Genomic DNA, 54944 nt, shown 5'->3' on the forward strand with positions numbered 1-54944 from the left:
TTGACGTTGGCGAGATCGACGCCGGTGCCGTCCATCTTCACCCGCGGCTTCACGTTGTAGTCGATCACCCGCTTCACGGGCACGAGAACCTTCATGCCAAGTCTCCTACCTATTCTTCGTCTTCATATACGTTGAAAGAGTCGACCTCTTTCCACTCGTCAGGCTCACCAACCCATTCGGATATTTCCCCGAAGTCGAAGCGACCACCACCTTTGAGCCGCTCAAATTCTTCTCGAGCTTCTGAAAGGGTGGTGAATGCGATCGGCTTCCGTTCCCAAACTTCGACAATAAACCGGGCGTTGGGATCGTCTTCCGAAACGCGAGCCATGCTGAATGTCCTTACGCCGCCTGCTTCACCTCCGCCACGATCTTGCGCGCCGCATCGCCGAGATCGTCGGCGGGCACGATGGCGAGGCCGGAGTTCGCGAGGATCTCCTTGCCCTTCTCGACATTGGTGCCTTCGAGGCGGACGACCAGCGGGACCTGGATGTTCACTTCCTTGGCCGCCGTGACGATACCCTCGGCGATGATGTCGCAGCGCATGATGCCGCCGAAGATGTTGACCAGGATGCCCTTCACCGCCGGATCGGCGAGGATGATCTTGAACGCCGCCGTCACCTTCTCGGTGGTGGCGCCGCCGCCGACATCGAGGAAGTTCGCCGGGAACATGCCGTTCAGCTTGATGATGTCCATTGTCGCCATGGCGAGGCCGGCGCCGTTGACCATGCAGCCGATGTCGCCGTCGAGCTTGATGTAGGCGAGGTCGTACTTGGAGGCTTCGACCTCGGCCGGATCCTCCTCGGTGACGTCGCGCAGCTCGACGATGTCCTTGTGGCGGAACAGCGCGTTCGAATCGAACGACACCTTCGCGTCGAGGACGAGCAGTTGGCCGTCCTTGGTCTCGACCAGCGGGTTGACCTCGAGCATCGACATGTCGGTGGCGACGAAGGCGTTGTAGAGTTGCTCGACCAGCTTGACGCACTGCTTGTTGAGATCGCCCGTGAGCTTCAGCGCGAAGGCGGCGGCGCGGCCGTGGTGCGGCTGGAAGCCCTCGGCCGGATCGATCACGATCGTCTGGATCTTCTCGGGCGTGTCGTGGGCGACCGCCTCGATGTCCATGCCGCCCTCGGTCGAGACGACCATGGCGATGCGGCCGGTCGCGCGATCGACCAGCATCGAGAGGTAATATTCCTTGTCGATGTCGGCGCCGTCGGTGACGTAGAGGCGGTTGACCTGCTTGCCATGCTCGCCGGTCTGGATGGTGACGAGCGTGTTGCCGAGCATCTCGGTCGCCGCCGCCTTCACCTCGTCGAGGCTCTTGGTCAGGCGGACACCGCCCTTGGCCTCGGCCGGCAGCTCCTTGAACTTGCCCTTGCCGCGCCCGCCGGCGTGGATCTGCGCCTTCACCACGTAGAGCGGCCCAGGCAGCTTGCCGGCGGCCGCCACCGCCTCGTCCACGCTCAACGCCGCATGGCCCGCCGGCACGGCGACGCCGAACTTCGCGAGCAGTTCCTTGGCCTGATATTCATGGATGTTCATGGGAAGGCGACTCCGCTGGTCCAAAGGTTTGGGGTCGCGTTAATCCCCGATGGCAGGCGCGGCAACCCCGCTATTTCGCAGGCGCGGCATCAACCCGCGATCGCGCAGCCCAGACCGACTCGTGTGACAACGCTGACGATGTGCGGATCGTTGAGCGCCTGCAGTCGCTCGCTCAATTCATCGAAGCTCATTTGGCCAGGGTGCTGGCCGGGCAACTTGGCGGCGCGGGCGAGTTGGTGAAGCTCGTCATCGTTCAACTTGCGCACCAGCTTGCCGGCCATGCAGTCGGCCAATTCGGGCCGGACGCCGGCATCGACCAGCTTCTCGCGCACCTTCGCTTCGGGCGAGATGGTGGAGCAGGCGGAAGCGAACAGCACGAGGGAGAGAATGGCGATGCGTTTCATAGCGGGTCCGCTCTAGACTTCACGGGTGAGCGGTTCCTGAACACGGCGTTCCCGTTTATATCGGCACCATGAGCCTGCTTCCCGGCATCTCCCTGTTCGCCCTCACCGTCGCGGCGATGGAGGGCTTCGCCTATGCGATGCATCGCTGGGTAATGCACGGGCCGGGCTGGTTCCTCCACGCCAGCCACCATCGGCCGAGGACGGGGGCGTTCGAGCTCAACGATCTCTATGCGGTGATCTTCGCGCTCCCCTCGATCCTGCTGCTGGCCGGCGGGGTGCGTTGGGGCTGGTGGCCGGGCTGCACTTGGATCGGCGCGGGGATCGCGGCATACGGCGCCATCTATTTCGGCTTCCACGACTGGATCGTGCACAAGCGCCTGCCCCACCGCCATGTCGCCCGCTCGACCTACATGAAGCGCATCGTCCAGGCCCACCGGCTGCACCATGTCGTCGAGACCAAGGCGGGCACGGTCAGCTTCGGTTTCCTTGTCGCACCAAAGCCGGAGGCGCTGAAGGCCGAGCTCAAGCGCAGGGAGCGGGCGGGCATGCGGGCACCGGATCGAGGATAGGACCGGCGGAGGGCATACGATCTTCGCATTTGCCGGGCGCGGCGCGACGGGCGTATCATGGCTTCCTACGCAAGGGGATTCCACCATGGCGAAGCAAACCGACCTTCCGAAGACCGGCAGCGTGCTTCCTCTCGTCAAGCCCGCGCCGGTCGGCCCGGGCACGCCGGGCACCGCCACCAGCACCGGCAACCCCGACAACCGTCTCAACCGCTAGACTCAGCGCGGTCGGGTCCACAGCCCTTCGCGTGCGGCATCGGGCAGGAGTTGCCGCCCCGCCGCCTGCCACGCGGCCGTGATCACCCAGCCGAGCTTGTCCGCCCCCGAGGTGGAGACGCGCCGGTCCCACGCGCGTTCGCCCCGTGCCGCGACCTCGCGGGCAATGTCGCCGTAGATTCCAGCCGCCGCCAGCACTGCCCAGGCTGCGCGGAAGGACAGCCTCTTCGTGCCGACCCGCGCCGAGGCCTCATAGCGCTCCGCCATGATCGCCAGCCGCCGCGCCAGCATGGCGAGGCGCGGGCGGAAGGGCGGCTTCATATGCTCGCCGGGCGGGATATCGACCTCGACCAGCCATTCGACCGGCAGGTAACAGCGATCGATCGCATCATCCTCGCTGATATCCCGCGCGATGTTGGCCAGCTGGAAGGCGATGCCGAGATCGCAGGCGCGGTCCAGCGTCGCCTCGTCACTCGGGTCGACGCCCATCACCACCGCCATCATGCAGCCGACCGTGCCGGCGACATGGTAGCAATAGCGCAGTAGGTCGGCCTCCGAGCGCGGCCGCCAGTCCTGCGCGTCGAGCGCGAAACCGTCGATCAGATCGTGTGCGTAGCGCGCGGGCAAGCCGGTCTCCGCCGCGACCACGCCGAGACAATCGAAGGAGGGATCGCCCGTCTCCTCGCCCGCCAGCGCCTTGGCCGTCAGCGCTCGCATTCGGGACAGCCGGGCGGCCGCGTCCTGCACCGCGCTCGCGCCATGGCCGAGCACCTGCCCGTCGGCGATGTCGTCGCAGGCGCGGCACCAGGCGTAGAGCAATTGCGCCCGCTCGCACGTCCGCCGATCGAACAGGCGCGAGGCCGCGGCGAAGGACTTCGACCCTTTCGCGATGGTGCTCCGGGCATGCGCGACGAGGGCCGCCCGATCCACCATCAGAGTTCCGTCGCCTTCATCGCGAAGATTGTGGAGTGCGGCTCGTAGGCGGCCATCTTCGCGAGCAGATCGTCCAGATCGTCGCTGTCGATCAGGATGCCGCGATGCTGGAGGCGGACGAAGCCGGTTTCGCCCATCTTCGCCCAGAACTGGAGCAGCCCGTCGTAGAAACCCGCGACGTTGAGCAAGCCCACCGGTTTGTGATGATAGCCGAGCTGCGCCCAGCTCATCGCCTCCCAGAGCTCGTCCATCGTGCCGGTGCCGCCGGGGATGGTGACGAAGCCGTCCGACAGATCGGTGAAGGCCTGCTTGCGCTGGTGCATCGTCTCGACGACGTGCAATTCGGTGCAGCCCTTGTGCGCCACTTCGGCATCGACCAGCGCGGAGGGAATCACTCCGATCACCTCGCCGCCCGCTTCGAGGCAGGCATCGGCCACCGCGCCCATCAACCCGAGCCGGCCCCCGCCATAGACGAGGCCGATGCCCTTCCCGGCAAAGGTGCGGCCGACATGACGCGCGCTTTCGACGTAGCGCGGATCGGCGGGGGTGGCGGAGCCGCAATAGACGGCAAGACGCTTCACTTCGGGATACTCCTCACGAACGCCGCAGATCGTCCAGCATCAGGGCCGCCGTGGCCTTTGCCGAGCCGACCACGCCCGGGATGCCCGCGCCCGGATGGGTCCCGGCACCGACGAAATAGAGGTTGGGAATGCGATCGTCGCGGTTGTGGACGCGGAAGAAGGCGGACTGGGTGAGCAGCGGCTCGAGGCTGAAGGCCGATCCCAGATGCGCGTTGAGATCGCCCGCGAAATCCATCGGCGTATAGTGGAAGCTGGTCACCAGCCGCTCGCGCAGGCCGGGGATCAGCCGCGCTTCCAGATAATCGAGGATGCGGTCGGCATAGATCGGGCCGACTTGATCCCAATCCACCGGCAGCTTGCCGAGGTGCGGCACCGGCGCCAGCGCATAGAAGGACGAACAGCCCTCTGGCGCGAGTGCCGGGTCGGTGACGGTCGGGTGATGGAGATAGAGCGAGAAGTCGCGCGCCAGCACGCCGTGATCGTAGATGTCCTTGAGCAGCCCTTCGTAGCGCGGGCCGAACAGGATCGAATGGTGCGGGATGCCGGGGAATGCGCCGCGGATGCCGAAGTGAACGACGAACAAGGATGGCGAGAAGCGCTTGCGCTCCAGGGCCCGAGCCGCCCGCTCACCGCGATGGCTGGAGGTCAGCAGGTCGCGATAGCTGTGCACGATGTCGGCGTTGGACGCGACGGCATCGAAGCTGCCGTGCCAACCGCTCTTGGTGGTCAGGCCGGTGACGTGATCGCCCAACGTATCGATCGAGGCGACCGCGTCGTCCAGCCGCACAACGCCGCCCAGCCGCTCGAACTGCGCCACCATCGCGCGCACCAGCGCATGGGTACCGCCTTTCGGGAACCACACGCCGCCGTCCCGCTCCAGCTTGTGGATCAGCGCGTAGATGGCGCTCGTCGTCATCGGATTGCCGCCGACCAGCAGGGTGTGGAAGCTCAGCGCCTGCCGCAGATGCGGGTCTTTCACGAAGGAGGACACCATCGAATAGACCGATCGCCACGCCTGATATTTGAGGAGGTCCGGCCCGGCCTTCATCATCGACGCGAAATCGAGGAAGGCGACATGGCCAAGCTTCTCGTAGCCCTCGCGATAGACGCCGGCGGCATAATCGAGGAAGCGGCGGTAGCCGGACACGTCCTCCGGGTTCAGCGCCGCGATCTGGCGGTTCAGAGCGGCATCGTCGTTGGTGTAGTCGAAGCTCGTTCCATCGGGCCAGTTCAGCCGGTAGAATGGGTTGACCGGCAGTAGCTCGACATCCTCGGCCATGTCGCGGCCCGAAAGGCGCCACAGCTCGGCAAGGCAGTTCGGATCGGTGATGACGGTGGGGCCGGCGTCGAAGGTGAAGCCGTCACGCTCCCACGCATAGGCGCGGCCGCCGGGCTTGTCGCGCGCTTCCACCAGCACCGTGGCGATCCCCGCCGACTGCAGGCGGATGGCGAGCGCCAGCCCGCCGAACCCTGCTCCGATCACCGCCGCCGTCTTCATGCCACGCAAACCCTAAAGCGATTTCGAGGCAGGGGGAATCACCTGCCGGATCGGAAATCGCGCCAACCAAAACCGAGAGCGGTCCCGTGACTACGGAAACATTCTACCCGGCGATCGCCTTCAACGCACGCCCGATCGGCACTGGCGGGCGGCCGAGCAGGATGCGCGCCTTGTCCATCGTCGTCGAGCGGCTCGCGTAAAAGCGGCGCACGAGGGATTCGTCCAGCCCATAGAAGCGGCGCAGCACCCGCCAGCGTTCCTCGGGCTCGGCTGCGCGGAACAGCATGCGGTTGAGCAGGCGGTAGAAACTGCGCTCCTCCCACGCCCGTTTCGCATGGCCGAACAGGGCATCGTGCAGCGCCGGGGCGGACCAGTCGCTGAGACCCGCCACGAAGCTCGCAGTGCGCACCGCATCGGGCAGCGAATAGCCGGTGGTCGGCTGGAACAGTCCGGCGCGCATTCCCGCCTTGGCGACATTGGCGCCGCCCGATCGCCAATAGGTGTCGAAATCGCCGGCCAGCACCACCGGCAACGCACCCCGCTCCTCGCGTGAGGTATCCTGCACCGGCCAGCCGCGCGAGGCGGCATAGGCCGACACCCGGCCGGCCAGCAGCACGGCATCGATGTCGGGCGTGTCGCTGTAATAGGTGTCCTCGACGAACAGCCGGTCCGGCCCGAAGGGCAGCAGATAGACGAACCGGTAGCCGTCTGTCTGCTCGACACTGGCGTCCATCACCACCGGCCGGGCGAGGCCGTGCGGCCGGGCGAGGTGCAACTCGCGGCCCAGGAATTTCTGCCAGCCGCATTCCAGCGTCGCAAGATCGCCCGGTCCCCGCGCGTCGATCACGCCGCCCGCCTCGATCCGCGTGCCGTCGGCGAGCACCACCGATCGCGGGCCGACGCCGATCGCCTTACGGCCGGTCAGCACGCGCTCGGCGGGCAGCGCCTCGCGCAGCCTGCGATCGAAATGGTCCGACGTGATCGAATGGTAGCGCGCGTCGAGCCGCCGCCGCAGCCCCGGAAAGACGACATGATAGCCGTCCCAGTATTGCGCCACGAGCGGCACGACGAGCGGGCGATCCGCCGGCGCCACGTCGCTTTCGAAGAAGGACCAGACATGGTTGCCGCCCAGCCTCTCGTCGCCCTCGATCAGCAGCACGCGCGCATCGGGGCGGCGCTTCGCCAGCGCAAGCGCGATCAGCCCGCCGGCGAGCCCGCCGCCGACGATCGCAAGATCGCACTGGCGCATGCGTGTCATAACGGAACCGTACCGCCCTTAGCGTTTCGCGTCACCCGCCCGCGATTCTGCGCAGAGCGTTAGACGATGGTCGAGACTGATCGATACTGATACAGTTTGTACACTCGTGCAGCCACAAGACCCCCAACGCGCCCTAGAGCGCCGGCCCATGCAGTGGTCGATTGTCGGCCCTGTGAAGGATGTCGATGTGGACGAGCAAATCAATGCGTTGGCGACAAGCCTGGTCGATCGGTTCGGCGATCGGGCGCTGTCGGTGGTGATCCGGCAGTTCGATGCCGCCGAGGGCGACGTGAAACTGGTCTGGGGCCGGATCATGGAATGGCTGATGCTGCACGGCGAGGAAGCGGGGAACCGGCCGACCGAGTGACCTGGACGCACGCCTTGCCGGCCTAGTCGGTGGTTTCCGGGCCCTGCGTCGACGCGCACATCATTGCGTACACCGCCTCGCTCGGCGGCACGTCGACCATGCAGCCGATCCGCCCGCCGTCGCACCACACCACCCGGCCGACGAGGCGCGGCCAGCCGTCGACCTCCAGTCGAACCGGCTGCCCGGCAGGTAGCACCAGGGGCACCGCGACGCGGAAGCCGTGCCGCGACAGGTTGATGAGGCGGACCGGCTCCGGCTTGCCCTCCACCACGACGAGCCGCGCCGCCAGATCGATCGCGTAGCGCGGGTCGATCCGGCGCGGGGCCGATCCGGAATTCGGGTTGTTTTCCACCATGATACGCTCGGGTTCCGGACGGCAGGACATCGAGGCTGCCATCCCCCGCTCCCCTTGCCGTCTTGCTCCTCCTTTTTGCGATCCGGATCAAGGGGCTGTGGAGTATGAGAGGCCGATGACGACGATCCCCGCCCTCCTCCTCTCCGCGCTGGCGATGACGCTGATCGTGGGCGTGCGCTACCTCATTGTCTCAGGCGCGTTCGCGTTCGCGACGAACCGCCGCAATCCCGCTCTCTATCGCGGACTGCGCCCTCAAATGCGCCGCGAGATCGGCTGGAGCCTCGCGTCGGCGGCGATCTACGGAATGCCGGCGGGGCTGCTCGCCTGGGGCTGGGCGCATCGCGGCTGGACGCGGGTCTATACCGACATCCACGCGCATCCGCTCTGGTGGTGGCCGGTATCGGTGCTGCTGTGCCTATTCGCGCACGACAGCTGGTTCTACTGGACACATCGCTGGATGCATACACCCCGCCTGTTCCACGCGGCGCACGCCGTCCACCATGCCAGCCGCCCGCCGACCGCCTGGGCGGCGATGAGCTTCCACCCGTGGGAGTCGATCACCGGCGCGGTGGTGATCCCCGCGCTCGTGCTGGTCGTGCCAATGCACTGGACGGCGCTGGCGTGCGTACTGACCATCATGACGCTGATGGGCGTGACCAACCATATGGGCTGGGAGATCTTCCCCCGCCGGCTGGTAGAGGGTCCGGCGGGCCGCTGGCTGATCACCGCGAGCCACCATCAGCGGCACCACGAGCAGTATCGCTGCAATTACGGGCTCTATTTCCGCGTCTGGGATCGGCTATGCGGGACCGACCGTGGCTTGGGCCGCTTCGACGAAGCGACGGATGGTCAGGCATGAACCGGCGGGCGTGGTGGAGCTGAGGGGAATCGAACCCCTGACCTCTGCAGTGCGATTGCAGCGCTCTCCCATCTGAGCTACAGCCCCGCACCGCCGGTGGGCGCTCCCTTTAGCGGCGGTTTACCGGGCTGGCAACGCGCAAAAGCCGCCCCTACCAAATTGATCATCCCGTCCTCTCTGGCGACTGGTCGCGGCCGCCTTTCGATTGGCCGCGCTGGCATTCCATCGTACCCGTAACGATCGGAACGACAAGGCTTTTCTCCCGTTGATGGGCATGATCGCACGGGCGCCGCCGAGGCGGACGATATCGTGTGACAGCTTTTCCCGGTTCCGCAGGAGAAAGGACGTCCCCATGGGCTATGAACGCAACGACCGCCGCTACGGCTACGACCGCGATTATCGCGAACCCCGCTATGGCAATCCCGAGGATCGCGGGTTTTTCGATCGCGCCGGCGACGAGGTCCGCTCGTGGTTCGGCGACGAGGAGGCGGAGCGTCGCCGCCGCATGGACGAGTTGGCCGACGAGCGCTACGAGCGCGAACGGGGCCACTACGAGGGCGGCCGCTACGCTGATCGCTCGGTCGGCGGCTATCGTAGCCCGGATCGCTATCCGACCTGGGGCCGTTCGAACCGCGACGAGAGTTATCGTGCCTCGGGCTATTCGCGAGGCTACGCGCCGAGTTCCTATCATTATCCGGCGACGGGCGAGGATCGCCAGTTCGAGACCGGCTATCCGGACAGCACTCGCACGCACAGCTATGCCGACACGGGATATCGCTACGGCAGCGATCGGGACGCGCGGTATGATGGCTATCGCTCCTATTATGGTGGCGGTTCCGCTTCGCGGGACAATGATGTCCACGGCTACGGCAACTGGCGCAACCGTCAGATCAGCCAGTTCGATCAGGACTATGACGAATATCGCCGCGAGCATCAGAGCCGCTTCGAGAACGAGTTCGCGAGCTGGCGCCAGAACCGCCAGACCCAGCGCGATTCGCTCCGCTCGGTGACCGAGCATATGGAAGTGGTCGGCTCGGACGGCACGCATGTCGGCAAGGTCGATCATATCCGCGGCGACCGCATCCTGCTGACCAAGACGGACCGCGACGCCGGCGGGCATCACCATTCGATTCCGTCTTCATGGATCAAGTCCGTCGACGAGAAGGTCCACCTCGGCAAGACGGCCGCCGAGGCCCAGCAGGCATGGCGAGACGAGGACAGCAATCGCGGCCTGTTCGGGCGCGATCGCGACGACAGCGATCGCGGTGCGACCAATCTCAACCGGAGCTTTTCCGGCACCTACTGACGGGCGCGTGACACCGCTCTGATGGCGAAGGCCCGGCCGGGCGACCGGCCGGGCCTTTTCGTGTCCCTTTCGCCCGGTGCCTTATCCGGATACAACAGCATCGGGAGTGCAAGCGGAAGGACTTAGGCGATGCGCTACGAGGTTTCCGGCACGACGATGCAGACCGTCTCGATCGATCTCGATGCGGGCGAGCGGCTCTACAGCCAGACGCACAGCATGGCGTGGATGAGCGACACGATTCTGATGCAGACCCACACCGGCGGCGGCCTGTTCGCGGGCCTGAAGCGCGCGATGGGCGGCGGCACCCTGTTCATCACCGAGTTCATGGCCGAGCGTGCCGGCCACATCGCCTTCGCGCCGCGCTTTCCCGGGCAGATCATGCCGTTCAGGCTGGGGCCGGGGCAGTCGCTGATCTGCCGCAAGGAAACCTTCCTGTGCGCCGAGCAATCGGTGACGCTCGACATCGCCTTCCAGCAGCGGCTGGGAGCGGGCTTCTTCGCGGGCGAAGGCTTCATCCTCCAGCGCGTCACCGGTCCGGGCACGGTGTTCCTCGATCTTTCGGGCGAGGTTGTGGAGAAGAGTCTGGCGCCCGGCGAGCGGCTGCTCGTCCACGCCGGCCATATCGGCATCCAGGAGCCGAGCGTGGCGACCGATATCCAGATGATGCGCGGCTTCCGCAATATCCTGTTCGGCGGCGAGGGACTGTTCCTCGCGACGCTTACCGGGCCGGGCAAGGTGTGGCTGCAATCGATGCCGATCCTAAACCTCGCCGAGGAGATCGCGCGCTACCTGCCGGGCGACCGCAACGAGCAGGTCAATTTCGGCACGGTGGCCGGCACCGGCGCGGCGGGCGCGGTGGTCGGCGGTATATTGGGCAGCATCTTCGGCAACGAATGAGGCCTGTCAGGCCCGGCTGCGGCCGTAATGGCTGGGTGGCACGCCGAGCACGCGGTGAAACATCGCGGTAAACGAGCTCGGACTTTCGTAGCCGACATCGTAAGCGATCGCGGTGATCGGCCGGCCCTCGCCCAGCATCGACAGCGCCGCCATCAGCCGGATCTGCTGCCGCCAGGTCGCGAAGGCCATGCCGGTTTCGGCGCGGAAGGCACGGGTGAAGGTGCGGCGCCCCATGCCTGCTTCCTTGGCGAGCGCATCGAGATCGCGCTGGTCGGCGGGATCGCCGACGATGACGTCGCAGACCCTCCTCAGCCTGCGATCGCCGGGCATCGGCGCGGAGAGCGGCGTCGCCGGCATGCGCGCGATCTCGTCGATCAGCAGCCGGACGATCTGGCCCTCGCGCGCCTCGGAGGCCGCATCGTGATCGAAGGCCAGAACCTCCTGGATCAGCGCCCGGACCAGCAGCGGCACGTCGAAGACGCGCGGCTCCATCGGTCCGTCGGGCAAAACGGGATCGACCGACAGCCAGTTGAAGGTGACGGGGCCCCGGCAGAAGATCTCGTAGGGCGCCCCCGCCGGCAGCCAGATCGCGCGATGCGGCGGCAGTACGTGGCTTGCGGCCTCCGTCGTCACCGACATGACCCCGGTCAGCGCGTGGACGACCTGCGCGCGCTCGTGGCTGCGAAGGGCTTCGGCATGCCCGGCCGGATAGTGATCGATCGCCCCGACCACCGGCCCGATCACCGACGGCAGGTCCGTACTGCGCTTCATGGCACGGCAGCCTAGCCGATCATCCTGCCTCTGCCCACCAAGCTATTCGTCTAAGCTTGCGCGGCATGCGCTTCCGATCCATGACCCGCGCTGCAGGGGAGAGAACAGCACGGAACCGCAGCGCGACAGGCCTGAAGACGGCACGGCCCGGGAGACGATCCTCGCGCGGCTGGCGCACAGCTATGGGCAGGCGCTGGGGCGGTTCTTCGAGCGGCGGGTGGCGGTGAAAGCCGACGTGCCCGATCTGGTGCAGGACGTATTCCTTCGGCTCAGCAGGATGCCCGACCCGGCCGCGATCGAGAAGCCCGAGCATTTCCTGTTCGTCACCGCCGCCAACGTGCTCAAGGATCGGGCACGCCGCGATGCCGTGCGCGGGGCCGGGCTGCATGACGAATTGCTCGACGATGGTCTCGCAGGTTCGGAGATTCCGCCGGACCGCGTCTTGGAGAGCAGGGAGGCGGCAGAACGCCTGCAGGCGGTGCTGCTCGAGCTTCCCGAACGGACCCGCGACATCTTCGTACTGCGCGTGCTGGAGGGAGTGAAGATGGCCGACGTCGCCCGCGCCTTCGGCATTTCGACGCGCGCCGCAGAGAAGCACCAGGCGAAGGCGCTCGCCCGCGTCACCGCCGCGCTGGAGGACTGGCGTGAACGCTGACGACGCCCTGCTCGCCGAAGCGGCCTCCTGGCGCGAACGGATGGAGTCTCCGGGCGATGCGACGCGCGCCGCTTTCGAGGCATGGCGCTGCATGAGTGCCGAGCACGACGCCGCCTATGCGCGGGTGAGCGCCGCTCGGGACGCGGCACAGGCAATGGCCGATCAACCGGGTTTGTTCTCGCTCCGCCAGCAGACGCTCGCGCGCGCCGCGCTGGCGCCCAAGCCTTTGCTGACGAAACGCAAGGTGGTCGCCACCGCCGTCCTGCTGCTGGCAGGCGCGCCGCTCGCCGCGCTCGGCATCCATGCCTGGTCCCCCAGGATGGTGCAGCCGAGCGGCGAGACCTTCCGCACCGGAATCGGCCAGCAGGCCGACGTGACGCTGCCCGACGGATCGACCGTCACCCTCGACACCGCGAGCCGGCTGGAGGTGCGTTACGACGGCGACATGCGCCGCGTGCTGCTCGACGGGCAAGGCTGGTTCCGGCTCAAGCCTTCCGAAAAGCCGTTCCTCGTCTCCGCAGGTGGACACAGCTTCACGGCGGATCGGGGCAGCTTCGACATCCGGACCGATCCGGGCCAGGTCCGCGCCTTCGCGATGGACGGCTCGCTGTCGCTGGCGGGCGGCGACTCCTCTGTGGCTCTGACGTCCGGCAAACTGTTGGCGGCGCGCGGCAACGACGTGACGATCCAGAAGCTGGACGATCCCGCCAGCTTCACCGGTTGGCGCTCCGGCCTGCTCCAGTTCGACGACGTGCCCGTCGCGCAGGCCGCGAGCGAGCTCAACCGCTATCGCCGCCGCCCGATCCGTATTGCCGACAGCCGTGTTGCTTCTTTGCACGTCTCCGGCGCCTTCCGCACGACAGAGACCCCCGCCTTCGTCGATGCGCTCACCTCGGGCTTTCCCGTGCGCGTGAAGCAGGATAGCAGCGAAGGCGTCGTCATCGCCTCGCGATAGGCGGCCGAGAAAAAAATTTCGCCTGGGGGTTCGGCTTTTGGAAAGCCCTGCGTCTTGTCCCTTGAAGGTTCCGCATACGACGGGATCGCGAGGGAGGAGGCAGGTGCCATGGCAAACCCGGTTCGCGCATGCCAGCGCTGCCATCCTACTGGCGACAGCGCTCTGGCCGGGCCGCTCGATCGCGGCGCCTCCGCTCAATTTCGATATTCCTCGCGGCACACTCTCGGACGCGCTGGCGATTTATGCGCGGCAGAGCGGGCGGCAATTGCTGTTCGCGCCGACGGACGTGGCGAGCAAGCACGCCGCACCGGTGCATGGCCGGCTCGATCCGGATCGCGCGCTGGCGAGACTGCTCGCCGGCACTGGCTTTCGAGCGCGGGCCGCACCGGGTGGCGCGATCCTGCTGGAACCGGCACCCGTGGCTAGGCCGGCGCTCCGCCTCGACCCCGCCGAGCCGGATGCGATCGCGCCCGCCGACGTGGCGAAGGCGCCCGACATCGTCGTTGTCGGTACGCCGGGCGGTGGATCGCGCCGGCAGGAGGCGGCCTTCGCCGTCACCAGCATCGACCGCGCCGCGATCGACCGGCTCGCGCCGGCCAGCACCGCCGATGTGCTCAGGCTCGTCCCCGGCCTCACCATCGAGAGTTCGGGCGGCAAGAACGGCGCCAACATCTTCGTGCGCGGCTATCCTTCGGGCGGCGATGCCGAATATGTGACGTTCCAGACCGAGGGCGTGCCCTTCTTCCCGCCGGCGACGCTCTCCTTCCTCGAAAATTCGCAGCTCTACCGGATCGACGAGACGGTGCAGCGGGTCGAGGCAGTGCGCGGCGGCACTAGCGCCTTGTTCGCCTCGGGCCAGCCGGGCGTCACCGTCAACCTCGTCCTGCGCGAGGGCGGTGATCATCTGGAGGGCGTCGCCAAGCTCGGCGTGATCACCGACGGCGAGGTGCGCGGTGACGCTCTGCTATCCGGCCCGCTCGGTGCCGACACCCGGTTCATGATCGGCGGTTATTATTCGCGGGGCGACGGCATCCGCTCGCCGGATTTCGATGCCGATCGCGGCGGCCAGATCACCGCCAACCTGCGCCACGATTTCGGCAAGGGATCGGTGCTGGTCTTCACTCGATATCTGAATGACCGCTCGCAATGGCTGCTACCCATCCCGGTGGAGCAGAATGGCCGCAGGATCAGCGCCTATCCGGGCTTCGACGCCGGCAGTGGCACGCTCGCCGGGCCGGACACCCGCATCGGCACGCTGAACGACGGCCGGCGTTATGATCTCGAGGACGGACGCGGGGCGCGGATCGTCAATCTCGGTGCCAATCTGGAAGGCGATCTCGGCGGCGGCTTCACCGTGCGCGACAAGTTCAGCTGGCTCGCCGGCCATGCCGATACGACTGGCCTCGTCTCGGGCGATGTCGCGCCGGAAAGCGCCGCCGCTTATGCTGCGAAGCTGGGCAGCACCATCGCCTCGCTCACCACCGTCTCGGATGGTCGCGCCGTCTCGCCCGATCAGGCGATCGTCGAAGCTGGCGTATGGAGTATCCGCAAGCGCGTCTTCGCCCTCGTCAACGATGCGACGCTGGAGTGGAAGGCCGGGCCAAGCAAGGCGACGGTGGGTATCTACGCGACGCGCTACGGATCGCGCGATTATTGGAATACCGGCAACGATCTGCTGCTCACCGCCACACCCAATGCCGAGCGGCTGAACATGACGCTCGCCAACGGCGACGTCGTCACGCGCGACGGTTTCACCAGCGGCGCGAGCTTCCTCGTCAATGCGCATTACACCGGCACCGATCTCGCCTTCTACGGCGTCGAGGAGCTGAAGCTCAACGACCGGGTGCGGATCGATGCGGGCATCCGCCATCAGCATCACAGCGTTGACGGCACGATCGCCGACAACGATTCGACGGGGCCGGGCGGGCTCGATGGCAACCCGCTCACCCTCTACGACAATGACGACGTCGTGCTCTCCGGCACCAATTCACGCCTGCGTTACAGGGGCGGCGCATGGTCCTGGACGATCGGAGCCAATGTCGACATCACGCGCGCGCTCGGCGCCTTCGCGCGGTTCAGCCACGGCAACAGCTTCCCCTTCTTCGACAACCTCCGCGACGGCATCGATGTGGCGCCGCAGGTCGATACGGTGGAGGGTGGCATCAAGCTATCGACACGTCCGCTCAGCCTCTACGCCACGTTGTTCCACAACAATTTCCGGGGCCTCGCCACCACCGTCATCACCGATGGCGCGCCGCTCGCCTCGATCGGCGGCGCGCGGGCGACCGGCGTGGAGCTGGAGGGCGTGTGGCGCCCAAAAAAACCGATCTCGGTCACTTTCTCGGGCACCTGGCTCGACGCGCATTACCGCCATTTCTATACCGACGACGGCCTGACCGACCTCACCGGCAACCGCGTCCAGCGCCAGCCCGAATGGCAGTGGCGCGTCACCCCCGCCTGGGATTTCACGATCGGCGGCCGCAAGGCCAGCCTCTCCACCACGATCAGCTATATGGGCGATCGCTGGTCCGACGTGCAGAACGCGCAGCTGCTGCCGCGCTTCTGGAAGTGGGATGCGGGCCTCAGCCTCGACATGACGCCGCGCCTGCGCCTGCAGGCCACCGCCGACAACATCACCAACGCCATCGGCCTGACCGAAGGCAATCCGCGCATGCTCGGCGCGCAGGGGACGGGGGCGATCTTCGCGCGCCCGATCCTCGGCCGCTCGGTCGAGCTCAGCGCAAGATACGGTTTTTAAGTCATGGCGCGTAGCCCGCCCTAGCCCCGTCCAGGTCCTCCGGATTCCCCAAGACCGACAATCGCGAAGCCGCGTGCTTCGCGAACCGGGCGGCTGTCGCCGGAACGACCCGCCCCCAACGACACAAAACATCCTTCAGGAAGGAACGACATGACCCACAAGACCCTCCTCCTCGCGCTGCTGGCGGGCACCGCCACGCCGGCGCTGGCACAGGCTGACACCGCGCCTGCGCCCGCCGCAGCACCGGCATCCGAGCCGGTGCAGGAAATCGTCGTCACCGGCAACGCCAACCGCGAAGGCCTGCGCAAGCTCGACGCGAGCTACTCGATCTCCACCGCGTCCGCCGAGCAAATCCGCCAGGTCCAGCCGATCTCGACCGCCGACCTGCTCAAGATCGTACCGGGCGTGTGGGTGGAAACCTCGGGCGGCGAGAGCGGCGCCAACGTCTTCATCCGCGGCTTCCCCTCCTCGGGCGACGCGCCCTTCCTCACGCTGGAGATGAACGGATCGCCGATCATCGCCCCCTCCTCGCTCTCTTTCCTGGAAGACAGCTCGGTCTTCCGCATCGACGACACGGTGGAGCGCATGGAGGTGCTGCGCGGCGGCCCCAGCCCGATCTTCGCCAACGGCCAGCCCGGCGCCACCACCAACTTCATTCTGAAGGAAGGCACGCAGGATCCGCACCTCTCGCTGCGCGCCACCTACGGCACCGAGGGCACCTATCGCGGTGATTTCGTCGCGCAGGGCCCGATCGATCCGAACACCACCTACATGATCGGCGGCTTCTACCGCTATTCGGACGGCTATCGCCACACCGGCTTCACCGGCGATCTCGGCGGCCAGATCACCGGCAGCGTCACCCACAAGTTCGACGGCGGCAAGATCAACGTCTATGGCCGCTATCTCGACGACAAGAACGCCTTCTACACGCCGATGCCGCTGGCGACCGACGGCAATGGCCATGTCAGCACGCTGCCCGGCTTCGACGCGCGCGACGACACGCTCGTCGGCAAGGAGATCGAGAATACACAGATCGAGGTCGGGCCGAGCATAAACGGCGGGCCGACCCAGAAGAAGCAGGTCGATCTCTCCAGGGGCCGTGGTGCCAGGATCTACACCTTCGGATCGACCTTCAGCTACGATCTGGGAGGCGGCTTCACCGTCCAGAACAACATGAACTTCACCAAGGGCCAGGCCAACACCTTCGCGCTGTTCACGGGCGACAACCCGCAGACCGTCGACCAGTATCTGAACGGCCGCGCGGGCAGCGTGACCTATGCCGACAGCGGGCAGGCGCTCGCGGGCAATGCCGAGACGATCCAGGCCGGCATCTGGGCGGTGGAGAAGCACATCCAGAGCTTCACCGACGAGCTCAAGCTCTCCAAGGAGCTATTCGAGGGCAACACGCTGACGGTGGGCGGCTATTACGCCCACGTGAAGGACCACGACATCTGGAACCTGGGCAACAGCGTGCTGCTGGCGCTGGAGCCGCAGGCGCGCGTGCTCAACGCCAGCCTCGACGACGGCACCCAGCTGACCCGCGACGGCTTCACCAGCGCCAACAGCTACGACGTCAACGCGTACTACAAGAGCGACAACGTGGCGGGCTACGTCAGCGACGAATGGAAGATCGGCAAGCTGCGCATCGATGGCGGCGTCCGCGTCGAGCACACCAAGATCACCGATCATTCCGAGAACAGCTCGACCGGCGATCTCGATAACAATCCGCTCACCGCCTACAATAACAATGCCGCCTATCTGAACGGCACGTGGAGCGACCTTACCTACAAGAAGACGCAGGTTTCGTGGACGGTGGGCGCCGATTACGCGATCACCAACCGCCTCAACGCCTTCGTCCGCGCCAACCAGGGCGCGCTGCTCCCGCAGTTCGACGATCTGCGCAACAACTTCACCACGCCCGAGAACATCAAGCCGCAGAAGGCGCGCCAGTACGAGGTCGGCATCAAAACCTCGACGCATTATTACGATCTCTACCTCACCGGCTTCTACAACCGCTTCCACGACCTGCTGCTCACCCAGATCCTGGCGGACGGCTCCAGTGTGGTGGGTCTCTCCGGCTCGCGTGCCTACGGCGTCGAGTTCGAGGGCGCGGTGCGGCCGATCGAGGGCGTACAGATCGGCTTCCGGGGCGTCTACCAGAACGGCAAGTATCTCGATTACGCCACCAAGTCCGGCAATCAGGTGCCCCGCCAGCCGAAGTTCCAGTTCGCGATCATGCCGCAATACACGTTCCGCACCGATTGGGGTCAGGCGCGCGTGTTCGGCACGTACACGCACGTCGGCAAGCGTTTCGCCGACGATTCGAACCTCCAGCCGCTCGCCAAGTACGACACGCTGGATCTCGGCGCCTCGATCGACCTGAAGGAGAATTTCTCCATCCAGGCGACCGTCGAGAACGTCACCAACACGCTGGCGCTGACCGAGGGCAATGTCCGCACGCTGACCTCCGGCACGGACAACGGCTATTTCCTCGGCCGTCCGATCTTCGGGCGCCATGCGACCATCACTGCCGCCTACAAGTTCTGATAGCGTACCCCCAGCCTGCCGGCCGGAACCGCGTACATGTTCCGGCCGGCATTTTTACGAGTATTCCTATGAAGACTGCCCGCCTGCTCGCTTTTCTCCTCGCGGCGCTGGGGCTGATCGCCGCCGCGCCCGTCTTCGACCCGGCGACGAAGGTGATGGAGGTGTCGCGCGCGGCTGGTACGCCCGATGACGTCTATGGCCCGCTCTACAAGGCGGTCGAACTGGCGCACGTCTTCCCCGATTCCAAGACCTTCGCCGACATGGTGCCACGCGATCGTCCCGAGGCGATCATGGCGGCGTTCCGGTCCGAGAACCCGCAGGGCAAGGAGGCGCTCGCCGCCTTCGTGGCGAAACATTTCCGCAAGCTCGGCGACACCGACCAGCAGAAGCGCAGCATGCGCGAGCATATCAAGGCGCTCTGGCCGATCCTCGCCAGGCCGCCGATGGCGGTCGTCCCCGGCTCGTCGGCGATCCAGCTTCCCTACGCCTATGTCGTGGCGGGCGGGCGCTATCAGGAGATGTATTACTGGGACAGCTACTTCACGATGCTGGGCCTGAAGGCGGACGGTGAGCAGCCGCTGATCGATTCGATGCTCGCCAATTTCGTCTCGATGATCGAGCGCTACGGCCACGTCCCCAACGGCACGCGCACTTACTATCTCTCCCGCTCGCAGCCGCCCTTCCTGGCGCTGATGATGGACCTGTCGGACACGCATGATCCCGCGCTCGATCGCCAGCGGCTCGCTGCGCTGGAGGCCGAGCATGCCTATTGGATGGCCGGATCAACCTGCCTCGACGCGTCCGGCGCCTGCCAGCATGTCGTCAGGATGCCCGACGGCAGCCTGCTCAACCGCTATTGGGACGCCCGCGACGCCCCGCGCGACGAATCCTATGCCGAGGATGTCGCGACCACGGCGGCCGCAGCGCCGCGCCCCGTGAACCGCGACCTGCGCGCGGGAGCCGAGAGCGGCTGGGACTACAGCTCGCGCTGGCTCAAGGACGGCGGGACGCTCGCCACCATCCACGCCACCGACATCGTGCCGGTCGATCTCAACAGCCTGATGTGGAATCTGGAGATGTCGATCGCGCGGCGCTGCACGGCGCTCGGCGACACCGCCTGCGCGGCGGATTTCACCAAGCAGGCCGATGTCCGCAAGGCGGCGATCGCCAAGTACCTCTGGAGCGCGAAGGACAAGCGCTTCGCCGACTGGGACCGCTCGACCGCCAAGCCGACGTCCGCGATCAGCGCGGCGATCCTCTATCCGCTGTTCGTCGGCCTCGCGACGCCCGCGCAGGCCGATGCCACCGCGAAGCTGACGCAGGCGCAACTGCTGGCTCCGGGCGGCCTCAAGACGACAACCGTCCACACCGGCCAGCAATGGGACGAGCCCAATGGCTGGGCGCCGCTGCTGTGGGTCGGCGTCACCGGCCTCGATCGCTACGGCAAGACGACGCTCGCCGACACGCTGGCGCAGCGCTGGGTGAAGACGGTCTCCGCCTTCTACGCCTGCACCGGCCGCATGGTGGAGAAATACGACGTGGACAATGGACAGGCCGGCGGGGGGGGGGAATATCCCGTGCAGGACGGCTTCGGCTGGACCAACGGCGTGACGCGGAGCCTGCTCGACCGGCCGGGTATTGGGGCGTCTGTAGTGGAGGCTTGTCCTAAGGGCTGACCTGAAGCCCTCTCCCGCTTGCGGGAGAGGGTTGGGTGAGGGTCTTCTTCTTGGACGCGAGCGATACCGCTGAAAAAGAAGACCCTCACCCTCCCCATCGCTTACGCGACGGGGCCCCTCCTTCTCCCGCATGCGGGAGAAGGCCATTCGCGCCGCGCCCGAAATCCCGCTAAGGCGCCGCCATGCTCCGCCTGACCGAACTCAAGCTGCCGCTCGATCACCCGCCTGAGGCTCTGCCCGCCGCCATCGTCGCGCGGCTGGGCATCGCGGCAGACGAGATGATCGACTTCGCCGTCTGGCGGCGCGGCAACGATGCGCGCAAGAAGTCGGCGATCCTGCTGGTCTATACGGTCGACGTGACGCTGCGCGACGAGGGTGCGGTGCTCACCCGCTTCTCCGGCGACCAGCATGTCAGGCCGACGCCCGACACAAGCTATACCCCGCCTGTCACCGCGCCCACCGGATGGTCCGGCAAGCGCCCGGTGGTGATCGGCGCCGGTCCCTGCGGGCTGTTCGCCGGGCTGATCCTCGCGCAGATGGGCTTCCGCCCGATCATCGTCGATCGCGGCAAGGTGGTGCGCGAGCGGACGAAGGACACATGGGGCCTGTGGCGCCGATCCCGGCTCGACCCCGAGAGCAACGTCCAGTTCGGCGAGGGCGGCGCCGGCACCTTCTCCGACGGCAAGCTCTATTCGCAGATCAAGGATCCGCGCTTCCTCGGCCGCAAGGTGCTGGAGGAGTTCGTGAAAGCCGGCGCGCCCGAGGACATCCTCACCGAGGCGCACCCGCATATCGGCACGTTTCGGCTCGTCACGATGGTCGAGAGCATGCGCGAGACGATCCAGTCCTTAGGCGGAGAATATCGCTGGCAGCATCGCGTCGAGGATATCCTGATCGATACCCGGCTCGACGGCACACGCCGCATCGAAGGCCTGCGCTTCCAGACCGGCGAGACGCTGGAGGCGGACCATATCGTCCTCGCGGTCGGCCATTCGGCGCGCGACACGTTCGAGATGCTGCATGATCGCGGCGTCTATATCGAGGCCAAGCCCTTCTCGATCGGCGTTCGGATCGAGCATCCGCAAAGCTGGATCGACAAGGCGCGTTTCGGTGCCTGCGCGGGCAATCCGATCCTCGGGGCCGCTGCCTACGCCCTTTCTCATCACTGCAAGAACGGCCGGACGGTCTATAGCTTCTGCATGTGCCCCGGCGGGCGCGTGGTGGCGGCCACCTCCGAGGAAGGCCGCGTCGTCACCAACGGCATGAGCCAATATTCGCGCGCCGAGTTCAACGCCAATTCGGGCTTCGTCGTCGGCATCGACCCAGAGCGCGATTATCCCGGCCACCCCCTCGCCGGCATCGCCCTCCAGCGTGCGCTGGAGGAGAAGGCATTCGTGGCGGGCGGCTCCAGCTACGCCGCGCCGGGGCAGACGGTGGGCGATTTTCTTGCGGGCCGGGCCTCGACCAAATTCGGCGAGGTGCAGCCGAGCTACAAGCCCGGCGTGACGCCCACCGACCTCGCCACCATCCTGCCCGATTTCGTGGTGGAAGCCTTCCGCGAGGCTCTGCCGGTCTTCGGCCGCCAGATCGCCAATTACGATCACCCCGACGCGATGATGACCGGCGTCGAGACCCGCACTTCCTCGCCGATCCGCATCACGCGGGGCAAGGACGGCCAGAGCCTGACGCTTCCCGGCCTGTTCCCGGCGGGCGAGGGCGCGGGCTATGCCGGCGGCATCCTCTCGGCGGCGGTCGACGGGATCAAGGCGGCGGAGGCGGTGGCGCAGGCAATGGTCGGCTAACCCAAAGCCCGTTCGGGCTGAGCTTGTCGAAGCCCTGTCCTTCCTTCTTCCAGCGCTGAAAGAGAAGGGCAGCCCTTCGACAAGCACAGGGCGAACGGATGGGTTTATGGCGAGGGTGCCAGCCCCTCCACCGCCTCGATGAAGCGCATCAGCGAGATCGGCTTGGACACATAGGACGCCGCCCCCGCCGCCCGCGCCTTCTCCTCGTCGGCGGGCGAGGCGTAGGCTGTCACCGCCAGGATCGGGATCGCGGCCAGTTCCTCGTCCGCCTTCAGCGCCGCGATCAGCTCCAGCCCGCTGATGTGCGGCAGCTGGATGTCCATGATGATCAGGTCAGGCATCACCGCGCGTGCGGCCTCGATCGCCTCCAGCCCGTCGCGCACCGGTGTCGGCTCGTAGTCGTGGACCTCGAGCAGGTCGCAGAACAGCTTCAGATTGAGTTCGTTGTCCTCGACAACGAGCACCTTGCCCGGCAAAGCGGCAATCCTCCCCGAGAGAATGCAGAGAGATAGGCGATGCGCGCGGCCGACACAAACAATCCCGACAGCGCGACGCTGGCGCTCTCCGCGCTGGCCTGGACGCTCTCCGACCAGCCGCGCGCCGAGCGGCTGCTGGCGCTGACCGGGCTCGATTCGGATGAACTCCGCGCCCGCGCGACCGATCCGGGCCTGCTCGCCGCCGTCCTCACCTTCCTCGAATCACACGAGCCGGACCTGCTCGCCTGCGCCGATGCGCTGGACGTGACGCCCGAAGCCCTCGTCATTGCCCACAGGAATCTCGAAGCATGACCCGTCCCCTGCTGATCACCGACTGCGACGAGGTGCTGCTCCACATGGTCGCGCACTTCCGTGACTGGCTGGCCGAAGCGCACGGCATCGATTTCGCCGTCGAACATGAGAATTGGGGCGACGCGCTGGTCCGCAAGGAAACCGGCGAGAAGGTGGCGATGGAAGAGGTGTGGCCCTTCGTCGACGGCTTCTTCGACACCGAGATGGAGCGGCAGACCCCGGTGAAGGGCGTGATCGAGGCGCTCGACCGGATCACCGCGCACGCCGATATCGTGGTGCTGACCAACCTGCCTGATCACCGCCGCCAGCCGCGGATCGACCAACTCGCCCGCCACGGCATCGGGCATGAGGTCTATACGAACCAGGGCGGCAAGGGCGAGGCGCTCAACGCCATCCTCGAAGCCCATAAGCCGCCGGTGGCGCTGTTCGTGGACGATCTCTCCTACCAGCATCATTCGGTCGCGAAGGCGGCGCCGCAGGTCTGGCGGCTGCACATGGTCGCGGAGCCGCTGGTGGCACAGCACCGGCCCAAGGCGGCCGATGCCCATGCCCGCATCGACGACTGGGCGGAGGCGGCGGACTGGATCCTCGCACGCTTCGCGGCGGGGCAGCCTGCGCCCTTGACCGAATCCGTGAACGAGGCCTAGCGCTCGGCCCATGGATATCGACGCGAAGCTGGCCGAGCTGGGCCTCACTCTCCCGAAAGCGGCGGCCCCGGTCGCGGCCTATGTGCCGGCGGTCGAGGCGGGCGGGCTGCTCCATATCTCCGGACAGATCCCCTTCACCGAGACCGGCGAGTTGATCACCGGCCGGCTCGATACGGTCGACGATATCGCCAAGGGTCAGGAGGCCGCGAAGCGCTGCGGCCTGATGCTGGTGGCGCAGATGAAGGCCGCACTGGGCGGATCGCTCGATCGGGTCGAGCGGATCGTCAAGCTCGGCGGCTTCGTCGCCTCGGGGCCGGATTTTGTCGATCAGCCCAAGGTGGTCAACGGCGCGTCCGAACTGATGGTCGCGATCTTCGGCGAGGCCGGCAAGCATGCCCGCTCGGCCGTGGGTGTCGCCGCCCTGCCGCTCGACGTCTCGGTGGAAGTGGATGCGATCGTCGCCCTTCGCGGCGCTTGACCGGAGGCTCGTCGCGCCGCCGGATCCGGCCCGCGTCGGCTTTCTACATTCCCACGACATCGCGCATCGCGGTCTGTGGGGCGGCCCGGTGCCGGAAAACAGCCTCGCCGCCGCGCGCGCGGCGGTGCAGGGCGGCTTCGGCATCGAATGCGACGTCCGCCTGTCGCGTGACGGCACCGTCATGGTCTTCCACGATGCCGATACCGAGCGGCTGACCGGCCGCGCCGGCCGCATTGCCAACATGACGACGCACGATATCCAGGCGCTCCGCCTCGGCGGCGGCGAGGAACGGGTGCCGACGCTCGCCCAGTTCACCGGCCTGATCGCGGGGCGCGTGCCGCTGCTGATCGAGATCAAGACCGATACGCTGGCGCAGACCGCGCCGCTCTGCCTTGCGGTGCGCCGTGTGCTGGAGGGCTATCGCGGGCCGGTGGCGGTGATGGGCTTCAACCCAGAGGTCGGCCGCTGGTTTCTTAGCCACGCGCCGAAGATCGTGCGCGGGCTGGTGATGACCGAGCATCGCGAGAGCCGAGCCCGCGCGATTCGCGACGCGATCACGCGGCGCCTTGCGGTCCGGCGGGCAAGACCCGATTTCCTGGGCTATGACGTGCGCTTCCTCCCTTCGTCCCTGCCCGGCGCTCTTCGGAAGAAGGGACTGCCGGTCTTGAGCTGGACGGTACGCAGCGAGGCCGATCGTGCGACGGTGGCGGCGCATGCCGATCGGCCGATCTTCGAACGGCCCCGCACGGCATGAGCGAGATCTTCGCGCGCGTCGCGCCCAGCATCGGATCGATCGCGGCGGCGGACTGGGACGCCTGTGCCGGCCCCGACAATCCCTTCCTCAGCCACGCCTTCCTCTCGGCGCTGGAGGATTCGGGCAGCGCCGTCTCGCGCGCCGGCTGGCAGCCGGTGCCGATCATCGTCGACGGGGACGACGGCAAGCCCGACGGCATCCTCCCGGCCTACGCCAAGAGCCACAGCCAAGGCGAATATGTCTTCGACCACGCCTGGGCCGATGCGTGGCAGCGCGCCGGCGGAGATTATTATCCCAAGCTCCAGATCGCGGTGCCCTTCACGCCCGTCCCCGGTCCGCGCCTGCTGCTGCGCGATCCCGCCGCCGCGCCCGCCTTGATCGCGGCGGCCGAGGCGATGGTCGGCGAGCACGACCTTTCCTCCGCACATGCCACCTTCATCACCGAGGAGCAGAAGCCGTTTTTCGAGGCGGCGGGGTGGATGATCCGCACGGGGAGCCAGTTCCACTGGCACAATGAGGGCTACCGCGATTTCGGCGATTTTCTCGCGGCGCTTTCATCCCGCAAGCGCAAGGCGATCCGCAAGGAGCGCGAGGCGGCGCAGGCCGAAGTCGAGATCCGCCACCTGACCGGCACCGAGATCGGCGAAGCCGAATGGGATGCCTTCTGGGCCTTCTACCAGGACACCGGCAGCCGCAAATGGGGCCAGCCCTATCTCACCCGCCCGTTCTTCACGATGCTGGGCGAACGGATGGGCGATCGGGCGCTGCTGATGCTCGCCTATCGCCACGGACAGCCGGTAGCGGGCGCGCTCAATCTGATCGGCGGCGACACGCTCTACGGGCGCTACTGGGGCTGCACGGAAGAGATACCCTTCCTCCATTTCGAGCTCTGCTACTATCAGGCGATCGATGCCGCGATCACGCACGGGCTGAGCCGCGTGGAGGCGGGCGCCCAGGGCGAGCACAAGCTCGCGCGCGGCTACCGGCCGGTACCGACCTGGTCAGCGCATTACATCCCGCATGCCGGATTCCGGCGGGCGGTGGAGGATTTCATCGTGCGCGAGCGGCGCGCGATGGAGGAACAGATCGAGCTGCTCGACGAAATGGCGCCCTTCCGAAAGGAAGGGTGACGCCTCAGGCGGCGCGGCGCTGGTGCGTGGCAAGCCAGGCGCGGGCCATCTTCTGGGCCTCGACGATTTCGCGCGCGGTCATCTCGTCGGCGATCTCGGCGCGCATCTCCTGCGCTTCGATCGAACCCGCCGCGCAGGCGAGGTTGAACCATTTGTGCGCCTCGATCAGGTCGATCTCGACCCCGCGGCTGCCGGTCGAATAGGCGATGCCCAGTTCGAACAATGTCTCGGGATCGAACGCGGCCTCGGCGAGGCGGCTCTCGATCAGGAAGGCGGCGGATTTGAAACTGCTTGCCATCTGCGTTGATCCTTTTCCACGCAGCTGGTTTTGGCGGCTCACAGCAAACAAATGGTTAACGCCGAAATTAGCGCGCTCTAGACGATAGTCGAAACGGCCGCGTTACTTGCTGGGACTTACCGATACTGTGACCGGCAGATTGTCGATCAACCGCGCATTACCCATCCGCGCGGCCGCGAGCAGCCGTGCCGGCCGTTCACCCAGCGCCTCGATCGGTGCCAGCGTCTCGGCATCACGCAGCGAGACATAGTCGATCGGATCGAAACCCGCTTCCGACAGCCGCGCCACGGCGGCCGTCAGCGCACCCGCCACCGGTTCGCCCTTGCCGATCGCCGCTGCCGCCTCGCCCAGCGAGCGCGGCAGGATGCGCGCCTTGGCCAGTTCATCCTCGGTCAGATAGGCGTTGCGCGAAGAGAGGGCGAGGCCCTGATCGTCCCGCACCGTCGGCACGCCGACGATGTCCAGTTCCAGATCGAGATCGGTCGCCATGCGCCGGACGACGGCCAACTGCTGCCAGTCCTTCTCGCCGAACAGCGCGACATCCGGCTTCACCTGGTTGAACAGCTTGAGCACCACCGTGGCGACCCCATCGAAATGGCCGGGCCGCGCGGCGCCGTCGAGCACCTCGGACACGCCCGAAACCGAGACATTGGTGGCGAAGCCGTCCGGATACATCTCCTCTATCGTCGGCGCCCACAGGATCGTGGCGTTCGCCTTTTCCAGCAGCTGGGCATCGGCGCGCTCGCGGCGCGGATATCGATCGAGATCCTCATTCGGCGCGAACTGCCTGGGGTTCACGAAGATAGAGGTCACCACCACGTCCGCGCGGCGTAGCCCCTCCTCGACGAGCGCGAGATGACCGGCGTGGAGCGCGCCCATCGTCGGCACCAGGGCGATTCGCTTGCCTTCGCTCCGATACTCCCGAACGGCATCCCGAAGGACGCTGAGTTCACGGATGATTTGCACGGGCGACGGCCCTCCGATATGGCTGGGGCAGGCTCTGTGCGGCGGCATCGGGGTCAAATCAAGGGCCGCCGGTAGCCGAGTGGGGACAAATTCGAGACTTATGACACAACGCGCGCATCTGATCGTTTTCGCCAATGAAAAGGGCGGCACCGGCAAATCGACCACCGCCGTGCACGTCGCCGTGGCGCTCGCTGCCCAAGGCCGCCGGGTCGCCGCGATCGACCTTGACACCCGCCAGCGCACCTTCGTCCGCTATCTGGAGAACCGCACCGCCACCGCGCGGCGCGAGGGCGCCGAGCTCGCCACGCCGCGCTTCGAGGTGTTCGATCCGGAGAAGGACGCCAACATCCTCGGCCGCATCGATGCGCTGTCCGAGGATGCCGAATTCGTCATCGTCGACACGCCCGGCCGCGACGACGCCTATGCGATGAAGGCGGTGACGCGCGCGGACACGCTGGTGACGCCGATCAACGACAGCTTCATCGATCTGGACCTGATCGGCCAGGTCGATCCCGATACCTACCGGATCAAGCGCCCGAGCTTCTACGCCGAGATCGTGTGGGATGCGCGCAAGGTGCGCGCCAAGACCGATGGCGGCACGGTCGACTGGGTGGTTCTGCGCAACCGCCTCCAGCACCTCGAGGCGAAGAACATGCGCCGCGTGGGGCAGGCGGTGGACGAGCTTTCCAGGCGCGTCGGCTTCCGCGTGATCCCGGGCCTCGGCGAGCGCGTGATCTATCGCGAGCTCTTCCCCAAGGGGCTGACCCTGCTCGATCTCGGCGCGATCAAGGAGGTGGGCCTGAGCCACGTCGCCGCGCGGCAGGAACTGCGCGAGATGGTGTCCGGCCTGCAGCTCCCCGAGCCGCCCGATCTCTTCAACCGCCCGGCGGTTCCTGTCGCCGCTTCGGCTTGAGCGGCGGCCCGTGAAGTTCCTCGTCGCGCTCGCCGTCATTGCCGCGATCTGGTGGCTGGGGCAGCGTCGCAAACAGGCGGTGCTGACAAGCGCCGAGGCGCGCGATCTGCTCGGCGTCTCGACGCGCGCCGGCGAGGAGGAGATCCGCGCCGCGCATCGTCGCCTGATCGGCCGCGTCCACCCCGATGCCGGCGGATCGGATGCGCTGGCCCGTCGCGTCAATGCGGCGCGCGACATTCTTGTCGCGGAATTGAACCAGAATCGTCGCTAAGAGTCTGATCGCCACACCTCCAGGGAGACCCGCCACATGACCCATCGTTTCGATCCGACGTCGCTTCGCGAGTATGACATCCGGGGCATCGTCGGGAAGGCGCTGGGTCCGGCGGATGCCACCGCGATCGGGCGCGGTTTCGGTACTCGCGTGCGCCGCGCGGGCGGCACGCGGGTGGCGGTCGGCTATGACGGGCGTACCCATTCGCCCTTGCTGGAGGCGGCGCTGGTCGACGGCCTCACCAAATCGGGCGTCGATGTCGTCCGCATCGGCCTCGGCCCCACGCCGATGCTCTATTATGCCGAGGCGACGCTGGAGGTGGACGGCGGCATCCAGATCACCGGCAGTCACAATCCTGGCGATTACAACGGCTTCAAGATGGTGCTGCAGCACAAGCCTTTCTTCGGCGCCGACATCCAGAATCTCGGCAAGCTCGCCGAGGAGGGTGACTGGGAAGAGGGCAGCGGCTCGATCTCCAACTACGAGATCATGGAGGATTATGTCGCGCGGCTGATGGCGGGTTATGCCGGCGGCGCGTTCAGGATCGGTTGGGATGCGGGCAACGGCGCGGCCGGCCCGATCGTCGATCGCCTCGTCAAGCTGCTGCCCGGCGAGCATCACACGCTCTACACCGAGGTGGACGGCACCTTCCCCAACCACCATCCCGATCCCACCGAGGAGAAGAATCTCGCCGACCTGAAGGCGCTGGTGAAGGAGAAGGGACTGGATTTCGGTATCGCCTTCGACGGAGACGGAGACCGTATCGGCGCGGTGGACGGCGAAGGCCGGGTGGTGTGGGGCGACCAGCTGCTCGCCATCCTCGCCGAGCCGGTGCTGCGCGAGCTTCCCGGCGCGACGATCATCGCCGACGTGAAAGCGAGCCAGGCGCTCTACGATCGCATTGCCGAACTGGGCGGCACGCCGCTGATGTGGAAGACCGGCCACTCGTTGATCAAGACCAAGATGAAGGAGACCAACTCCCCGCTCGCCGGCGAGATGAGCGGGCATGTCTTCTTCGCGCATGACTATTACGGCTTCGACGACGCGCTCTATGCGGCGATCCGGCTGATCCGCGCGGTGCGGGTAATGGGCGGCTCGCTGACCACGATCAAGTCGGCGATGCCGGCGATGATCAACACGCCAGAGATGCGCTTTCAGTCCTCCGAAGACCGCAAGTTCAAGGTGGTGGACGAGGTGCTGGATCGGCTCGCGGCGGATGGCGCCGACGTCAACCGCACCGACGGCGCGCGCGTGAACACGCCGGACGGCTGGTGGCTGCTCCGCGCGTCCAACACGCAGGATGTGCTGGTCGCCCGCGCCGAGGCCAAGGACGAGGCCGGGCTGGAGCGGCTGATGGGCCAGATCAACGACCAGCTCGCCAAGAGCGGCGTGGAGCCGGTGCTGGCCGCCGGCCACTAACCCCGAACCCTCTCCCGCCGCCGGGTGGGAGAGGGTTATTGCTTGGCGAACCCGCCCATCCGGAGCGCCCATTGCGCGCCGATCACCGCGCCTTTGGCGGGGCGGATCATCAGCACCGCGATTAGCACGGCCAGCACGCACCAGCCGACCATCTGAGACCAGAGCGGCAGGTCCCATGCCATGTTGACCAACACCACGATCGGCACCAGCAGATGGCCGAGCACCAGAATCACCAGATAGGCCGGGAAATCGTCGGCGCGTTGCGGCGTCAGATCCTCCTGGCAGACCGAACATTCCCTGGCGGACCTAAGCCCGCCGTCGAACAGCCGGCCCTTGCCGCAATGCGGGCAGCGCCCCGCGAGCCCGAGCAGGATCGCGTGCTTCGTATCCCGCTGTGCCGATCTTGTGTCCATGCGCACGTCCTAGCATGGTGGCGCAGGATTGTCGCTTGGACGAATTGTCGCAGCCGGGGGAGCACGTGAAGACCGAACGGATGACCGCCTTCACCGATGGCGTGGTCGCGATCATCATCACCATCATGGTGCTGGAGCTGAAGGTGCCGGAAAGCGCCGATCTCAAGGGCCTGCTCGGCGCCGCGCCGATCCTCGCCGCCTACGTGCTGAGCTACATCAATGTCGGCCTCTATTGGAACAACCACCACCATCTGCTGCAGACGGCCGATCACATCGACGGCCGGTCGCTATGGGCCAACCTGTTCCTGCTGTTCTGGTTGAGCCTCGTCCCCTTCGTGATCCGCTGGATCGACGAAGCGGGTTTCGTTGCCCTTCCTGTGGCCGCCTATGGCTTCGTCCTCGGCCTTTCCGGCGCCTCCTATCTCTGGCTCCAGCGCGAGATCATTCGCGTCAACGGCGGCCCTGATTCGCATCTCGCCCGTGCGCTTGGGCCGGACTGGAAGGGGCGGCTGTCGCTCGCCGGCTACACGGTCGCCACGATCGCCGCCTTCTTCGCGCCAAGGCTGGCGATCGCCGTGTACGTCGTGATCGCATGCATATGGCTCATCCCCGATCGCCGGATCGAACGACGGTTGACAGATTCGGCCTGAACCGCGACCGTCCCACCATGCCCGACCTGTTCCGGCGCCTCGCTTCCTGGCCGCTGGCAGCCCGCATCGTCCTCCTGCTCGCGCTCGCCATCGGTCTGGCGGAGCGCATCGGCTGGGCGATGGCGCGCCGGACGATGTGGGCGACGGGCGAGGCCACCAACGTTGCCATGGCGCTGGCGCACGGGCGCGGCTTCTCCGATGCCTTCTGGGCGGGACAGGGCCCGACCGCGCACCTGCTGCCGATCGCGCCGGCCATCGCCGGACTGGTCTATCGGCTGTTCGGCGATCTCACCCCGCTGTCGGAGACGATCCTGTGCGCCTGGTCGATTGGGCTGACCTTCGGCAATTACGCGCTGGTCTATGCGATTGCGCGGCGACTCGGCACACCGCGCTCGGCGGCGCTCGGTGCGCTCTGCGTCCTGTTGGTGGCGCCGATCTACACCACCAACGAAGCCTTCGAATGGCGAGTATGGGAAGGCGGGCTCGGCCTGCTCTGCGCCAACCTGCTGCTCTGGATGGTGGTGCGCGCGGAAACGGGTGCCCCGCCCCGCCGCCTCGGCCTCTGGCTGGCGCTGCTGCCGGCGCTCACCTTCTTCATCAACCCGCCGTTGGGCCTGTGCGCCTATGCCGGCTGGGCGCTCTACCTCTGGCGCAACCGCCGCACGCCCGCCGCGATCGCCAAGGCGGCGGCGGCGACCGTGCTGGTGCTGGCGCTGATGATCGGTCCTTGGACGCTGCGGAACTGGCGGGCTATGGGCGCCTTCATCCCGCTGCGCGACAATCTCGGCATGGAGCTGGCGGTCGCCAACCACCCCGCCGCCGTCACCAGCACCGATCGCGACAAGACCTTCCTCGCGCGGCTGACGGCGATCCAGCCCTATATCCATCCGCCGGCGCAGCGCGCACTGGTCGCTGCCGGCGGCGAGGTGGCCTATGCCAAACTGCTGGGCGCGCAGACGAGGGCATGGATCGCTGCCCATCCGGGCGACTTCCTGACCCTCTGCCGCCGCCATCTCGGCCAGATGGTCTTTCCGGGCACCTGGATGTTTATGACGAGCCACGGCAAGAATCTGCCGATCGTCCGCTCGATCCTGGCGCGGGCGGTGGCCGTGCTGGGGCTGCTGGGGCTGATCGTGGCGCTGGCGCGGAGACACTGGCGGTTCCTCTACGTGCTGCCCTTTGTCGCCGTGCCGATCCTCGTCTATGTGCCGTTCCAGCCGGTGATCCGCTATTGCTGGCTGGTCTATCCGATCGAGGCGATGCTGGCGGCGAGCCTCATCGGGCGGCTGGCCCGTGCCCGGCCTCAATCATCCTCGTCCTCGTAGCCGACCAAAGCCAGCGCGCGCGCCTTGATCTGGCGGGTCATGCACCAGTGGACGAGCGCCTCCTCGCGCCCGTGCGTGACCCATAATTCCTGCGGTGCGAGCTCCTTCACGGTCGCGGTCAACTCGTCCCAGTCGGCATGGTCGGAGACGACTAGCGGCAGCTCGACGTTGCGTTGCCGCGCGCGCTGACGAACCCGCATCCAGCCCGACGCCATGGCAGTGATCGGATCGGGCAGGCGGCGCGACCAGCGGTCGTTGATGGCGCCGGGCGGGCACATCACGATCCTGCCGCGCAGCTGCTCCTTCGAAACGGCGGTGGCGGAGACGAGCTCGCCGAGATCGACCCCCAGTTCCTGATAGAGCGTGCACAGCCGCTCCATCGCGCCATGGATGTAGATCGGGTCGTCGTGGCCGCGCAGGCGAAGCTCCGCGATCAGCCGCTGCGCCTTGCCGAGCGCATAGGCGCCGACCAGCACGCACCGATCGGGATTGGCGTGGAGCGCCTCAAGCAGCCGGTCGACCTCGGCACCGGTATCGGGGTGGCGAAAGACGGGAAGGCCGAAGGTCGCCTCGGTGACGAAGATGTCGCACGGCACCGGCTCGAAGGGGGCGCAGGTGGGATCGGAGCGGCGCTTGTAGTCGCCCGAGACGACGATGCGCTCGCCTTTGTGCTCCAGCACGATCTGCGCCGAGCCCAGCACATGCCCGGCCGGGACGAAGCGGGCGGTGACGTCGCCGAGGCTGACCGTCTCGCCATAGGCCACGCTCTGCCCGGATTGCGGGCCGTAGCGCGTCTCCATGATCGCCAGCGTCTCGGGCGTCGCCAGCACCGCGCCGTGGCCGCCGCGCGCATGATCGGCATGCCCGTGGGTGACGAGCGCGCGCGGCACCGGCTGCGAGGGATCGATCCACGCATCGGCTGCGGGCACGTAGATCCCCTGCGGGTGCGGTTCGATCCAGGCGCCGATACGGGACATCAAGGTGAGATGGATGGCGGGCACTTAAGTTCCTCCCCAAGCTTCTCTTGGGGAGGGGGACCGCCGCCGCAGGCGGTGGTGGAGGGGCTGGCGCGGCGCATTTCCCCTCCACCACGCTTTGCGTGGTCGCCCTCCCCGAACAGGCTCGGGGAGGAATTGAGCGTTACCGCAATTTCGCGATCTTCAGGCCGTCCTGCCTGGCGCGCGCCTGCACCGATTCCTCGCTGCGGGTGAGCGCCTTGCCGATCGCCTTAAGTGCCATGCCCTTAGCGGCGAGGCGGTGGAGCTTCTGGACCTCGTCGGTGGTCCAGGGCTGCTTGTGGCGGACGAAACCCTCGGCCATGCGCCTACTCCGCGATCACCTTGCCCTTGGTCGAAGGATTGGCGGCGATCACCTTCTTCTCTTTCTCCTTCTTGGGCTTGCGGGTTTCCTTGTTGCTCTTCACCTGACCCTTGGCCATCGCTTGCTCTCCTGAGGGAGCCCCCTTCTAGCCCGAGCCTGCATTCGTGGCGAGGGCTGGCGAAGCGGAGGACAAGCCCCGATATTCGCAAGCGAATGTCCGACCTCCCCCCGATTCTCGCGCACTGGTTCGAAACGCGCGGCTGGCGCCCCCGTCGGCACCAGCTGGCGATGCTCGACGCCGCGCGGGCGGGAAAGAGCGCGCTGCTCGTCGCCCCAACAGGCGCGGGCAAGACGCTGGCGGGCTTCCTGCCGAGCCTTGTCGAGCTGATCGAGCAGCCGACCGACGGTCTCCACACCCTCTATGTCTCGCCGCTCAAGGCGCTGGCGGTGGACATCCAGCGCAACCTGCTGGGGCCGATCGAGGAGATGGACCTTCCCATCCGCGTCGAGACGCGCACCGGCGACACGCCCTCCGATCGCAAGGCGCGCCAGCGGGTGAAGCCGCCGCAGATGCTGCTGACGACGCCCGAATCGCTCAGCCTGCTGCTCTCCTACCCGGACGCCGCGCAACTCTTCGCGAACCTGAAGACGATCGTGATCGACGAGGTGCACGCCTTCGCGCCCTCGAAGCGCGGCGACCTGCTGGCGCTGTGCCTGGCCCGGCTCCAGCGGCTGGCGCCCGCCCTGCGCCGCGTCGCGCTTTCCGCCACCGTCGCCGATCCCGACCTCTATCGCGGCTGGTTGTCGGGCGACGGCGACCTCGATTCGGTGATCTTGGTCGAAGGCGATCCCGGCGCCGAGCCGGACATCGCGATCATGCTGCCGCAGGAGCGCATCCCCTGGTCCGGCCATTCGGGCCGCTACGCTGCCGAACAGGTGATGCGCCAGATCGAGGTGCACAAGATCTCGATCATCTTCTGCAACACCCGCAGCCTCGCCGAGCTGATCTTCCAGGATCTCTGGGCGGTGAACGACAGGCACCTCCCCATCGGCATCCACCACGGCAGCCTCGACATCGAGGCGCGGAGAAAGGTGGAGGCGGCGATGGCGGCAGGGAAGCTGCGCGCGCTGGTAGCCACCGCCAGCCTCGATCTCGGGGTCGACTGGGGCGACGTCGATCTCGTCATCCAGATGGGCGCGCCCAAGGGATCGTCGCGCCTGCTCCAGCGGATCGGCCGCGCCAACCACCGGCTCGACGAGCCGAGCAAGGCGCTGATCGTGCCGGGCAACCGCTTCGAATATCTGGAGGCGCGCGCCGCCGTCGATGCGGTGGAGGCGGGCGAGCGCGATCCGGACGTCTTCCGCCCCGGCGCGCTCGACGTGCTCGCCCAGCACCTGATGGCCTGCGCCGCCGCGGAGCCGTTCGCGCAGGCCGACATGCTGGCGGAGGTGCGCGAGGCGGCACCCTATGCCACGCTGCCCGAGGACATGTTCGATCGCGTGCTGAGCTTCGTCGCCACCGGCGGCTATGCCCTGCGCGCCTACGACCAGTACAAGCGCCTGACGCTGGACGCGGACGGCCTGTGGCGTGTCTCTCACCCGCGCTTCATCACGCAATACCGCCTCAACGCCGGCATCATCGTGGAAGCCGCGATGCTGACCGTCCGCTTCCGCAACGGCCGCTCGCTCGGCAAGGTGGAGGAAGGATTCGCCGCCAGCCTCGCGCCGGGTGACACCTTCTTCTTCTCAGGCCTCAGCCTCGAAGTGGAGGGCGTGAAGGGCGAGGACCTGTACGTCCGCGCCACGTCGAAGCCCGCGCGCATCCCAACCTATGGCGGCGCGCGGATGCCGATCTCCACCAACCTCGCAGACCGCGTCCGCCACTTCCTCCACGAGCCGGAAGAATGGCCCCGCTTCCCGCCCGACGTGCGCGAATGGCTGGAGATGCAGCAGCGCCGCTCCGTCCTCCCCGCGCCCGACAAGCTGCTGATCGAAACCTTCCCGCGCGAGGGGCGGCACTACATGGTCGTCTATAGCTTCGAGGGCTGGAACGCGCACCAGTCGCTCGGCATGCTGGTGACGCGGCGGATGGAGACGGCGGGCCTCCAGCCGATAGGATTCGTTTCCAGCGACTATGCCATCGCGACCTATTCGTTAAAGCCCGTCACCGATCCCCGGCCGCTCTTCTCGCCCGACATCCTGGAGCATGAATTCGTCGACTGGGTGCAGGAATCGGCGCTGCTGAAGCGCGCCTTCCGCGAGGTAGCGGTGATCGGCGGCCTCGTCGAGCGCCAGCACCCCGGCAAGCGCAAGACCGGCCGCCAGGTCACCTTCTCGACCGACCTGATCTACGACGTGCTGCGTCGCTACGAGCCCGAGCACCTGCTTTTGCAGGCCGCATGGGCGGACGCCAAGGCACGGATGACCGACGTCGGCCGGCTCGGCCGCCTGCTCGACACCGCCGCCGAGCGAATCGAGCATGTCGATCTGGAGCGCGTCTCGCCGCTCGCCGTGCCGGTGCTGGTGCTGATCGGGCGAGAGCGTGTCGCCGCCGGAACGGTCGACGACGCATTGCTGATCGAGGCGGAGGCACTGGTCGCCGAGGCGATGTGTGGCGACTCTGATATTAACCATGTCGCTTAACCCACTCGTTCACGATTCCCGGTAGGACTTGCCCTTGGTCGGGGGAGCAACACGACCAGGGATGTGCGCGTGAAGGGGTTTTGGCTTAGGGCTCTCGCGGGTGTCGCGGCGCTGTGCGCTTCGCCCGCCATGGCACAGGACAGTTATGACGGCCGCATCGGTACGGGACTCGAATGCGTGCCCTATGCCCGCCAGATGTCCGGCATCCAGATCTTCGGCGACGCCTGGACCTGGTGGGATCAGGCGGCCGATCATTATCAGGAAGGCGCCCGCCCGCAGGTCGGCGCGGTGCTCGTCTTCCGCCCGCATGGCGTGATGAAGCTCGGCCATGTCGCCGTCGTCAGCAAGATCGTCTCCAGCCGCATCCTGATGGTGAGCCACGCAAACTGGTCGCGCATCGGCGGCGTGCGCGGCCAGATTGAGCGCGACGTGACGCTGGTCGACGTCAGCCAGAATAACGACTGGAGCGAGGTGCGTGTCTGGTGGCGCGACAATCAGGGCCTCGGCACCACCCGCTACCCGGTCTATGGCTTCATCTACGGCAACAGCGCCGTCACCGGCGAACATATCGCCCATGTCAGCAAGGATCTGGTCAGCGCTTCGCCCGACGTTGTCGGCGCAGTGATCGATTCGCTGGGCGCGACCCCGGCGGGCTGATCGCCTAGCGGAACGTGCTCGCGAGACTCTCGCGCAGCAGGCGCTTCGCGCGCAGCGCCATTTCCAGCCGGGTCGCCGCGAACAGGCCAAGCGCGAACGCCATGCCGATGTCGGTGGCGAGCAGGGCTGCGGGACTGGTCGGGTTGCCGCCACCCAGTTCCTGCCGCGCGGCCGCGCGCGCCACGACCAGCACGATCAGGAACAGGAAGGCCGCGGGCGAGGCCTTCTGGTTCAGCGTATGCGTCTCGGGATCGACGGTGATCCGCATCGTCCGCCCGCGATACCAGCCGGCGGCGAGGCCCACCGCAAGCGCCAGCGCCGACCATGCCCAGCCCATCGGCGAAGGGGGCGCCTCGGCGAACACCAGGCCGACGATGACCAGATAGATCACCGGCACGATCCACAAGGTCTCGATCTTGAGTGGCCGCGCACGGCTCATCCGCCGCCAGCGCAGCGCCATCACGATCGCGATGAAGGCGACGGGAAGGACATACTGCATCCAACCCGGGCCGGCTTCCGTCTGCATCGCAACAGTCTCCCCGTTTGCTCCCCAGCCACCGTGCTAGGCGAGCAAGGCACCTGCCGCAAGCCGCTTGCACGCGCTCTCCGGCCTGCTATGCGATGGCCCATGGTTCCCTTTTCGTTCGCAGGCACGGAGTTCGTCGCGCTGGCACCTGGCGCACTCTTCTGGGAGCGGCGTCGGGCGCTGCTGGTCGCCGATCTGCATCTGGAGAAAGCGAGCTTCTACGCGCGCTCAGGGCAGATGCTGCCGCCCTATGATTCGGATGCGACGCTGGAGGAACTGGCCGAGCTGGTAGCGCAGACGAGCGCCGAAGAGGTCTGGTGCCTCGGCGACAGCTTCCACGATGCCGAAGGCTGTGAGCGGCTCGCCAATGAAACGCGTGATCTGCTGCGCCGGCTGACGAGCGAGGCGCGCTGGACCTGGATCGCTGGCAACCACGATGTCGGCGCGCGCAGGCTCGCGGATCATTGTGGCGGCCGCGTGCTGGGCGAGGCCGAGGTGGACGGGTTGCTGCTCCGCCACGAGGCGGACCCGCGCGAGATGCGGCCCGAGCTTTCCGGTCACTATCACCCCAAGCTGCGCCTGACGCTCAAGGGCCGCCACGTCGCTCGGCGCTGCTTCGTGGCGACCGCGACCAAGCTGATCCTCCCCGCCTTCGGCGCGCTGACCGGCGGAATGGATGCGGGCGATCCGGTGATCCGCAAGGCGCTCGGCAACCGCGCCGCGCAGGCGCTGGTGCCGCTCGCCGACCGGCTGCTCAGGTTCCCGCTGGCGGCCTAGGCCTTCCAGCTCGTAGGGAACAACCGCTTCAGCGCCTCGACTTTGGGACGATCGTTGATCACGATATACGGATAGTCCGGATTCTTCGACATGAAGTCCTGATGGTAGCTTTCCGCCGGGAAGAAGCCCTGCGCGGTCTCGATCCGCGTCACGATCGGGCGCGGATAAACGTGGGCGGCGGAAAGCTGCGCGATATAGGCCTCGGCCACCTTCGCCTGCGCCGGCGATTGCGGGAAGAGAGCCGAGCGATATTGCGGGCCATGATCGGGGCCCTGCGCGTTCAGCCGGGTCGGATCGGCGACCACCGAGAAATAGATGCGCAGCAGATCGGCATAGTTCACCCGGGCCGGATCGAAGACGACCTTCACCGATTCGGCATGGCCCGTCGTGCCGGTGGAGACATCCTCATATTGCGCGGTCGATCCCTTGCCTCCGGTATAGCCGGAGGTGGCGCTGACCACGCCCTTCACGTGCGAAAAGACGCCCTGCACCCCCCAGAAGCAGCCGCCCGCGAAGACCGCGGTCTCGCGATGGCCGGAAGCGGGTTCGATGAGGGCGGGGCGCGGGGCGTTGACCACCGTTTCGGCGGCAAGCGACGGGGCGATCGTCCAGAGCGCGCCTGCGCCGAGCGCGGCGACGGCGAGTAGGGGAAGCGTCTTCATGATAGCACGACTCCGTTGGGTCATGCCTGAGATACGTTCGCTCCCCCTCCCCGGGTTACATGTTGCGTCAGCGTAACGCCGCGCACGCCTCGGCGATGCGGTTGCAGGCCTCGGTCAGGATCGCATCCGATGTCGCGTAGCTGATCCGGAAAGCCGGCGAGAGACCGAAGGCCGCGCCCTGCACCGGGGCGACCTTCGCCTCGGTCAGCAGGTAGCCGACCAGCGCCTCGTCGTCCGCGATCTTCACCCCCTTCGGGGTGGTCTTGCCGATCAGGCCGGAGACATCCGGATAGACGTAGAAGGCGCCCTCGGGCGTCGGGCAGTGGATGCCCGGCACCGCGTTCAGCCCCTTCACCACCAGATCGCGACGGCGCTGGAAGGCGGCCGAGCGCTCCTTGAGGAAGCTCTGGTCGCCGTTGAGCGCCGCGGTCGCCGCCGCCTGCGCGATCGAGCAGGGGTTGGAGGTCGACTGCGACTGCAGCTTCGCCATCGCCTTGATCAGCCACGCCGGGCCGCCGGCGAAGCCTATCCGCCAGCCGGTCATCGCATAGGCCTTGGACGTGCCGTTCACCGTCAGCGTGCGCTCGTAGAGCGACGGGCAAACCTCAGCGATCGTGGCGAACTGGAAGTCGTCGTAGAGGATGTGCTCGTACATGTCGTCGGTGAGCACCATCACCTGCGGGTGGCGCTCCAGCACCTCGCCCAACGCCTTGAGCTCAGCGGCCGAGTAAGCGGCGCCCGTCGGGTTGGACGGCGAGTTCAGGATCACCCAGCGGGTCTTCGGCGTGATCGCCTGCTCCAGCTGCTCGGGCAGGATCTTGTATTGCTGGTTGGCGCCCGCCGAGACGATCACCGGCGTGCCGCCCGCATAGGCGACAATATCCGGATAACTCACCCAGTAAGGCGCCGGGATGATCACCTCGTCGCCCGCGTCGATCGTCGCGACCAGCGCGTTGAACAGCGTGTGCTTGCCGCCGACGTTCACGCTGATCTCGTTGGCCGCATAGGCGAGGCCGTTGTCGCGCTTGAACTTGGCGGCGACGGCGGCCTTCAGCTCTGCGGTGCCGTCGACGTTGGTATATTTGGTCTTGCCGGCGCGGATCGCCTCGATCGCGGCGTCTTTCACGAAATCGGGCGTGTCGAAATCCGGCTCGCCGGCGGCCAGGCCGATAATGTCCAGCCCCTGCGCCTTCAGCTCCAGCACGCGGCTGGTCATGGCGAGCGTGGGGGACGGCTGGATGCGGCCGAGCGCTTCCGACGTGGTTCGCATGGGATCGATGCTTTCCGGGTTCGTGAGGAACAGGCGGGCGCGCCTATGCCGGATGTCGCCCCTCAGGGCAACCGCGCAGCGATCAATCCCCGGAGCGCGTTGCCGAGAAAGAATCCGTCGCGCAGATCGGCCTCGGTCAGGTCGTGCTCGATCGCCTCGCCGTTCGCCAGCAACCGTTCCCGCAAGATGCCTGGGAGCAGGCCGCAAGACGCTGGCGGGGTCAGCAGCTTGCCGTCGCGCTCGACGAACAGATTGGTGAAGCTGCCCTCGGTGAGCAGGCCATCGGCGCGCGAGAACACCACCTCGAAATGATCGCCGCGCGCCACATCGTAGAAGCCACGCTCGCTGGTCTTGTGACGGAGGCGGAAGTCCGTCGGCGAGACCGGCAACGGCACGATCGGCGCAACGATCCCGTCGATCTCGTCGGGCGCGGGCCGCACCTCGATCGCGATCTTGCCGGTGGGCGAGAGCCGCACCCGGATACGCGCCGGATCGCGCAGGCGGAAGGTCGCGGCCTGGAGCTCGTTGCGCGCGTCATGCCGATCGAAGGCGAAACCCAGTGCATCGGCCGATCGCTTCATCCGCGTGAGGTGGCGTTCGAGATCGGTGAAGCCCTCGTGCGGATCGAACGGCATCGTCTCCTGCAGGTCGAAGCGCGGGCAGGCGGCGGGGATGAAGCCGCCCTTGGCGAGACATTCGGCCCATTCGGCATCGACCTCGCTGTCCGCCACCACGCCCGATCCCAAGCCCAGCGTCGCGGACTCGCCCTCCACCACCAAAGTGCGGATCGCAACGTTGAACGCTGCGTCGCCGCCCGCATCCAGCCGCCCGATCGTGCCGGTGTAGAGGCCCCGCGCTCCGGCCTCGACCTCGGCGGCGATCTCCATTGCGCGCAGCTTCGGCGCGCCGGTGATCGATCCGCAGGGAAAGGCTGCTTCGAGCAGCGAAACGGCATCCGCGCCCTCCGCAAGGTCGGCGGTGACGGTCGACGTCATCTGCAGGATCGTCGGATAGGTTTCGACCGCGAACAGCTCGGGCACCGCCACGCTCCCCGGGGTCGCGATGCGCGAGAGATCGTTGCGGATCAGATCGACGATCATCAGATTCTCGGCGCGCTGCTTGTGGTCTTGCGCGAGGAGCGCCGGATCGCTGTTCCGCGCGGCGGTGCCCTTCATCGGCCGCGCCTCGATCCGGCGGCCGTCGAGCCGCACGAACATCTCGGGCGAGAAACTCAGCAGGGTGCGCGCGCCGTCGTGCACGATCCCGCCCCAGCCGGCGGCGGCCGCGCCCCGGATGCGCGCGTAGAGCGCCAGCGGATCCCCCGCGACGGGCACGTCGGCCTGGAAGGTGAGGTTCGCCTGATAGATGTCGCCCGCCGCGATATAGGCCTTCACCCGATCGAAGGCGGCGGCATAAGCGGCGCGATCGATCGAGGGCTTGGGCGGCCCGGCCCATGCTCCGGCAGGATCGGGCAGCAGCGCCGGCACCCGTTCCGGCGCGACCGCCTCGTAGCGTTCGAACAGCCCGAACCAGAGCAAGGGCATTCCTGCTTCCCCCGCCGCCGGCTCGCCGAGCGCGCCGGCATCGTAGGCGATCCACCCCGCCGCGTGCAGGCCATGCGCCTGCGCATAACGCAGCGCATCCAGGCAGTTGGCGAGCTTCGCGGGATCGTCGCAGGCGATCGTCTCGACCGGATCGCGATAGAGCCGCGCCATCGCCGCCCCCTCGGCGCGGGCGTCGTCCAGCAGCACGAAGGGGGCGGAACGATCGAGCATCGCCCCCTCCTGCAAGCCTTTCGCTTGCGTGGCAACGCCGCGATGCGCATCTGGATGGCATGGACAAGCCCCTGCCCCCGTTGCGTGCCGCCGTCGTGCCGGTTACGCCCTTCCAGCAGAACTGCACGCTTCTGTGGTGCACGAAGACGATGCACGGCGCTTTCGTCGATCCGGGTGGTGACCTCGACAAGTTGAAGGCCGCCGCCGCGCATCACGGCGTGACGATCGAGAAGCTGCTCGTCACCCACGGCCATATCGATCATTGCGGGCAGGCCGGCATTCTGGCGGGAGAGCTCGGCGTGCCGATCGAGGGGCCGCAGGAGGAGGATCGCTACTGGATCGCGCGGCTCAACGACGATCGCGCCAGCTTCGGGCTCACGGGCGAGCCGTTCGAGCCGGATCGCTGGCTGCACGACGGCGACGAGGTGACGGTCGGCGAGCTGACGCTGAAGGTTCGCCATACGCCGGGGCATACGCCCGGCCACGTCGTCTTCTTCCACGAACCTTCGCGATTCGCGATCGTCGGGGACGTGCTGTTCCGCGGATCGATCGGCCGCACCGATTTCCCGCTCGGCGATCACGACACGCTGATCGCCTCGATCATCGAGCGGCTCTGGCCGATGGGCGACGACGTGGCCTTCGTGCCGGGCCACGGCCCGACCTCCACCTTCGGCAACGAACGGGCGACCAACCCCTTCGTCGCCGATTCGCGGTTCGGCTGATCAGAGGTAGTGGACGGGCGCCGGCGGGTGCGATCCGATCCAGATCGCCCACACCGCCAGCGCCAGCAGCACAGCCCAGGTGAGGCAGGCGCCCACCGCCCGCATCGCCCCCATCTTCTGCGCGTCCATGCCCAGCATGTGGACGAGACGCGCCAGCGTGAACACCGCGCCGATCCCCCACAGCCAGGATTTCGATCCGCCGGCGAGCTCCACCAGCGCCATCAGGATCAGCACGAAGGGCGCATATTCGACGAAGTTCGCCTGTGCGCGCATCCGGCTCAACAGCATCGGGTTGTCGCCGTCGCCGTGCAGCACCTTCGCCTTGTTGCGAATCGCGACGATCCGGAAGGCGAGCCAGAGATTGATCAGCGCGGCGGCGCCGGCGAAGACGAGCGTGACGGGAAGCATGGACGAAAATCCCAAGAGATAGCGTGACGATGGCCCTGGCTCGCACGCTACGCGGCGGGTTGCAACAGCGCGGAAATCCGCTATAGGGCGCCCTTCGCGACGAGGCCGGCCGCTGATGGTCCGCGGCCGATCCCGGCCGTGGCGATTCGGATGGTATGCGGCCCCGCACCCATTGAACACTAGGATTAGGTGCCGGTATGGCCGTTCCCAAGCGAAAGACCTCGCCCTCGCGGCGCAACATGCGTCGCAGCCACGACGCGCTCTCCGTGGAGTCGTTCCAGGAGTGCCCGAACTGCGGCGAGCTCAAGCGCCCGCACAATCTGTGCAACGCCTGCGGCCATTATAACGGCCGCGAGATCGTCTCGGTCGAGGCCTGAGCCTCACGCAACGGACAGCCAGAGTGGACGCGCCGCGGATCGCCATCGACGCGATGGGAGGAGACGGGGGTGCGGCCACGATGCTGGCGGGCGCCGCGCTGGCGCTTGCCCGTTCCCCTGATCTCCGCTTCCTGATCGTCGGCGACGAGGCCGCGATCCGGGCGGAGCTTGCGCGTCACAAGGCGCTGGCTGCCGCCAGCGATATCCTGCACGCGCCCGACACGATCACCGGCGACGACAAGCCGAGCCAGGCGATCCGCCGCGCCAAGACCACCTCGATGGGCCTCGCCATCCAGGCGGTGAAAGAGCGCGAGGTCGGCGCCGCCGTCTCGGCCGGCAACACCGGCGCGCTGATGGCGATGGCGAAGCTCGCGTTACGCACCCTGCCCGGCATCGACCGACCCGCGCTTGCCGCGATCATGCCGACGCTGGGCGAAACCGATGTCGTGATGCTCGATCTCGGCGCCAACACCGAATGCGATGCCAACAACCTCGTCCAGTTCGCGCTGATGGGCGCCGCCTATGCGCGCACCGCGCTGGATATCGACCGGCCCCGGACGGCCCTTCTAAACATCGGCTCGGAGGAGCTCAAGGGCACCGACGAGCTCAAGGAAGCGGTGGCCAAGCTGCGCGCCCACCCATCGCTGCCGCTCGAGTTCGTCGGCAACATCGAGGCGGACCGGATCAATCGCGGCACCGTCGATGTCGTCGTATCCGATGGCTTCTCGGGTAATATCGCGCTGAAGGCCGTTGAAGGCACGGCGCGCTTCGTCACCGACCTGCTGCGCCGCTCCTTCTCGTCGAGCGTCCGATCGAAGCTGGGCTTCCTGATCTCGCGTCCGGCGATGCATCTGCTGCGCGTCCATCTCGATCCGAACAACCATAACGGCGCCGTCTTCCTCGGGCTCAACGGCATCGTCGTGAAGAGTCACGGCAGCGCCGACGAAAAGGGCGTGGCCAACGCCATCGCCGTCGCCGCCAAGCTGGTGCGCGACGATCTCAATCATCTGATCGCCGAGGACATGGCCGACTATCGTGCCGCCTCGACGCCGCCCGCTGCCTCGATAGGATCGGCTGCCTGATGACCCTTCGCGCCGTCTTCGCCGGCACCGGCTCCGCCCTTCCCGTCCGCCGTGTCGACAATGCCGAGCTGGCGCAGCAGGTCGATACGTCAGACGAGTGGATCGTCGAGCGCACCGGCATCCGCAGCCGCTATATCGCCGGCGAGGGCGAGACCACCGCCAGCCTTGCCGCCGACGCCGCGCGTAAAGCGCTGGCGGATGCCGGCATGGAGGCGAGCGAGATCGGCCTGATCGTGCTGGCCACCGCGACGCCGGACCAGACCTTCCCCTCGTCCGCCACCAAGGTGCAGGCGATGCTGGGCATCGACGATTGCGTGGCGTTCGACGTCCAGGCGGTCTGCTCGGGATTTCTCTACGCGCTGTCGGTCGCCGAGAGCATGATCCGGGCTGGTGTCGCCAAGAATGCGCTGGTGATCGGCGCGGAGACGTTCAGCCGCATCCTCGACTGGGAGGACCGCGCGACTTGCGTGCTGTTCGGCGACGGTGCCGGCGCGGTCGTGCTCAAGGCCGAGGACGGGCCGGAGAACCCGGCCGAGGCGCGCGGTGTGCTTTCCGCGAAGCTGCACGCCGACGGGCGCCACAACGATCTGCTCTACGTCGATGGCGGCCCGTCGACGACGCGGACGGTCGGCAAGCTGCGCATGAGGGGCCGTGAGGTATTCCGCCACGCGGTCGTCAACCTTGCCAGCGTGCTGACCGAAGTTCTGGAAGCGGTGAACCTCACATCGGCCGACATCGACTGGCTGATCCCGCATCAGGCCAATGCTCGTATTCTCGACGCAACCGCCAAAAAACTGAACCTTTCGCCCGATCGGGTGGTGGTGACGGTCGACCGCCATGCCAACACCTCCGCCGCATCCGTGCCTCTGGCGCTTGACGTCGCCCGCAAGGACGGGCGGGTGAAGCCCGGCGACTTGCTGGTCTTGGAGGCGATGGGCGGCGGATTCACCTGGGGTGCTGCGGTCGTCCGAGTCTGATACGCGACACGCCGCCGCAACGATCTATGCGCGCGACGCAACCAGTATTATGATCCGCGGCTCAATGGAACCAGAGGGGGTGGCCTTGGCCGAGTTGCAGACCTTGACCCGTGCAGACCTGAGCGACGTCGTGCACCGCGAAATCGGGCTTTCGCGCGCCGATTCGGCCGGCATGGTGGAAAAGGTGCTCGACCTGATGTGCGAGGCGATGTCGAACGGCGAGAACGTCAAGATCTCGGGCTTCGGGACCTTCGTGCTGCGCGACAAGGGCGAACGCGTCGGCCGTAATCCCAAGACCGGCATCGAGGTGCCGATCGCGCCGCGCCGGGTGCTCACCTTCCGCGCCAGCAACATGCTGCGCGACCGGATTGCCGAGGCAAGCTGAGGACATGCAATGACCGATAAGTCCGCAACCGCCTTCCGCACCATCGGCGAGGTCTCGGACGAGATCGGCGTGCCGCAGCACGTGCTGCGCTACTGGGAGACGCGATTCCCACAGCTGAAGCCCGTCACGCGCGCAGGCAACCGGCGCTATTACCGGCCCGAGGACGTCGCGCTGGTGCGCCGCATCCACGGTCTGCTCAACGCGGAGGGCTATACGGTGAAGGGGGTTCAGAAGCTGCTGGGAGCAAAAAGCGGCGACGAGATTCCGGCTGCGCCTGTCGCGGCGCTGCCGATCGGCGAGCTCAAGGCAATCCGCGCGGCACTGGCCGAGGCTCTGGCCGCCGCTTAGCTCACTCGATCGGGGCCCAGCGCCGGATCGACATCCCGCGGCCGGACGAAGCGGACGAGGTGGCCGCCGCCTTCGTCGACATCGGCCCAATGATCGACCTCGAAGGTCAACTCGGCGACGCTGGCGGTAGGGTATTTTTCCTCTACTTCGCTGCGCGCGCGGATCTCCTCCTCACCGGCGTCGGCGGAGAGGCTGAGCACCAGTTCCTCGATGCCTGGATTGTGACCGGCCAACAGGATCGTGCCCGCCGAATCGGGCGCCTCCTGCAGCACTTCCAGCAGGTTCGACGACGAAGCGAGATACACCCGGCGATCCCAGCCCACTGCCGGGCGCTTGCCGTAGCCGTCGAACATCGCATCCAGCGTTTCGACAACACGCACCGCCGGCGAGGCGATCACCGTATCGAACTCCATGCCGATCGCGCGCATGTGCCGCCCCATCACGGCGGCGGCGCGCTTGCCCTTGTCGTTGAGCGCGCGGTCGAAATCGCGGGTGGCGGGCTGGTCCCAACCGGACTTGGCGTGGCGGAAGGTGATGAGCCTCTTCATGCCACGTCTCCGCTCCCGGCTGATTCGGGCGCGTGATGCCCGATATGGCCCGGGTTGGGAAGCCCGGAGGCGACCGATCGTACCGCCTCGTCGAGCGTCACCCGACGGATCGGCACGCCGGGAGGAAAGGCATCGAGCAGGCGCGAAGGCGTGGCGGAGGAGAGCAGTACAAAGCGCCCGCGATCGTCGCCGCGCCTGATCAGCCGCCCGAACGCCTGCGCCAGCCGGGCGCGCACGACCTCGTCGTCATAGGCCGATCCACCGCCGACCGCGCGCCGCGCGGCGTGCAGTACGGTGGGGCGCGGCCACGGCACCTGTTCCATCACGACGAGGCGCAGCGAATGACCGGGCACGTCGATGCCGTCGCGCAGCGCATCGGTGCCGAGCAGCGAGGCGTGGGGATCGTCGCGGAAGATGTCGATCAGCGTGCCGGTATCGATCGGATCGACATGCTGGGCGTAGAGCGGCAGGCCTTCGCGGGCGAGGCGATCGGCGATGCGGGCATAGACCGCCTTCAGCCGCGCGATCGCGGTGAACAGGCCGAGCGTGCCGCCGCGCGAAGCCTCGACCAGCCGCGCATAAGCGTGGGCGAGGCCGGCGAGATCGCCGCGCTTGACGTCGGTTACTATCAGCACCTCGGCCTGGGCGGCGTAATCGAACGGGCTCTTCGCCACGAAGCGCTCGACCACCGTGTCGAGATGGCGCGTGCCGGTACGCGCCTCGGCCCGCGCCCAGTCGCCACCGGGGCCGGTGAGCGTCGCCGAGGTGACCAGCACGCCCTGCGCGGGCGCCAGCACCACCGACGCCAAGGGCCGGCCGGGATCGAGCCAGTGGCGGCGGATGCCGATATCGAACTCCCGCCCCTCGACGCGATCGACCGCCAGCCAGTCGACGAAATCCGGATCGGGCGCGCCGCCGATCCGCCCGAGCAGCGCCTGCCAGGCCGAGATCATCCGGGCGCGCAGCTGGAGGCCCGCCATCGCGCCCTCGATCCGTGCGCGGGCCGGGCCGTCGAGCCAATCCGGCCCTTCCTCCAGCACCGCCAGCAGCCGGCCGCCCAGCGCCACCATCGGTCGCATCAGATGCTCGAGCGCCGCCGAGGCCTCGCCCGCCGCCTCGACGATCGGGCCGTCGAGCGCTGCCGCTTCCGTCTCGATGCCGTAGCCCGCATCCGCCGCGGTGGCGCGCGCCAGCACGATGTCCCGCACCGCCGAGAGCAGCTTCTCGATCGGGCCGAGAGGCATCCCCTCGGCGATTCTCGCCAGCCAGTCGGTCGCGACCAAGGCCTGCGATCCGGCGATCACGCCCTCCAGGGCGACGGCGCCGGCCCCATCGTAGGAGACGACATCCGCCAGCCGCGCCGCGAGCCCTCGCCGTCGCCCGCGCGAGGCGCGCTCCGGCCCGACGATCCAGCGCCTGAGCTCGATCGCCTCCTGCCCGGTCAGCCCGGCCGAGAAGGTGGTGTCGGCCGCGTCGTGGAGGTGATGCCCCTCGTCGAACACGATGCGTCCCAAGGCCCGCCCACCTTGCTCGTCACGCCGCCGCTCGGCGAGCAGCATGACGAGCGCGTGGTTGGCGATGACGATGTCCGCTTCCTCGGCCCGGCGGATCGATCGCTCGATGAAGCAACGGCGATAATGCGGGCAGCCGGCATAGACGCACTCGCCCCGCCGGTCGGTGAGCGCGGTCGATCCGGCACGGCGGAAGAGCGTTGTGAGCCAGCCGGGCAGATCGCCGCCCACCATGTCCCCGTCGCGCGTGTACGCCGCCCAGCGCGCGATCAGCTGCGCCAGCACCGCCGCACGGCCTTGGAAGCCACCGTAGAGCGCGTCCTCCAGATTGAGCAGGCAGAGATAGTTCTCGCGCCCCTTGCGCACCGCCACCCGGCGGCGACGCTCGGCGGGATCGGGGAAGACCCGCTCTGTCTCGCGATCGAGCTGGCGCTGGAGGGCGCGCGTGTACGTGGAGATCCACACCGTCCCCTCGGCGCGTTCGGACCACAGGCTGGTCGGCGCCAGATAGCCGAGCGTCTTGCCGATTCCAGTGCCGGCTTCCGCCAGCATCACGCGCGGTCGCCCCTCGCCAGCGCGGGGCGCGAAGGCATGGGTCGCGGCGGCGGCGTAGAGCTTCTGGCCCTCGCGCGTTTCCGATCCGGCGCCGGTGAGCTGGCCGAGCCGTTCCACGGCATCGCCATCGGAGATGGTGACGGTGCGCGGCTGCGGCCTCGGCGCCACTTCCTCCCATTCGGGCAGCTTGGCGAACAGCCCGCGTTCGGGCCGCTCGGGCTCCTTCATCCGCTGGATCAGAGCCTGCGCCCACGGCCAGCGCAGCCGCCCGAGCGCTTGCGCGACATCCCATGCGCCGTGTTTCTCGGGCCAATCCTGCTCGACCGTGCCGAGGATGACGTCGGCGATGTCCAGCAAGGTCGTAGTGGCCGCCGCATCGCTCTCCGGCGGATCGAAACCGAGCGCGCGCGCCATGCCGGCCGGAGTCGGCACCGCGAAGCGCGCCGGCGCCACGAAGGCGAACAGTTCGAGCAGATCCAGGCCGCTGATCTCGGCATAGCCCAGCCGCTGCCCGACCAGCGGCGCGTTGAGCATCACCAGCGGTCGCTCGGCGGCGAGCGCGATCGCCTCGCCCCTAGCCAATCCACGGACGCCCCGATCACGCTCGGCGAGCCAGATGCCGCCGTGCGTGGCGTGGAGTGCAAGGGGCGGCAGCGGGAAGGTCACCCTTCCTCTATAGGCATGCGAGAACGAATGGAAAACAGCTGCATTCAACCGGCATACAGCCGCCGCCGGCTAGGAGCCGCACAGTCTTTCGAAGGTTTCTCATCATGAAGATTGTTGCCCTGATTGCCGCTTCCCTGCTCGCCACCACCGTTTCCGCGCAGGATCTCCCCGACCACCCGATCACGCGCGCCGAGGTGATCGCCGCCGCCAAGGTGCAGTTCCAGCGGATCGACGCGAACCATGACGGCATCGTCACCCGCGAGGAGTTCGACGCCTTCCGCGCCAAGCAGGCGGCCGCCGGCGGCGACAGCAATCCCTTCACCCATGTCGGCGGCCACTGGTTCGATCATGCCGACCCGAACGGCACCGGCCGCGTAACGCTGGAACAGGCCGAGCAGCATCCGCTCCAGCTGTTCGACATGGCCGACATGAACCATGACGGCGTGATCAGCCCGTCCGAGGCGCGCATGGCGATGGCGCTCCGCTCGTTCGGAAAATGAGGGGGTGGGGCCGGCCAGAGGGATGGCCGGCCCCGCGCACGGCCCGCCAATTGGGGTCACGCGAAGCCGTGCTGGCCGTCGGACCACAGGGGGTGTCGCGACGACCTGAGGCTGTTCTAGGCGCGGCACGTCATAGGCGATTTGCCGATTGTGTCCGGGTGTTGCAGCCGGGCGCCGCGCCGGATCGCCGGTAGCGAAACGGGCGCCGCTCGGCTAGGAGCGCCCGGTTATGACCGACACCGAGACCCTTCGCACCGCCGCTCTCGCATCCAAGGCCTGGCCCTATGAGGAGGCCCGCAAGCTGATGAAGCGCTGGCCGGAGGGCAAACCAGAGGCCGTGCTATTCCAGACCGGCTACGGTCCCTCGGGCCTGCCGCACATCGGCACTTTCACCGAGGTGGCGCGCACATCGATGGTACGCAACGCGTATGAGGAAATGACCGGCGGCGCAGCGACCCGCCTCGTCGCCTTCTCGGACGACATGGACGGGATGCGCAAGGTGCCGGGCAACCTGCCCAATCCCGAAGGCCTGCTGCCCTATCTGGACCAGCCGCTCAGCCGCGTGCCTGATCCCTTCGGCACCCACGACAGCTTCGCCGCGCACAACAATGCGCGCCTGCGCAGCTTCCTCGATCATTTCGGCTTCGACTACGAATTCCTCGCCGCCTCCACCGCATATCCGTCGGGCCGGTTCGACGACACGCTGCGCGCGATCCTTCGCCACTACGAAGCGATCATGGATATCATGCTCCCGACGCTCGGCGAGGAGAGGCGCAAGACCTACTCGCCGATCTTCCCGATCCATCCCGAGACCGGCAAGGTGCTGCAGGTGCCGATAGAAGTGGTCGACGCCGAGGCCGGAATCATCGCCTACACCGATCCCGAGACGGGCGAGCGCCGCGAGCAATCGGTGCTGGGCGGGCAGGCAAAGGCGCAGTGGAAGGTCGACTGGGCGCTGCGCTGGGTGGCGCTCGGCGTCGACTACGAGATGGCGGGCAAGGACCTGATCGATTCGGTCACGCAGTCCGGCAAGATCGCGCGCGCGCTCGGCGCCCGCCCGCCCGAGGGCTTCAACTACGAGCTCTTCCTCGACGAGGCAGGCGCCAAGATCTCCAAGACCAAGGGCAACGGACTGACGATCGAGGAGTGGCTCACCTACGCCCCGATCGAGAGCCTCGCCTTCTACATCTATCGGGAGCCCAGGAAGGCGCGCCAGCTGAGCTTCTCGGTGATCCCCAAGGCGGTGGACGAATATTACCAGTTCCTCGCCGCCTATCCGAACCAGCCGGTCGAGCAGCAGCTCGGCAACCCGGTGCACCACGTCCATCTCGGCAAGGTGCCTACGGTCGACTTACCGGTGAACTTCGCGCTGCTGCTCAATCTGGTCAGCGTGGCGCTGACCGACGACAAGGCTCTGCTGTGGCGCTACCTGCAGCGCTACGCCGCGAACGTATCGCCCGAGACGCATCCCACGCTCGACCGGCTGCTGGACTATGCACTCGCTTATTTCCGGGATTTCATCGCGGATTCGCTGCGCCGCCGTGCGCCGACCGCGCAGGAGGCCGTCGCGCTGAAGGAACTGGAAGAGTTGCTGGCGAAAGACGACGGCACCGGGCGCCCTGACGAGGAACCCGCGGCGGTCCTCCAGAACCACGTCTACGAGATCGGCAAGACGCACTACGGAAAGGAAGGCCTGCGCGACTGGTTCAAGGTGCTGTACGAAACGCTGCTCGGCTCCTCGCAGGGGCCGCGCATGGGCTCGTTCATCGCGCTCTATGGCGTTTCGGAGACACGTGCGCTGATTTCCAACGCGCTGGCCCGAGAGGCCTGAACCGAATTGGCCGCGGCGCGTTTTCGCGCGCGGTCCACCCCTTTCGGACTGGTGTGCGTGCGCCCTCATGGCGTACCGCATCGGCCGCGCCGTTTCCGCACGGCGCGGCCACCGGGGTGGCCACCGACCCGCCGGCGCGGGAGCCGGCATGCTTCATGTCAGCTTCATCGCCGGTGGCTCAGGGAGAGGCCATGCGTTTTCAAAGTCTTGCCGTCGCCGCTGTCGCCATCGTTGCTTGCGTCGCCCCCGCTCATGCCGCCTCGCCGCGCGAGGAGCTGATCCGCGCCGCCTTTGCCACCCATGACAAGGGGCAGGCGCTTGCGCTGGTCGATCAGGCGATCAGCGATTCACAGGCCATCCTCGCCCAGTCGCCCGGCGACCGCGAGGCCAAGCTGCAGCAGGCGCTCGGCATCGGCTATCGCGGCCAGCTCAAGCGCTCGCCGACCGACGCAAAGACCGCGCACGGCCTGATCCAGTCGCTCGCCAATTCGGACCCGCGCGATCCCGAGGCGCAGATCGCCATGGCGGGCTGGCACCTGACGGCGGTGGGGGATCTCGGCAACTTCCTCGCGCGCACGCTGCTCGGCGCCAATCGCGACGCGGGTCTCGCGGCGCTCGACAAGGCGGTGGCGATGGGCGGCAACCGCTCCTTCTTCGCCGGTTATGCGGCACTGATCCGCATCAAGCTCGACAGCTCGGACACCGCGACCGCGCTCCGCCTCGCCCAGCGTGCCGCGAGCGAGCCGGCGCCCGGCCCGATCGACCGCGTGATGCAGCGCGCCGCCCAGCGGATCATCCCGATGCTACAGGCGGGCGACGGCGCGGGCGCATCCAAGCTGGCGAAGCAGCTGCTGCCGTTCGGGACGCTGAGCTAGGCCAGCGCCCCGCAGCGGGCTTATTTCCCCTTCTGGGTTTCGATCCAGGTGTCGATCTTCTTCTCCAGCACGCTCATCGGCAGCGCACCGGTATCGAGCACCTGCGCGTGGAAGGCGCGCGGATCGAACTTCGATCCCAGCGCCGCCTGCGCCTTGGCCTTCTCCTTGAGGATCGTCAGCTGGCCGATCTTGTAGGCCAGCGCCTGCCCCGGGATCGCAATATAGCGCTCCACCTCGGCGGTGGCGTCGGTCTTGGACATCGGCGAATTGGCGAGCATGTAGGCAATCGACTGGTCGCGTGTCCAACCCATGGCGTGGATGCCGCTGTCCACGACCAGCCGCATCGCGCGCAGCATGTCGTCTGAGAGACCGCCCATCCGCTGATACGGATCGGTCTCCAGCCCCATCGGCCCCCACAATGTTTCCGAATAGAGCGCCCAGCCCTCGACATAGGCCGTATTGCCGCCGAAGCGCATGAAGGCCGGCAGCGACGCATTCTCCTGCGCGATGCTGATCTGGAAATGGTGGCCCGGGATCGCCTCGTGCAGGAACAGCGAGTTGGTCTCCCAATTGTAGCGCGAGGGGAGATCGTAGGTGTTGTAGTAGAACACGCCCGGCCGCGATCCGTCCGGCGTGCCCTGCGAATAGTCGCCACCGGCCGAGGTCTTCTCGCGATAATCGGGCGTCGCGCGGATATCGAGCGGGGATTTCGGTACCAAGCTGAACTGCTCGGGCACATGGGCGAGCACCGTCTGGCGGATCGCCATGTAGGTGTCGTGCAGCTCCTGCGCGCTCTTGGGCTGGAAGCGCGGATCGGTGCGCAGATAGTCGAAGAATTGCGGGAGCGTGCCCTTGAAGCCGACCTTCTCCTTCTGGACCTCCATCTCCTTGAGATCGCGCGCGACTTCGGAGAGGCCGAGATTGTGGACATATTCGGCGGTGAGCGGCAGCGTCGTGTTGCTCTCGATCAGATAGGCGTAGAGCTTGGCCCCGCCGGGCATCGCCGACAGGCCGACGGCGTCGCGGGCGTGCGGCAGATATTCGGTCTTCAGGAAATCGCGCAGCCGCGTCTCGGCGGGAATGATGCCGGTGCGGATCGTGTCGGCATATTCGTTGGTGAGCCGCGCCTGATCGGCAGCGGGGATGCCCGCCGGGAATTTCTTGACCGGCCCGTAATAAGGCGAGCCCTCGACGCCGGCTGCGATCTGCTGGTCCAGCTGGTCGATGACGTTGTTCACCACCAGCTTGGGCTGGACGATGCCATCCTTCATGCCCTGCCTGAAGCGGACGATCGCCTCGTCGAGATTGCGGATGAAATCCTGGTGGCGCTTCAGGTTGTTCTCATAGTCCGCCACCGTGTTGAACGGTGCCGCGCCCTGGCCGGACGCGATGTCCGGATAGAAGATGTGAATGCCGTTGAAATGGTCGATCGGGCGCTCGATCGTCTCCTTCAGGATATCCGGCGCGTAGCTGCGCAGATCGAGATCGGTCTGCCACTTGAACACGTCGTAGGCGATCCGGTCGGTGGGGTTCAGCTTCGATCGATCGATCGTGGCGAGAGTCTTCAGGTCGCTCTCGTCGGCGGCCTTGCCTTCGGCGAGCGCCTTGTCGCTGAAGAAATCGCCGAGCCGGTCGGCATAGCGCAGGTCGCCGCGCACCAGCGCCTGGAGCGGCTGGCGCTTGAGCATCGCCTCGTCGCTGTCGTGGAAAAGCTGGAGCAGCTTCTTGTCCTCGGGCGACTGGGCGGCGGCAGCCGGAACGGCGGATTGGCAGAAAGCGGGCGTGGCGAGCAGGGTCGCCGCGAGCAGCATCGCGAAAGAGCGCATAAGTCCTCCGAAGGTGATGCGCGCGACGCTAGGACCGGTTGGTTATCGGAGCAATAGGTGTCTTAGGGAGATGAACCACCCCGGCTCTTCTTTGGTGGTGCCGCACCGGCCCGCCCCCCACCCCGGCCTCCCATCTAGGATACGCTGTTTGGGAGCCCGGGTGGGGGGGCGGGCCGGTGCGGCGAGGATGCGCTCTTTCGCGCATCCTCAAACAGCCCTCAGTAAAAGAAGCCGTTGTTGACCTCGAGCACGCGGCCGGTGCGGACGTTCACCAGCAGCACATCGTTGCCGTAGCGGATCCAGCGCAGGTTCGACGCGACCGGGCGGAGGTGGAAGCGGACCGGATCGATCCAGTAACGCTGGCCATAGAAAGCCGGATCGAAACGGTAGCCGACGCGCACCGGGCGATAGGCCCAGCCGCGATGCGGGCCGGCATAGCCGCCGATGCGATAGGTGTCGGGATGCGCGCGGCGGAAGTCGCGCCAGTCGTCCCGACGCTCCCGGCGGTCATCGCGCAGATCGCGGCGGGCGTCGCGGACATCGTGGCGATCGCCGCGCCATTGGGCATCGCGCAGATCGCGGCGATCCTGACGAAGTTCGCGATTGTCGTGGCGGACCTCGCGGGCCGACTGCGCCATGGCGGCGGCCGGGGTCAGCGTGGCCAGCAGGGCGGGGGCAAGGATGAACTTACGCATGACGGTCACTCCT

General features: G+C 67.3%; 58 protein-coding genes, 1 tRNA gene and 1 pseudogene. 34 read left to right on the forward strand and 26 right to left on the reverse strand.

Annotated elements, in window-relative coordinates; translation table 11 throughout:
* From HZF05_RS07715 to HZF05_RS07730, 4 genes and pseudogenes are all read right to left on the reverse strand, one after another.
* A pseudogene (locus HZF05_RS07715) lies at positions 1 to 95 on the reverse strand (electron transfer flavoprotein subunit beta/FixA family protein); the annotation flags it as partial.
* Positions 96 to 109: 14 nt separating this feature from the next.
* Positions 110 to 328, reverse strand: coding sequence for a hypothetical protein (locus HZF05_RS07720; RefSeq protein ID WP_160366219.1), 219 nt, complete (start codon positions 326 to 328; stop codon positions 110 to 112).
* Between the two features lie 11 nt (positions 329 to 339).
* On the reverse strand, positions 340 to 1539 hold the full coding sequence (gene sucC / locus HZF05_RS07725) for an ADP-forming succinate--CoA ligase subunit beta (protein ID WP_160366220.1): 1200 nt from the start codon (positions 1537 to 1539) through the stop codon (positions 340 to 342).
* Positions 1540 to 1628: 89 nt separating this feature from the next.
* Entirely contained in the window at positions 1629 to 1943 is a 315-nt protein-coding gene (locus HZF05_RS07730) for a hypothetical protein (RefSeq protein WP_160366221.1), read from the reverse strand.
* A gap of 68 nt (positions 1944 to 2011) precedes the next feature.
* On the opposite strand from HZF05_RS07730, the gene HZF05_RS07735 reads away from it, so the two are divergent.
* Positions 2012 to 2512: a sterol desaturase family protein gene (locus tag HZF05_RS07735; protein ID WP_160366222.1), complete on the forward strand. Its 501-nt coding sequence runs from the start codon at positions 2012 to 2014 to the stop codon at positions 2510 to 2512.
* Positions 2513 to 2597: 85 nt separating this feature from the next.
* Complete coding sequence (locus HZF05_RS22120; RefSeq protein ID WP_281367494.1) at positions 2598 to 2726, forward strand: hypothetical protein; 129 nt, start codon at positions 2598 to 2600, stop codon at positions 2724 to 2726.
* 2 nt (positions 2727 to 2728) lie between these two features.
* Here HZF05_RS22120 and HZF05_RS07740 read toward each other — a convergent pair whose 3' ends face one another.
* The 4 genes from HZF05_RS07740 to crtY all read right to left on the reverse strand — a co-directional run bounded on the left by HZF05_RS07740 (position 2729) and on the right by crtY (position 6995).
* On the reverse strand, positions 2729 to 3658 hold the full coding sequence (locus tag HZF05_RS07740) for a phytoene/squalene synthase family protein (protein WP_160366223.1): 930 nt from the start codon (positions 3656 to 3658) through the stop codon (positions 2729 to 2731).
* A complete protein-coding gene (locus HZF05_RS07745) occupies positions 3658 to 4239 on the reverse strand; it encodes a TIGR00730 family Rossman fold protein (RefSeq protein WP_160366224.1) in 582 nt (193 codons plus the stop codon). Before HZF05_RS07745 ends, HZF05_RS07740 begins: the two co-directional genes overlap by 1 nt.
* A 13-nt stretch (positions 4240 to 4252) precedes the next feature.
* Positions 4253 to 5737, reverse strand: coding sequence for a phytoene desaturase (locus tag HZF05_RS07750; protein WP_160366225.1), 1485 nt, complete (start codon positions 5735 to 5737; stop codon positions 4253 to 4255).
* 103 nt (positions 5738 to 5840) lie between these two features.
* Positions 5841 to 6995 (reverse strand): lycopene beta-cyclase CrtY, encoded by a 1155-nt coding sequence (gene crtY, locus HZF05_RS07755; RefSeq protein ID WP_160366226.1) that lies wholly within the window; start codon positions 6993 to 6995, stop codon positions 5841 to 5843.
* A 187-nt stretch (positions 6996 to 7182) separates the two neighbouring features.
* Here crtY and HZF05_RS07760 point away from each other — a divergent pair, with 187 nt between their 5' ends.
* Complete coding sequence (locus HZF05_RS07760) at positions 7183 to 7362, forward strand: hypothetical protein (protein ID WP_160366227.1); 180 nt, start codon at positions 7183 to 7185, stop codon at positions 7360 to 7362.
* A gap of 22 nt (positions 7363 to 7384) precedes the next feature.
* Here the strand turns inward: HZF05_RS07760 and HZF05_RS07765 are convergent, their stop codons facing one another.
* Positions 7385 to 7759: a PilZ domain-containing protein gene (locus tag HZF05_RS07765; RefSeq protein ID WP_181638824.1), complete on the reverse strand. Its 375-nt coding sequence runs from the start codon at positions 7757 to 7759 to the stop codon at positions 7385 to 7387.
* A gap of 73 nt (positions 7760 to 7832) precedes the next feature.
* Between HZF05_RS07765 and HZF05_RS07770 the strand changes: the two genes are divergently transcribed.
* Entirely contained in the window at positions 7833 to 8576 is a 744-nt protein-coding gene (locus tag HZF05_RS07770) for a sterol desaturase family protein (protein ID WP_160366229.1), read from the forward strand.
* Between the two features lie 11 nt (positions 8577 to 8587).
* Here the strand turns inward: HZF05_RS07770 and HZF05_RS07775 are convergent.
* Positions 8588 to 8663, reverse strand: a tRNA-Ala gene (locus HZF05_RS07775).
* Positions 8664 to 8928: 265 nt separating this feature from the next.
* Between HZF05_RS07775 and HZF05_RS07780 the strand changes: the two genes are divergently transcribed.
* Together HZF05_RS07780 and HZF05_RS07785 are read left to right on the forward strand one after the other, a co-directional pair.
* Entirely contained in the window at positions 8929 to 9882 is a 954-nt protein-coding gene (locus tag HZF05_RS07780) for a DUF2171 domain-containing protein (RefSeq protein ID WP_160366230.1), read from the forward strand.
* A gap of 129 nt (positions 9883 to 10011) precedes the next feature.
* Positions 10012 to 10779 (forward strand): TIGR00266 family protein, encoded by a 768-nt coding sequence (locus HZF05_RS07785; RefSeq protein WP_160366231.1) that lies wholly within the window; start codon positions 10012 to 10014, stop codon positions 10777 to 10779.
* 6 nt (positions 10780 to 10785) lie between these two features.
* On the opposite strand, the gene HZF05_RS07790 is transcribed toward HZF05_RS07785, so the two are convergent.
* Positions 10786 to 11550 carry an AraC family transcriptional regulator gene (locus HZF05_RS07790; protein ID WP_160366232.1) on the reverse strand — a complete coding sequence of 255 codons (765 nt, stop codon included), beginning with the start codon at positions 11548 to 11550 and terminating at the stop codon, positions 10786 to 10788.
* Positions 11551 to 11719: 169 nt separating this feature from the next.
* Here HZF05_RS07790 and HZF05_RS07795 point away from each other — a divergent pair, with 169 nt between their 5' ends.
* The 6 genes from HZF05_RS07795 to HZF05_RS07820 all read left to right on the forward strand — a co-directional run bounded on the left by HZF05_RS07795 (position 11720) and on the right by HZF05_RS07820 (position 21943).
* A complete protein-coding gene (locus tag HZF05_RS07795) occupies positions 11720 to 12205 on the forward strand; it encodes an RNA polymerase sigma factor (protein WP_281367495.1) in 486 nt (161 codons plus the stop codon).
* Complete coding sequence (locus HZF05_RS07800) at positions 12195 to 13160, forward strand: FecR family protein (RefSeq protein WP_343046850.1); 966 nt, start codon at positions 12195 to 12197, stop codon at positions 13158 to 13160. The genes HZF05_RS07795 and HZF05_RS07800 overlap by 11 nt, the downstream gene beginning before the upstream one ends.
* A 103-nt stretch (positions 13161 to 13263) precedes the next feature.
* Positions 13264 to 15918, forward strand: coding sequence for a TonB-dependent receptor domain-containing protein (locus tag HZF05_RS07805; protein ID WP_160366233.1), 2655 nt, complete (start codon positions 13264 to 13266; stop codon positions 15916 to 15918).
* Positions 15919 to 16068: 150 nt separating this feature from the next.
* A complete protein-coding gene (locus tag HZF05_RS07810; protein WP_160366234.1) occupies positions 16069 to 18465 on the forward strand; it encodes a TonB-dependent receptor in 2397 nt (798 codons plus the stop codon).
* A gap of 68 nt (positions 18466 to 18533) precedes the next feature.
* Positions 18534 to 20141: an alpha,alpha-trehalase TreF gene (treF, locus tag HZF05_RS07815; protein WP_160366235.1), complete on the forward strand. Its 1608-nt coding sequence runs from the start codon at positions 18534 to 18536 to the stop codon at positions 20139 to 20141.
* A 182-nt stretch (positions 20142 to 20323) separates the two neighbouring features.
* A complete protein-coding gene (locus tag HZF05_RS07820) occupies positions 20324 to 21943 on the forward strand; it encodes an NAD(P)/FAD-dependent oxidoreductase (RefSeq protein ID WP_160366236.1) in 1620 nt (539 codons plus the stop codon).
* A gap of 104 nt (positions 21944 to 22047) precedes the next feature.
* Here HZF05_RS07820 and HZF05_RS07825 read toward each other — a convergent pair whose 3' ends face one another.
* A complete protein-coding gene (locus tag HZF05_RS07825) occupies positions 22048 to 22419 on the reverse strand; it encodes a response regulator (RefSeq protein ID WP_160366237.1) in 372 nt (123 codons plus the stop codon).
* Between the two features lie 39 nt (positions 22420 to 22458).
* Here HZF05_RS07825 and HZF05_RS07830 point away from each other — a divergent pair, with 39 nt between their 5' ends.
* Genes HZF05_RS07830 through HZF05_RS07850 form a run of 5 tightly spaced genes read left to right on the forward strand, consistent with a single transcriptional unit; the run spans position 22459 to position 25740 of the window.
* On the forward strand, positions 22459 to 22731 hold the full coding sequence (locus tag HZF05_RS07830) for a DUF3572 domain-containing protein (protein ID WP_160366238.1): 273 nt from the start codon (positions 22459 to 22461) through the stop codon (positions 22729 to 22731).
* Positions 22728 to 23378, forward strand: coding sequence for an HAD family hydrolase (locus HZF05_RS07835; RefSeq protein ID WP_160366239.1), 651 nt, complete (start codon positions 22728 to 22730; stop codon positions 23376 to 23378). Before HZF05_RS07830 ends, HZF05_RS07835 begins: the two co-directional genes overlap by 4 nt.
* A 10-nt stretch (positions 23379 to 23388) precedes the next feature.
* Positions 23389 to 23856: a RidA family protein gene (locus tag HZF05_RS07840; protein WP_160366240.1), complete on the forward strand. Its 468-nt coding sequence runs from the start codon at positions 23389 to 23391 to the stop codon at positions 23854 to 23856.
* A complete protein-coding gene (locus HZF05_RS07845) occupies positions 23828 to 24610 on the forward strand; it encodes a glycerophosphodiester phosphodiesterase family protein (protein ID WP_160366241.1) in 783 nt (260 codons plus the stop codon). The genes HZF05_RS07840 and HZF05_RS07845 overlap by 29 nt, the downstream gene beginning before the upstream one ends.
* Positions 24607 to 25740 (forward strand): GNAT family N-acetyltransferase, encoded by a 1134-nt coding sequence (locus HZF05_RS07850; RefSeq protein WP_160366242.1) that lies wholly within the window; start codon positions 24607 to 24609, stop codon positions 25738 to 25740. Before HZF05_RS07845 ends, HZF05_RS07850 begins: the two co-directional genes overlap by 4 nt.
* 4 nt (positions 25741 to 25744) lie before the next feature.
* On the opposite strand, the gene HZF05_RS07855 is transcribed toward HZF05_RS07850, so the two are convergent.
* A complete protein-coding gene (locus HZF05_RS07855) occupies positions 25745 to 26038 on the reverse strand; it encodes an SEL1-like repeat protein (RefSeq protein ID WP_160366243.1) in 294 nt (97 codons plus the stop codon).
* Positions 26039 to 26140: 102 nt separating this feature from the next.
* Positions 26141 to 27004: a pantoate--beta-alanine ligase gene (gene panC / locus HZF05_RS07860; protein WP_160366244.1), complete on the reverse strand. Its 864-nt coding sequence runs from the start codon at positions 27002 to 27004 to the stop codon at positions 26141 to 26143.
* A gap of 100 nt (positions 27005 to 27104) precedes the next feature.
* On the opposite strand from panC, the gene HZF05_RS07865 reads away from it, so the two are divergent.
* The 3 genes from HZF05_RS07865 to pgmG are packed head-to-tail and all read left to right on the forward strand — an operon-like array spanning position 27105 to position 29607.
* Entirely contained in the window at positions 27105 to 27917 is an 813-nt protein-coding gene (locus tag HZF05_RS07865; protein ID WP_160366245.1) for a division plane positioning ATPase MipZ, read from the forward strand.
* 10 nt (positions 27918 to 27927) lie between these two features.
* Entirely contained in the window at positions 27928 to 28188 is a 261-nt protein-coding gene (locus HZF05_RS07870) for a DnaJ domain-containing protein (protein WP_160366246.1), read from the forward strand.
* 36 nt (positions 28189 to 28224) lie between these two features.
* The gene (gene pgmG / locus HZF05_RS07875) at positions 28225 to 29607 is read left to right on the forward strand and encodes a phosphoglucomutase/phosphomannomutase PgmG (protein WP_160366247.1); all 1383 of its coding nucleotides are present in this window, start codon (positions 28225 to 28227) and stop codon (positions 29605 to 29607) included.
* A gap of 35 nt (positions 29608 to 29642) precedes the next feature.
* Here pgmG and HZF05_RS07880 read toward each other — a convergent pair whose 3' ends face one another.
* On the reverse strand, positions 29643 to 30020 hold the full coding sequence (locus HZF05_RS07880) for a DUF983 domain-containing protein (protein ID WP_160366248.1): 378 nt from the start codon (positions 30018 to 30020) through the stop codon (positions 29643 to 29645).
* A 35-nt stretch (positions 30021 to 30055) separates the two neighbouring features.
* On the opposite strand from HZF05_RS07880, the gene HZF05_RS07885 reads away from it, so the two are divergent.
* Both HZF05_RS07885 and HZF05_RS07890 read left to right on the forward strand, forming a co-directional pair.
* The gene (locus HZF05_RS07885; RefSeq protein ID WP_246331782.1) at positions 30056 to 30670 is read left to right on the forward strand and encodes a TMEM175 family protein; all 615 of its coding nucleotides are present in this window, start codon (positions 30056 to 30058) and stop codon (positions 30668 to 30670) included.
* Positions 30671 to 30687: 17 nt separating this feature from the next.
* On the forward strand, positions 30688 to 31995 hold the full coding sequence (locus HZF05_RS07890) for a hypothetical protein (RefSeq protein WP_160366249.1): 1308 nt from the start codon (positions 30688 to 30690) through the stop codon (positions 31993 to 31995).
* Here the strand turns inward: HZF05_RS07890 and HZF05_RS07895 are convergent.
* Together HZF05_RS07895 and HZF05_RS07900 are read right to left on the reverse strand one after the other, a co-directional pair.
* Positions 31974 to 32972 (reverse strand): ligase-associated DNA damage response exonuclease, encoded by a 999-nt coding sequence (locus HZF05_RS07895; protein WP_160366288.1) that lies wholly within the window; start codon positions 32970 to 32972, stop codon positions 31974 to 31976. The two genes, HZF05_RS07890 and HZF05_RS07895, sit on opposite strands and share 22 nt — an antisense overlap.
* A 163-nt stretch (positions 32973 to 33135) precedes the next feature.
* Complete coding sequence (locus HZF05_RS07900) at positions 33136 to 33315, reverse strand: hypothetical protein (RefSeq protein ID WP_160366250.1); 180 nt, start codon at positions 33313 to 33315, stop codon at positions 33136 to 33138.
* 213 nt (positions 33316 to 33528) lie between these two features.
* Here HZF05_RS07900 and HZF05_RS07905 point away from each other — a divergent pair, with 213 nt between their 5' ends.
* On the forward strand, positions 33529 to 35958 hold the full coding sequence (locus tag HZF05_RS07905) for a ligase-associated DNA damage response DEXH box helicase (protein WP_160366251.1): 2430 nt from the start codon (positions 33529 to 33531) through the stop codon (positions 35956 to 35958).
* Between the two features lie 69 nt (positions 35959 to 36027).
* Entirely contained in the window at positions 36028 to 36615 is a 588-nt protein-coding gene (locus tag HZF05_RS07910; protein ID WP_343046851.1) for a CHAP domain-containing protein, read from the forward strand.
* A 4-nt stretch (positions 36616 to 36619) separates the two neighbouring features.
* Here HZF05_RS07910 and HZF05_RS07915 read toward each other — a convergent pair whose 3' ends face one another.
* On the reverse strand, positions 36620 to 37141 hold the full coding sequence (locus HZF05_RS07915; RefSeq protein ID WP_160366252.1) for a CcdC protein domain-containing protein: 522 nt from the start codon (positions 37139 to 37141) through the stop codon (positions 36620 to 36622).
* 102 nt (positions 37142 to 37243) lie between these two features.
* On the opposite strand from HZF05_RS07915, the gene pdeM reads away from it, so the two are divergent.
* Positions 37244 to 37918 (forward strand): ligase-associated DNA damage response endonuclease PdeM, encoded by a 675-nt coding sequence (pdeM, locus tag HZF05_RS07920; protein ID WP_160366253.1) that lies wholly within the window; start codon positions 37244 to 37246, stop codon positions 37916 to 37918.
* Here the strand turns inward: pdeM and msrA are convergent.
* The 3 genes from msrA to pabB form a co-directional block, all read right to left on the reverse strand.
* Positions 37915 to 38580 carry a peptide-methionine (S)-S-oxide reductase MsrA gene (msrA, locus tag HZF05_RS07925; protein WP_220129765.1) on the reverse strand — a complete coding sequence of 222 codons (666 nt, stop codon included), beginning with the start codon at positions 38578 to 38580 and terminating at the stop codon, positions 37915 to 37917. The genes pdeM and msrA overlap by 4 nt on opposite strands.
* A gap of 67 nt (positions 38581 to 38647) precedes the next feature.
* Positions 38648 to 39850 (reverse strand): pyridoxal phosphate-dependent aminotransferase, encoded by a 1203-nt coding sequence (locus HZF05_RS07930; RefSeq protein ID WP_160366255.1) that lies wholly within the window; start codon positions 39848 to 39850, stop codon positions 38648 to 38650.
* A gap of 62 nt (positions 39851 to 39912) precedes the next feature.
* Positions 39913 to 41625: an aminodeoxychorismate synthase component I gene (gene pabB / locus HZF05_RS07935; protein ID WP_160366256.1), complete on the reverse strand. Its 1713-nt coding sequence runs from the start codon at positions 41623 to 41625 to the stop codon at positions 39913 to 39915.
* Positions 41626 to 41684: 59 nt separating this feature from the next.
* Between pabB and HZF05_RS07940 the strand changes: the two genes are divergently transcribed.
* Entirely contained in the window at positions 41685 to 42347 is a 663-nt protein-coding gene (locus HZF05_RS07940; RefSeq protein ID WP_160366257.1) for an MBL fold metallo-hydrolase, read from the forward strand.
* Here the strand turns inward: HZF05_RS07940 and HZF05_RS07945 are convergent, their stop codons facing one another.
* The gene (locus HZF05_RS07945; protein WP_160366258.1) at positions 42348 to 42755 is read right to left on the reverse strand and encodes an MAPEG family protein; all 408 of its coding nucleotides are present in this window, start codon (positions 42753 to 42755) and stop codon (positions 42348 to 42350) included.
* 197 nt (positions 42756 to 42952) lie between these two features.
* Between HZF05_RS07945 and rpmF the strand changes: the two genes are divergently transcribed.
* The 5 genes from rpmF to HZF05_RS07970 all read left to right on the forward strand — a co-directional run bounded on the left by rpmF (position 42953) and on the right by HZF05_RS07970 (position 45924).
* The gene (gene rpmF, locus HZF05_RS07950; protein WP_015459093.1) at positions 42953 to 43132 is read left to right on the forward strand and encodes a 50S ribosomal protein L32; all 180 of its coding nucleotides are present in this window, start codon (positions 42953 to 42955) and stop codon (positions 43130 to 43132) included.
* Between the two features lie 23 nt (positions 43133 to 43155).
* A complete protein-coding gene (plsX, locus tag HZF05_RS07955; RefSeq protein WP_343046852.1) occupies positions 43156 to 44214 on the forward strand; it encodes a phosphate acyltransferase PlsX in 1059 nt (352 codons plus the stop codon).
* Positions 44214 to 45191 (forward strand): beta-ketoacyl-ACP synthase III, encoded by a 978-nt coding sequence (locus HZF05_RS07960; protein WP_160366259.1) that lies wholly within the window; start codon positions 44214 to 44216, stop codon positions 45189 to 45191. Before plsX ends, HZF05_RS07960 begins: the two co-directional genes overlap by 1 nt.
* A gap of 85 nt (positions 45192 to 45276) precedes the next feature.
* On the forward strand, positions 45277 to 45576 hold the full coding sequence (locus HZF05_RS07965; RefSeq protein ID WP_246331796.1) for an integration host factor subunit alpha: 300 nt from the start codon (positions 45277 to 45279) through the stop codon (positions 45574 to 45576).
* 9 nt (positions 45577 to 45585) lie between these two features.
* A complete protein-coding gene (locus HZF05_RS07970) occupies positions 45586 to 45924 on the forward strand; it encodes a MerR family transcriptional regulator (RefSeq protein WP_160366260.1) in 339 nt (112 codons plus the stop codon).
* On the opposite strand, the gene HZF05_RS07975 is transcribed toward HZF05_RS07970, so the two are convergent.
* Together HZF05_RS07975 and HZF05_RS07980 are read right to left on the reverse strand one after the other, a co-directional pair.
* Entirely contained in the window at positions 45921 to 46472 is a 552-nt protein-coding gene (locus HZF05_RS07975) for a SixA phosphatase family protein (RefSeq protein ID WP_160366261.1), read from the reverse strand. The two genes, HZF05_RS07970 and HZF05_RS07975, sit on opposite strands and share 4 nt — an antisense overlap.
* On the reverse strand, positions 46469 to 49204 hold the full coding sequence (locus tag HZF05_RS07980) for a helicase C-terminal domain-containing protein (protein ID WP_160366262.1): 2736 nt from the start codon (positions 49202 to 49204) through the stop codon (positions 46469 to 46471). The genes HZF05_RS07975 and HZF05_RS07980 overlap by 4 nt, the downstream gene beginning before the upstream one ends.
* A 104-nt stretch (positions 49205 to 49308) precedes the next feature.
* Between HZF05_RS07980 and HZF05_RS07985 the strand changes: the two genes are divergently transcribed.
* From HZF05_RS07985 to HZF05_RS07995, 3 genes are all read left to right on the forward strand, one after another.
* Complete coding sequence (locus HZF05_RS07985; protein WP_160366292.1) at positions 49309 to 49704, forward strand: EF-hand domain-containing protein; 396 nt, start codon at positions 49309 to 49311, stop codon at positions 49702 to 49704.
* A 229-nt stretch (positions 49705 to 49933) separates the two neighbouring features.
* A complete protein-coding gene (locus HZF05_RS07990) occupies positions 49934 to 51535 on the forward strand; it encodes a lysine--tRNA ligase (RefSeq protein ID WP_160366263.1) in 1602 nt (533 codons plus the stop codon).
* Between the two features lie 191 nt (positions 51536 to 51726).
* A complete protein-coding gene (locus HZF05_RS07995; protein WP_160366264.1) occupies positions 51727 to 52410 on the forward strand; it encodes a hypothetical protein in 684 nt (227 codons plus the stop codon).
* Between the two features lie 20 nt (positions 52411 to 52430).
* Here the strand turns inward: HZF05_RS07995 and HZF05_RS08000 are convergent, their stop codons facing one another.
* Both HZF05_RS08000 and HZF05_RS08005 read right to left on the reverse strand, forming a co-directional pair.
* Positions 52431 to 54236 carry a DUF885 domain-containing protein gene (locus HZF05_RS08000; protein ID WP_160366265.1) on the reverse strand — a complete coding sequence of 602 codons (1806 nt, stop codon included), beginning with the start codon at positions 54234 to 54236 and terminating at the stop codon, positions 52431 to 52433.
* Between the two features lie 218 nt (positions 54237 to 54454).
* A complete protein-coding gene (locus tag HZF05_RS08005) occupies positions 54455 to 54931 on the reverse strand; it encodes an RcnB family protein (RefSeq protein WP_160366266.1) in 477 nt (158 codons plus the stop codon).
* Positions 54932 to 54944 lie beyond the last annotated feature (13 nt).

Source organism: Sphingomonas chungangi, from assembly GCF_013778325.1.
In the GTDB taxonomy this organism is placed as follows: Bacteria; Pseudomonadota; Alphaproteobacteria; order Sphingomonadales; family Sphingomonadaceae; genus Solisphingomonas; species Solisphingomonas chungangi.

Coding starts and splice junctions, on each gene's coding strand:
- HZF05_RS07720 (WP_160366219.1), bottom strand. CDS start 328: ATGGCTCGCGTTTCGGAAGACGATCCCAACGCCCGGTTTATTGTCGAA.
- sucC (WP_160366220.1), bottom strand. CDS start 1,539: ATGAACATCCATGAATATCAGGCCAAGGAACTGCTCGCGAAGTTCGGC.
- HZF05_RS07730 (WP_160366221.1), bottom strand. CDS start 1,943: ATGAAACGCATCGCCATTCTCTCCCTCGTGCTGTTCGCTTCCGCCTGC.
- HZF05_RS07735 (WP_160366222.1), top strand. CDS start 2,012: ATGAGCCTGCTTCCCGGCATCTCCCTGTTCGCCCTCACCGTCGCGGCG.
- HZF05_RS22120 (WP_281367494.1), top strand. CDS start 2,598: ATGGCGAAGCAAACCGACCTTCCGAAGACCGGCAGCGTGCTTCCTCTC.
- HZF05_RS07740 (WP_160366223.1), bottom strand. CDS start 3,658: ATGGTGGATCGGGCGGCCCTCGTCGCGCATGCCCGGAGCACCATCGCG.
- HZF05_RS07750 (WP_160366225.1), bottom strand. CDS start 5,737: ATGAAGACGGCGGCGGTGATCGGAGCAGGGTTCGGCGGGCTGGCGCTC.
- crtY (WP_160366226.1), bottom strand. CDS start 6,995: ATGACACGCATGCGCCAGTGCGATCTTGCGATCGTCGGCGGCGGGCTC.
- HZF05_RS07765 (WP_181638824.1), bottom strand. CDS start 7,759: ATGGCAGCCTCGATGTCCTGCCGTCCGGAACCCGAGCGTATCATGGTG.
- HZF05_RS07770 (WP_160366229.1), top strand. CDS start 7,833: ATGACGACGATCCCCGCCCTCCTCCTCTCCGCGCTGGCGATGACGCTG.
- HZF05_RS07780 (WP_160366230.1), top strand. CDS start 8,929: ATGGGCTATGAACGCAACGACCGCCGCTACGGCTACGACCGCGATTAT.
- HZF05_RS07785 (WP_160366231.1), top strand. CDS start 10,012: ATGCGCTACGAGGTTTCCGGCACGACGATGCAGACCGTCTCGATCGAT.
- HZF05_RS07790 (WP_160366232.1), bottom strand. CDS start 11,550: ATGAAGCGCAGTACGGACCTGCCGTCGGTGATCGGGCCGGTGGTCGGG.
- HZF05_RS07810 (WP_160366234.1), top strand. CDS start 16,069: ATGACCCACAAGACCCTCCTCCTCGCGCTGCTGGCGGGCACCGCCACG.
- treF (WP_160366235.1), top strand. CDS start 18,534: ATGAAGACTGCCCGCCTGCTCGCTTTTCTCCTCGCGGCGCTGGGGCTG.
- HZF05_RS07820 (WP_160366236.1), top strand. CDS start 20,324: ATGCTCCGCCTGACCGAACTCAAGCTGCCGCTCGATCACCCGCCTGAG.
- HZF05_RS07830 (WP_160366238.1), top strand. CDS start 22,459: ATGCGCGCGGCCGACACAAACAATCCCGACAGCGCGACGCTGGCGCTC.
- HZF05_RS07835 (WP_160366239.1), top strand. CDS start 22,728: ATGACCCGTCCCCTGCTGATCACCGACTGCGACGAGGTGCTGCTCCAC.
- HZF05_RS07840 (WP_160366240.1), top strand. CDS start 23,389: ATGGATATCGACGCGAAGCTGGCCGAGCTGGGCCTCACTCTCCCGAAA.
- HZF05_RS07845 (WP_160366241.1), top strand. CDS start 23,828: ATGCGATCGTCGCCCTTCGCGGCGCTTGACCGGAGGCTCGTCGCGCCG.
- HZF05_RS07850 (WP_160366242.1), top strand. CDS start 24,607: ATGAGCGAGATCTTCGCGCGCGTCGCGCCCAGCATCGGATCGATCGCG.
- HZF05_RS07855 (WP_160366243.1), bottom strand. CDS start 26,038: ATGGCAAGCAGTTTCAAATCCGCCGCCTTCCTGATCGAGAGCCGCCTC.
- HZF05_RS07865 (WP_160366245.1), top strand. CDS start 27,105: ATGACACAACGCGCGCATCTGATCGTTTTCGCCAATGAAAAGGGCGGC.
- pgmG (WP_160366247.1), top strand. CDS start 28,225: ATGACCCATCGTTTCGATCCGACGTCGCTTCGCGAGTATGACATCCGG.
- HZF05_RS07880 (WP_160366248.1), bottom strand. CDS start 30,020: ATGGACACAAGATCGGCACAGCGGGATACGAAGCACGCGATCCTGCTC.
- HZF05_RS07890 (WP_160366249.1), top strand. CDS start 30,688: ATGCCCGACCTGTTCCGGCGCCTCGCTTCCTGGCCGCTGGCAGCCCGC.
- HZF05_RS07895 (WP_160366288.1), bottom strand. CDS start 32,972: ATGTCCCGTATCGGCGCCTGGATCGAACCGCACCCGCAGGGGATCTAC.
- HZF05_RS07900 (WP_160366250.1), bottom strand. CDS start 33,315: ATGGCCGAGGGTTTCGTCCGCCACAAGCAGCCCTGGACCACCGACGAG.
- HZF05_RS07905 (WP_160366251.1), top strand. CDS start 33,529: ATGTCCGACCTCCCCCCGATTCTCGCGCACTGGTTCGAAACGCGCGGC.
- HZF05_RS07915 (WP_160366252.1), bottom strand. CDS start 37,141: ATGCAGACGGAAGCCGGCCCGGGTTGGATGCAGTATGTCCTTCCCGTC.
- pdeM (WP_160366253.1), top strand. CDS start 37,244: ATGGTTCCCTTTTCGTTCGCAGGCACGGAGTTCGTCGCGCTGGCACCT.
- msrA (WP_220129765.1), bottom strand. CDS start 38,580: ATGAAGACGCTTCCCCTACTCGCCGTCGCCGCGCTCGGCGCAGGCGCG.
- HZF05_RS07930 (WP_160366255.1), bottom strand. CDS start 39,850: ATGCGAACCACGTCGGAAGCGCTCGGCCGCATCCAGCCGTCCCCCACG.
- pabB (WP_160366256.1), bottom strand. CDS start 41,625: ATGCTCGATCGTTCCGCCCCCTTCGTGCTGCTGGACGACGCCCGCGCC.
- HZF05_RS07940 (WP_160366257.1), top strand. CDS start 41,685: ATGGACAAGCCCCTGCCCCCGTTGCGTGCCGCCGTCGTGCCGGTTACG.
- HZF05_RS07945 (WP_160366258.1), bottom strand. CDS start 42,755: ATGCTTCCCGTCACGCTCGTCTTCGCCGGCGCCGCCGCGCTGATCAAT.
- rpmF (WP_015459093.1), top strand. CDS start 42,953: ATGGCCGTTCCCAAGCGAAAGACCTCGCCCTCGCGGCGCAACATGCGT.
- HZF05_RS07960 (WP_160366259.1), top strand. CDS start 44,214: ATGACCCTTCGCGCCGTCTTCGCCGGCACCGGCTCCGCCCTTCCCGTC.
- HZF05_RS07970 (WP_160366260.1), top strand. CDS start 45,586: ATGACCGATAAGTCCGCAACCGCCTTCCGCACCATCGGCGAGGTCTCG.
- HZF05_RS07975 (WP_160366261.1), bottom strand. CDS start 46,472: ATGAAGAGGCTCATCACCTTCCGCCACGCCAAGTCCGGTTGGGACCAG.
- HZF05_RS07985 (WP_160366292.1), top strand. CDS start 49,309: ATGAAGATTGTTGCCCTGATTGCCGCTTCCCTGCTCGCCACCACCGTT.
- HZF05_RS07990 (WP_160366263.1), top strand. CDS start 49,934: ATGACCGACACCGAGACCCTTCGCACCGCCGCTCTCGCATCCAAGGCC.
- HZF05_RS07995 (WP_160366264.1), top strand. CDS start 51,727: ATGCGTTTTCAAAGTCTTGCCGTCGCCGCTGTCGCCATCGTTGCTTGC.
- HZF05_RS08000 (WP_160366265.1), bottom strand. CDS start 54,236: ATGCGCTCTTTCGCGATGCTGCTCGCGGCGACCCTGCTCGCCACGCCC.
- HZF05_RS08005 (WP_160366266.1), bottom strand. CDS start 54,931: ATGCGTAAGTTCATCCTTGCCCCCGCCCTGCTGGCCACGCTGACCCCG.